General features: G+C 67.8%; 49 protein-coding genes (1 of these 49 running past the window's edge). 13 read left to right on the top strand and 36 right to left on the bottom strand.

Annotated elements, in window-relative coordinates:
* On the top strand, window positions 1–1478 hold the 3' portion of the coding sequence (gene yicI / locus ACZ0AA_RS00245; RefSeq protein WP_463511814.1) for an alpha-xylosidase. Its footprint begins 757 nt before the window's first position; 1478 of the gene's 2235 nt are visible here — the last part of the coding sequence; the start codon falls outside the window, past its left edge; its stop codon occupies window positions 1476–1478.
* A complete protein-coding gene (locus tag ACZ0AA_RS00240) occupies window positions 1475–2908 on the top strand; it encodes a GH1 family beta-glucosidase (protein WP_463511813.1) in 1434 nt (477 codons plus the stop codon). Before yicI ends, ACZ0AA_RS00240 begins: the two co-directional genes overlap by 4 nt.
* A 13-nt stretch (window positions 2909–2921) precedes the next feature.
* Here ACZ0AA_RS00240 and ACZ0AA_RS00235 read toward each other — a convergent pair whose 3' ends face one another.
* The 9 genes from ACZ0AA_RS00235 to ACZ0AA_RS00195 all read right to left on the bottom strand — a co-directional run bounded on the left by ACZ0AA_RS00235 (window position 2922) and on the right by ACZ0AA_RS00195 (window position 15165).
* Window positions 2922–4031: a LacI family DNA-binding transcriptional regulator gene (locus ACZ0AA_RS00235; RefSeq protein ID WP_463511812.1), complete on the bottom strand. Its 1110-nt coding sequence runs from the start codon at window positions 4029–4031 to the stop codon at window positions 2922–2924.
* 346 nt (window positions 4032–4377) lie between these two features.
* Window positions 4378–5193: a hypothetical protein gene (locus tag ACZ0AA_RS00230; RefSeq protein ID WP_463511811.1), complete on the bottom strand. Its 816-nt coding sequence runs from the start codon at window positions 5191–5193 to the stop codon at window positions 4378–4380.
* 111 nt (window positions 5194–5304) lie between these two features.
* Window positions 5305–7119, bottom strand: a complete 1815-nt coding sequence (locus ACZ0AA_RS00225; protein ID WP_400861739.1) for an ABC transporter ATP-binding protein — start codon at window positions 7117–7119, stop codon at window positions 5305–5307.
* Window positions 7116–9047, bottom strand: coding sequence for an ABC transporter ATP-binding protein (locus tag ACZ0AA_RS00220; protein WP_463511810.1), 1932 nt, complete (start codon window positions 9045–9047; stop codon window positions 7116–7118). The genes ACZ0AA_RS00225 and ACZ0AA_RS00220 overlap by 4 nt, the downstream gene beginning before the upstream one ends.
* A 314-nt stretch (window positions 9048–9361) precedes the next feature.
* Complete coding sequence (locus ACZ0AA_RS00215; protein ID WP_400861743.1) at window positions 9362–9859, bottom strand: methylated-DNA--[protein]-cysteine S-methyltransferase; 498 nt, start codon at window positions 9857–9859, stop codon at window positions 9362–9364.
* Complete coding sequence (locus ACZ0AA_RS00210; protein WP_463511809.1) at window positions 9856–11355, bottom strand: DNA-3-methyladenine glycosylase 2 family protein; 1500 nt, start codon at window positions 11353–11355, stop codon at window positions 9856–9858. The genes ACZ0AA_RS00215 and ACZ0AA_RS00210 overlap by 4 nt, the downstream gene beginning before the upstream one ends.
* 138 nt (window positions 11356–11493) lie before the next feature.
* Window positions 11494–13101, bottom strand: coding sequence for a bifunctional phosphoribosylaminoimidazolecarboxamide formyltransferase/IMP cyclohydrolase (gene purH / locus ACZ0AA_RS00205; protein ID WP_463511808.1), 1608 nt, complete (start codon window positions 13099–13101; stop codon window positions 11494–11496).
* Between the two features lie 41 nt (window positions 13102–13142).
* Window positions 13143–13730, bottom strand: coding sequence for a phosphoribosylglycinamide formyltransferase (gene purN / locus ACZ0AA_RS00200; protein ID WP_400861779.1), 588 nt, complete (start codon window positions 13728–13730; stop codon window positions 13143–13145).
* A 43-nt stretch (window positions 13731–13773) separates the two neighbouring features.
* A complete protein-coding gene (locus ACZ0AA_RS00195; protein ID WP_463511807.1) occupies window positions 13774–15165 on the bottom strand; it encodes a cell division protein PerM in 1392 nt (463 codons plus the stop codon).
* A gap of 91 nt (window positions 15166–15256) precedes the next feature.
* Here ACZ0AA_RS00195 and ACZ0AA_RS00190 point away from each other — a divergent pair, with 91 nt between their 5' ends.
* Window positions 15257–16714 (top strand): NCS2 family permease, encoded by a 1458-nt coding sequence (locus ACZ0AA_RS00190; RefSeq protein WP_463511806.1) that lies wholly within the window; start codon window positions 15257–15259, stop codon window positions 16712–16714.
* A 143-nt stretch (window positions 16715–16857) separates the two neighbouring features.
* On the opposite strand, the gene sucD is transcribed toward ACZ0AA_RS00190, so the two are convergent.
* Together sucD and sucC are read right to left on the bottom strand one after the other, a co-directional pair.
* Entirely contained in the window at window positions 16858–17760 is a 903-nt protein-coding gene (gene sucD / locus ACZ0AA_RS00185; protein WP_042539277.1) for a succinate--CoA ligase subunit alpha, read from the bottom strand.
* Window positions 17761–17787: 27 nt separating this feature from the next.
* Entirely contained in the window at window positions 17788–18954 is a 1167-nt protein-coding gene (sucC, locus tag ACZ0AA_RS00180) for an ADP-forming succinate--CoA ligase subunit beta (RefSeq protein WP_042539275.1), read from the bottom strand.
* Between the two features lie 415 nt (window positions 18955–19369).
* Here sucC and ACZ0AA_RS00175 point away from each other — a divergent pair, with 415 nt between their 5' ends.
* The 3 genes from ACZ0AA_RS00175 (at window position 19370) to ACZ0AA_RS00165 (ending at window position 21912) form a co-directional block, all read left to right on the top strand.
* The gene (locus ACZ0AA_RS00175) at window positions 19370–19654 is read left to right on the top strand and encodes a hypothetical protein (RefSeq protein ID WP_400861789.1); all 285 of its coding nucleotides are present in this window, start codon (window positions 19370–19372) and stop codon (window positions 19652–19654) included.
* 281 nt (window positions 19655–19935) lie between these two features.
* The gene (locus tag ACZ0AA_RS00170; protein WP_463511805.1) at window positions 19936–20598 is read left to right on the top strand and encodes a TetR/AcrR family transcriptional regulator; all 663 of its coding nucleotides are present in this window, start codon (window positions 19936–19938) and stop codon (window positions 20596–20598) included.
* A gap of 78 nt (window positions 20599–20676) precedes the next feature.
* On the top strand, window positions 20677–21912 hold the full coding sequence (locus ACZ0AA_RS00165) for an acyl-CoA dehydrogenase family protein (protein ID WP_463511804.1): 1236 nt from the start codon (window positions 20677–20679) through the stop codon (window positions 21910–21912).
* A 52-nt stretch (window positions 21913–21964) separates the two neighbouring features.
* On the opposite strand, the gene ACZ0AA_RS00160 is transcribed toward ACZ0AA_RS00165, so the two are convergent.
* The gene (locus ACZ0AA_RS00160; protein WP_400861798.1) at window positions 21965–22450 is read right to left on the bottom strand and encodes a hypothetical protein; all 486 of its coding nucleotides are present in this window, start codon (window positions 22448–22450) and stop codon (window positions 21965–21967) included.
* Between the two features lie 41 nt (window positions 22451–22491).
* Between ACZ0AA_RS00160 and ACZ0AA_RS00155 the strand changes: the two genes are divergently transcribed.
* Both ACZ0AA_RS00155 and ACZ0AA_RS00150 read left to right on the top strand, forming a co-directional pair.
* Window positions 22492–23943 (top strand): phytoene desaturase family protein, encoded by a 1452-nt coding sequence (locus tag ACZ0AA_RS00155; protein ID WP_463511803.1) that lies wholly within the window; start codon window positions 22492–22494, stop codon window positions 23941–23943.
* Window positions 23944–23995: 52 nt separating this feature from the next.
* A complete protein-coding gene (locus tag ACZ0AA_RS00150; RefSeq protein ID WP_400861801.1) occupies window positions 23996–25039 on the top strand; it encodes an ATP-dependent DNA ligase in 1044 nt (347 codons plus the stop codon).
* A gap of 3 nt (window positions 25040–25042) precedes the next feature.
* Here the strand turns inward: ACZ0AA_RS00150 and ligD are convergent, their stop codons facing one another.
* The 4 genes from ligD to ACZ0AA_RS00130 form a co-directional block, all read right to left on the bottom strand.
* A complete protein-coding gene (gene ligD / locus ACZ0AA_RS00145) occupies window positions 25043–26095 on the bottom strand; it encodes a non-homologous end-joining DNA ligase (RefSeq protein ID WP_400861802.1) in 1053 nt (350 codons plus the stop codon).
* 40 nt (window positions 26096–26135) lie between these two features.
* Window positions 26136–27257, bottom strand: coding sequence for an SseB family protein (locus ACZ0AA_RS00140; protein WP_463511802.1), 1122 nt, complete (start codon window positions 27255–27257; stop codon window positions 26136–26138).
* A 26-nt stretch (window positions 27258–27283) separates the two neighbouring features.
* A complete protein-coding gene (locus ACZ0AA_RS00135) occupies window positions 27284–29737 on the bottom strand; it encodes an ATP-dependent helicase (RefSeq protein WP_400861805.1) in 2454 nt (817 codons plus the stop codon).
* An 86-nt stretch (window positions 29738–29823) separates the two neighbouring features.
* The gene (locus tag ACZ0AA_RS00130) at window positions 29824–32670 is read right to left on the bottom strand and encodes a lamin tail domain-containing protein (RefSeq protein ID WP_463511801.1); all 2847 of its coding nucleotides are present in this window, start codon (window positions 32668–32670) and stop codon (window positions 29824–29826) included.
* Between the two features lie 198 nt (window positions 32671–32868).
* On the opposite strand from ACZ0AA_RS00130, the gene ACZ0AA_RS00125 reads away from it, so the two are divergent.
* The gene (locus tag ACZ0AA_RS00125; protein WP_056311882.1) at window positions 32869–33264 is read left to right on the top strand and encodes a YccF domain-containing protein; all 396 of its coding nucleotides are present in this window, start codon (window positions 32869–32871) and stop codon (window positions 33262–33264) included.
* Window positions 33265–33292: 28 nt separating this feature from the next.
* Entirely contained in the window at window positions 33293–33754 is a 462-nt protein-coding gene (locus ACZ0AA_RS00120; RefSeq protein ID WP_463511800.1) for a hemerythrin domain-containing protein, read from the top strand.
* 33 nt (window positions 33755–33787) lie between these two features.
* Here ACZ0AA_RS00120 and ACZ0AA_RS00115 read toward each other — a convergent pair whose 3' ends face one another.
* The gene (locus tag ACZ0AA_RS00115) at window positions 33788–34774 is read right to left on the bottom strand and encodes a glycerophosphodiester phosphodiesterase family protein (RefSeq protein ID WP_400861813.1); all 987 of its coding nucleotides are present in this window, start codon (window positions 34772–34774) and stop codon (window positions 33788–33790) included.
* Between the two features lie 87 nt (window positions 34775–34861).
* Here ACZ0AA_RS00115 and ACZ0AA_RS00110 point away from each other — a divergent pair, with 87 nt between their 5' ends.
* Window positions 34862–35788 (top strand): Bax inhibitor-1/YccA family protein, encoded by a 927-nt coding sequence (locus ACZ0AA_RS00110; protein ID WP_463511799.1) that lies wholly within the window; start codon window positions 34862–34864, stop codon window positions 35786–35788.
* 160 nt (window positions 35789–35948) lie between these two features.
* Window positions 35949–36221, top strand: a complete 273-nt coding sequence (locus ACZ0AA_RS00105) for a GlsB/YeaQ/YmgE family stress response membrane protein (protein WP_042539239.1) — start codon at window positions 35949–35951, stop codon at window positions 36219–36221.
* Window positions 36222–36299: 78 nt separating this feature from the next.
* Here the strand turns inward: ACZ0AA_RS00105 and ACZ0AA_RS00100 are convergent, their stop codons facing one another.
* The 11 genes from ACZ0AA_RS00100 to ACZ0AA_RS00050 all read right to left on the bottom strand — a co-directional run bounded on the left by ACZ0AA_RS00100 (window position 36300) and on the right by ACZ0AA_RS00050 (window position 47575).
* Window positions 36300–37589, bottom strand: a complete 1290-nt coding sequence (locus ACZ0AA_RS00100; protein WP_463511798.1) for an RNA polymerase sigma factor — start codon at window positions 37587–37589, stop codon at window positions 36300–36302.
* A gap of 1 nt (window position 37590) precedes the next feature.
* The gene (locus tag ACZ0AA_RS00095) at window positions 37591–38019 is read right to left on the bottom strand and encodes a YciI family protein (RefSeq protein ID WP_400861818.1); all 429 of its coding nucleotides are present in this window, start codon (window positions 38017–38019) and stop codon (window positions 37591–37593) included.
* A 114-nt stretch (window positions 38020–38133) separates the two neighbouring features.
* Window positions 38134–39072: an L-lactate dehydrogenase gene (locus ACZ0AA_RS00090; RefSeq protein ID WP_463511797.1), complete on the bottom strand. Its 939-nt coding sequence runs from the start codon at window positions 39070–39072 to the stop codon at window positions 38134–38136.
* 147 nt (window positions 39073–39219) lie between these two features.
* Window positions 39220–40806 carry a glutamine-hydrolyzing GMP synthase gene (gene guaA / locus ACZ0AA_RS00085; protein WP_400861821.1) on the bottom strand — a complete coding sequence of 529 codons (1587 nt, stop codon included), beginning with the start codon at window positions 40804–40806 and terminating at the stop codon, window positions 39220–39222.
* Entirely contained in the window at window positions 40803–41273 is a 471-nt protein-coding gene (locus tag ACZ0AA_RS00080) for a DUF3817 domain-containing protein (protein WP_311260306.1), read from the bottom strand. Before ACZ0AA_RS00080 ends, guaA begins: the two co-directional genes overlap by 4 nt.
* A gap of 41 nt (window positions 41274–41314) precedes the next feature.
* Window positions 41315–42292 (bottom strand): class I mannose-6-phosphate isomerase, encoded by a 978-nt coding sequence (locus ACZ0AA_RS00075; protein WP_463511796.1) that lies wholly within the window; start codon window positions 42290–42292, stop codon window positions 41315–41317.
* Complete coding sequence (locus ACZ0AA_RS00070; RefSeq protein WP_463511795.1) at window positions 42289–43485, bottom strand: ADP-dependent glucokinase/phosphofructokinase; 1197 nt, start codon at window positions 43483–43485, stop codon at window positions 42289–42291. Before ACZ0AA_RS00070 ends, ACZ0AA_RS00075 begins: the two co-directional genes overlap by 4 nt.
* A gap of 30 nt (window positions 43486–43515) precedes the next feature.
* Window positions 43516–44379 carry a ketose-bisphosphate aldolase gene (locus ACZ0AA_RS00065; protein WP_400861827.1) on the bottom strand — a complete coding sequence of 288 codons (864 nt, stop codon included), beginning with the start codon at window positions 44377–44379 and terminating at the stop codon, window positions 43516–43518.
* A 46-nt stretch (window positions 44380–44425) separates the two neighbouring features.
* Window positions 44426–45271, bottom strand: a complete 846-nt coding sequence (locus ACZ0AA_RS00060; RefSeq protein ID WP_400861829.1) for a carbohydrate ABC transporter permease — start codon at window positions 45269–45271, stop codon at window positions 44426–44428.
* A 2-nt stretch (window positions 45272–45273) separates the two neighbouring features.
* Window positions 45274–46197: a carbohydrate ABC transporter permease gene (locus tag ACZ0AA_RS00055; RefSeq protein WP_400861830.1), complete on the bottom strand. Its 924-nt coding sequence runs from the start codon at window positions 46195–46197 to the stop codon at window positions 45274–45276.
* Between the two features lie 82 nt (window positions 46198–46279).
* Window positions 46280–47575, bottom strand: coding sequence for an ABC transporter substrate-binding protein (locus ACZ0AA_RS00050; RefSeq protein ID WP_400861832.1), 1296 nt, complete (start codon window positions 47573–47575; stop codon window positions 46280–46282).
* Window positions 47576–47824: 249 nt separating this feature from the next.
* Here ACZ0AA_RS00050 and ACZ0AA_RS00045 point away from each other — a divergent pair, with 249 nt between their 5' ends.
* Window positions 47825–48634, top strand: coding sequence for a DeoR/GlpR family DNA-binding transcription regulator (locus ACZ0AA_RS00045; RefSeq protein ID WP_463511794.1), 810 nt, complete (start codon window positions 47825–47827; stop codon window positions 48632–48634).
* Window positions 48635–48643: 9 nt separating this feature from the next.
* Here ACZ0AA_RS00045 and ACZ0AA_RS00040 read toward each other — a convergent pair whose 3' ends face one another.
* From ACZ0AA_RS00040 to ACZ0AA_RS00005, 8 genes are all read right to left on the bottom strand, one after another.
* Window positions 48644–48994 carry a DUF2510 domain-containing protein gene (locus tag ACZ0AA_RS00040; RefSeq protein WP_400861835.1) on the bottom strand — a complete coding sequence of 117 codons (351 nt, stop codon included), beginning with the start codon at window positions 48992–48994 and terminating at the stop codon, window positions 48644–48646.
* Window positions 48991–49704 (bottom strand): hypothetical protein, encoded by a 714-nt coding sequence (locus ACZ0AA_RS00035; protein ID WP_463511793.1) that lies wholly within the window; start codon window positions 49702–49704, stop codon window positions 48991–48993. Before ACZ0AA_RS00035 ends, ACZ0AA_RS00040 begins: the two co-directional genes overlap by 4 nt.
* 39 nt (window positions 49705–49743) lie before the next feature.
* Window positions 49744–50049 carry a hypothetical protein gene (locus tag ACZ0AA_RS00030; RefSeq protein WP_400861838.1) on the bottom strand — a complete coding sequence of 102 codons (306 nt, stop codon included), beginning with the start codon at window positions 50047–50049 and terminating at the stop codon, window positions 49744–49746.
* Window positions 50042–50590, bottom strand: a complete 549-nt coding sequence (locus tag ACZ0AA_RS00025) for a hypothetical protein (protein ID WP_463511792.1) — start codon at window positions 50588–50590, stop codon at window positions 50042–50044. The genes ACZ0AA_RS00030 and ACZ0AA_RS00025 overlap by 8 nt, the downstream gene beginning before the upstream one ends.
* A gap of 24 nt (window positions 50591–50614) precedes the next feature.
* Complete coding sequence (locus ACZ0AA_RS00020) at window positions 50615–50905, bottom strand: WXG100 family type VII secretion target (RefSeq protein ID WP_463511791.1); 291 nt, start codon at window positions 50903–50905, stop codon at window positions 50615–50617.
* 129 nt (window positions 50906–51034) lie between these two features.
* The gene (locus tag ACZ0AA_RS00015; protein ID WP_463511790.1) at window positions 51035–55669 is read right to left on the bottom strand and encodes an ExeM/NucH family extracellular endonuclease; all 4635 of its coding nucleotides are present in this window, start codon (window positions 55667–55669) and stop codon (window positions 51035–51037) included.
* Window positions 55670–55911: 242 nt separating this feature from the next.
* On the bottom strand, window positions 55912–56673 hold the full coding sequence (locus ACZ0AA_RS00010; RefSeq protein WP_400864658.1) for an SURF1 family protein: 762 nt from the start codon (window positions 56671–56673) through the stop codon (window positions 55912–55914).
* Window positions 56674–56731: 58 nt separating this feature from the next.
* Window positions 56732–57428, bottom strand: a 697-nt coding sequence (locus ACZ0AA_RS00005) for a GuaB3 family IMP dehydrogenase-related protein (protein WP_463511789.1), incomplete at its 5' end; no start/stop codon positions are given.

Raw genomic sequence — 57428 nt, 5'->3', positions numbered from 1 at the left:
TCTCGGTATCGGGCGAGGTGCTCGAGTACTTCGTGTTCGCGGGTCCCACACCCAAGGACGTCCTGGGGCGGTACACCGCTCTCACCGGTCGCCCGCCGGTCGTGCCCGCCTGGTCGTACGGACTCTGGCTGTCGACGAGCTTCACGACCGACTACGACGAGCAGACGGTCAACTCGTTCATCGACGAGATGGCAGCGCGTGAGCTGCCCGTGTCGGTGTTCCACTTCGACTGCTTCTGGATGCGCGAGTTCAACTGGACCGACTTCGTCTGGGATTCCCGCGTGTTCCCCGACCCCGAGGGCATGCTGTCGAGACTGCACGACAAGGACCTGCGTGTCTGCGTATGGATCAACCCGTACATCGCACAGCGCTCGCCGTTGTTCCGTGAGGCCTCGGATCAGGGCTTCCTCGTGCGGCGGGCCGACGGATCGGTCTGGCAGTGGGATCTCTGGCAGGCGGGGATGGGACTCGTCGACTTCACGAACCCCGATGCGACCGCCTGGTACCAGTCCAAGCTCCGCGACCTCATCGCGCAGGGTGTGGACTGCTTCAAGACGGATTTCGGCGAACGCATCCCCACCGAGGTGGTCTGGGCCGACGGCTCCGACCCCGAGCGGATGCACAACCTGTACACCGATCTCTATAACCGCGCGGTCCACGATGTGCTCGTCGAGGCGCGCGGCGCCGACGACGCCGTGCTGTTCGCACGCTCGGCGACCGCAGGCGGACAGAGCATGCCGGTACATTGGGGCGGCGACTCCACCTCGACCTACGCATCGATGGCCGAGACCCTGCGTGGCGGGCTCTCGCTGGCACTCAGCGGCTTCGCCTTCTGGAGCCACGACATCGGCGGGTTCGAGGGCACACCGGATGCCGGCGTGTTCAAGCGCTGGACGGCCTTCGGTCTGCTCGGCTCGCACTCGCGCTTCCACGGTTCCAGTTCGTATCGGGTGCCGTGGGCGTTCGACGAGGAGGCCGTCGATGTGACGAGGCGATTCACGCACCTCAAGATGCAGCTCATGCCGTATCTGTATCAGCAGGGCATCATCGCCTCGAGAACCGGTCTGCCCGTGATGCGTCCGATGCAGCTGGAATTCCCCGACGATCCGGCCGTCGGGTACCTCGACCGGCAGTACATGCTCGGCACGGACCTGCTCATCGCGCCCGTCTTCTCGGAGGACGGAGCCGTGGAGTTCTATCTGCCGGAGGGCGAGTGGACGTCGCTGCTCAGCGGCGAGACGGTCACGGGGGGCGGCTGGCGCCGCGAGACGCACTCCTTCGACTCGCTTCCGCTGTATGTGCGACCCGGCACAGCGCTCCCCTGGGGAGCCCGCACCGACCGACCGGACTACGACTATCACGTCGGCCTTCAGTTGCGGGTGTTCCCCGGTGGATCGGGATCGACGTCGGTGACCGTCACGGCCCCGGACGGCCGTGAGAAGATCTACGAAACCGACCTGTCCGAGGTGACCCTGTGACTCTCTCCCCCGCCGATGACTACCGCGGATCCGGACTCGTGCTGCCCGAGGGCTTCACGTTCGGATCGGCGACCGCGTCGTACCAGATCGAGGGCGCAGCCGACGAGGACGGCAGGACGCCGTCGATCTGGGACACGTTCAGTCGGACGCCGGGCAAGGTGTGGAACGGCGACACCGGCGACGTGGCGTGCGATCACTACCACCGCGTCGATGAAGACCTCGATCTCATGTCGGAACTCGGACTGCAGGCGTACCGCTTCTCGATCGCCTGGCCGCGGATCGTGCCGACGGCAGACGGTTCGGTGAACCAGGCGGGCATCGATTTCTACTCTCGTCTCGTCGACGGGCTGCTCGATCGCGGCATCCGACCAGTGGCCACCCTCTACCACTGGGATCTTCCCCAGTACCTCGAGGATGCCGGCGGGTGGACCTCACGATCGACGACAGACGCGTTCGAGCGATACGCGTCGATCATGGGCGCGGCGCTCGGCGACCGTGTGCACACCTGGACCACGCTCAACGAGCCCTGGTGCTCGGCGTATCTGGGATACGGGCAGGGAGGTCACGCGCCGGGCCGCCATGAGCCGGCCTCTGCCCTGGCTGCCGTGCACCATCTGAACCTCGCGCACGGGCGCGCGATCCAGGCGCTCCGCTCCACGTCGACCGGCGACCCCGACTACTCGGTGACGCTGAACTTCCACGTGCTGCGTGGTGTCGGCGACGGCGCGGACGAGGCCATGCGCCGGATCGACGCTCTGGCGAACCGTGCCTTCACGCACCCGATGCTGCGCGGGGAGTACCCCGCGGACCTCCTCGACGACACGGCCTCGGTCACGGACTGGTCGTTCGTGCACGACGGCGATCTCGCGACCATCAATCAGCCGATCGATGTGCTCGGAGTGAACTACTACTCCACGGCGACAGTGAGGCTGTGGGACGGGGTGTCGGAGAAGCAGCAGAACGACGGGCACAAGGGCACGGCCGGAGGCACGGCGTGGCCAGGCAGCGATCAGCTGGTCGAGTTCGTCGAGCAGCCGGCGCCCTACACTGCGATGGGGTGGAACATCGCACCCGAAGGGCTCGAAGAGCTGCTCGTCTCACTGTCGGAGCAGTTCCCCGCGCAACCGCTGATGGTCACCGAGAACGGCGCCGCGTTCGATGACGAGGTCGCAGCGGATGGCTCGGTGCCGGATCCTCAGCGCACCGACTACCTGCGACGGCACTTCACCGCCGCTCATCGTGCGATCCAGCGGGGTGTCGACCTGCGGGGCTACTTCGTGTGGTCGCTGCTCGACAACTTCGAGTGGGGCTACGGCTACGCCAAGAGGTTCGGCATCGTGCGCGTGGACTTCGACTCGCTCGAACGCACCGTCAAGGACTCGGGGCACTGGTACAGGCGGCTGATCGCGTCACGGACCGTGCGGGCCTGACCGCACTGAGCGATCAGGCGGGGCGGCTGCGCGGATGCGTGGTGGATGCCCTGACCACGAGTTCCGTGGGGAGCCGCGGCGGAGATTCCACGGCGTCCTCCCGCATCAAGCGGAGCAGAGCCTGTACTGCCGCCTCCCCCTTGGCATCGATGTCCTGGCGAACGGTCGTCAGCGCCGGAGAAACACGTGCGGCCAGCGGATTGTCATCGAAACCGACGACCGACAGCTGCTCGGGGACGGCGATGCCCCGATCCCTCGCTCGCTCCATGACCTCGAGCGCCGCCAGGTCGGAGAATGCCAGGACAGCGGTCGGGGGATCATCGAGCATCCGGTCGATGCGGTCACGCAGCGTGTCATCGATCGCGAGGCCGGAAGTCCCGACGACCGTCGGATCCACTCCAGCCTGGTCGAGCGCTCGCATCCATCCGTCCAGTCTTCCGGCGATGGTGGACGACGCGGTGTCGAGCGTGAGGGCGGACGACGGAACGTTGTCTGCGTCGAGCGCATCGACGACGATCGCGATGCGGGTGTGGCCCAGGTCTACCAGATGCTGCGCCGCCTGGTAGGCGCCTGCGGAGTTGTCGATGCCGATATCCGGCACCCCGGGGAGAGGCGAGCCCTCGACGTTCACGATCGGCAGTCGCCGCTCTCGCAGAGCGGCGAACGCCGACATCGCCGGAGCGCAGGAGTAGACGATGGCGCCGTCCATGGCGATGTCCCGCGCCGGCACCACCCCGTTGTCCCCGGAGGAGTGCAGCAGCACGAGCGAGTACCCGGCATCGGCGAGCGAACCGGCGACCGCCCGGACGAAGCCGACGGCGACATCGTCCGTGAAGGCGTCTCGTGGTGAGCTCGTCAGCACCATGCCGATCACCCCGGTGCGTCCACGGGCGAGCGCGCGTGCCGCCGGATCCGGACCCGCATAGCCCAGGTCGTCCGCAGCGCTCAGGATCCGTGCGCGAAGCTCTTCGGAGAGCTGGTCGGGCCGGGAGAAGGCGTTCGAGACAGTCATGCGGCTCACGCCCACGTGCTCCGCGATCGTCTTGAGCGTCACTCGCGCCACCTCGACCACCTCCTCCCCCATTCTGCCCGACGGGAGGATCGGTGCGGTCGGGATCAGCACGGATCGTGCACGCTCGAGACGCACGCCGGACGCGGCGGCTCGACTGCCTCCGCCACGCGCCGGATTCCGCGAGCCAGAGCCGCTCGCAGGCGCCTGCGCCGATCCGCTCTCGCTTGTGCTGCGAACGCTCGATCCCTCCTGCGGAGCGCATCGATCCGTTGCTGATCGTGAGGGTGACGGGCGGCGGCCCGGTCTTCGGCCGATCGATCCGCAAGGACGAGTGCCGCGATCATCTGGTGTTCCATCGTCGACTCCTTCTGTATCGGTACAGACCGAGGCTACTGTACCGGTACAGAAAGCGCCAGCGAATCAACGCAGAGGCGTCGAACTCAGCCGACCCGGGCGTTCAGTCGCGGTTGTTCGGCTTGTCAGGCCGCTTGCGCTCGTTCCACGCGGCGATGGCCGACGCGGCGGCGCCTGCGGCACGATCGATGGCCTCTGCCGATCGGCTGAAGACGTCCTGCGCGGCGTTCTGCCAGTTCGATGACGCCGACGGGGTCTCGCCCGCCTGCAGCCTCGCGGCGTGCTCGGCCGCTTCGAAGGCCCTCTCGAGGTCGGCGACCGCATCGCGGTATGCGGCGAAGTCCGCAGCGCTGACCCGCCCGGTGGCGGCGCGACGCATCTCGACCGCGTGGGCTGCCGCCCGGAGATACGCCGCTGTGGCTGGCTGTCTGACGTCGGTCATGGCCGGATACGCGATCTGCAGGCCTGCATCGGTCTCGTAGCTCATCCAGCGCACCACGATCGCCTCGTGCTGGGCCTGGAGGCGCTCCAAGGGACGCGGTGCGGAGGCTGCGGGAATCGCCGCACGCGCGGCACTGAGGCGCACCTGCTTCGCGCGGACGTCTGCGGACGCGGCTTTGGCGTCGTTCTCCTTGGCGCGCAGCATCCGCTTGGCGCCGGCGACCTGCTCGGGTGTGGCCCGACGCGCGCTGCGTTCCGCCGAGATGCGGGCGACGTCGGCCCGGGCGAGCTTGACGGCCATCCGTCGTTCGACCGCTGTCTGCTGGGCGGACTTGAGGTCGTGTCGAGCCGCGTCGTACTCGAGGCGTCGGCCGCTCTTCGTGCTTCGACGACGGAACCCGACCGCGCCGGCGGCGACCCCTCCGGCCGCGATGGGCGCGACCCACCACAACTCGACGGCGAGCAGCAACGGATCCATACTTCGATGCTACCCAGGCCTGCGGCTCCCCGCTCCGCCGTCTCGACAGTGAACGACCGAGGCCACGCCCGGCGAACGGTCGTGGCCTCGGTGTTCAGGAGTCCCGCTGGTTCACACCAGGGTCTGCTGCCAGGCGGCATGCAGCTGCGCGAACTTCCCCGTTCCGCTGATGAGCGTCTCGGGGGTGTCGTCCTCGATGATCTGTCCGTGCTCCATCACCAGCACCCGGTCCGCGATCGCGACCGTCGAGAGACGGTGCGCGATGATGATCGCCGTGCGGTCCTTGAGCAGCGTCTGCAGCGCATCCTGAATCAGACGCTCCGAAGGGATGTCGAGCGATGCGGTGGCCTCGTCGAGGATCAGCACTGCCGGGTCGGCGAGGAACGCGCGGGCGAACGAGATCAGCTGGCGCTGACCTGCCGACACGCGACCTCCGCGCTTGTTGACGTCGGTGCGGTACCCGTCGGGCAGCGACGAGATGAACTCGTCCGCCCCGACCGCGCGCGCAGCCGCACGGATCTCGTCGAGCGAGGCATCCGGCTTCCCGAGGGCGATGTTGTCGGCGACCGTGCCGCTGAACAGGTAGGCCTCCTGAGTCACCATGACGATGGCTCGACGGAGATCCTTCGGATGCAGATTGCGCAGGTCGACCCCGTCGAGAGTGACCTTTCCGATCGACGGGTCGTAGAACCGGGAGATCAGCTTCGCGAGCGTGGACTTGCCCGCTCCGGTCGTGCCGACCAGAGCGATGGTCTGCCCCGCCGGGATGTCGAGCGAGAAGTTCGGCAGGATCGTCTTCTCACCGTTGTAGCCGAACGTCACCTCATCGAACTCGATGTGTCCACGGGACTCCCAGAGATCCACCGGCTTCTCGGGATCCGGAACCGTCGGCACCTCCTCGAGCACGCCGGACACCTTCTCCAGCGCCGCCGTGGCGGACTGGTAGGAGTTCAGGAACATCGCGATCTCCTGCATCGGAGCGAAGAAGTTGCGCACGTACAGCACAGCCGACAGCAGGACGCCCACGGTGAGCGCGCCCTCCGACACTCGGATGCCGCCCCAGAGCACGACGATGCCGAGCACCAGAGCCGCGACGCCCATCAGACCGGGTTCGAACGTGCCGAACAGCAGCATCGAACGGCGGTTGACGTCTCGATACTCACCGGCGATCTTCTGGAAGGTCACGTCGTTGCGAGGCTCCTTGCGGAACGCCTTCACCGCACGGATGCCCGTCATCGTCTCGACGAACTGCACGATCACCTTCGCGCTGATCACGCGCGACTCGCGGTAGACGAGCTGCGAGCGCGAGTAGAACCAGCGCATCAGGAAGAACAGCGGCACACCGCCGATCGCGAGGATGAGGCCGGACTGCCAGTCCCACACGCACAGGGCGATGAAGGTGAACAGACCGAACAGCACACCCGAGACGAGCTCGTTGAGGCCGCCGTCGAGAAGCTCCTTGATGGAATCGAGGTCGCTCGTCTGGCGCGAGATGATGCGACCGGACGTGTACGACTCGTGGAACTCCAGGCTCAGGCGTTGCGTGTGCAGGAAGATGCGCTTGCGGAGATCGAGCAGCACCGCCTGGGTGAGCTTGGCCGCGATGATGACGTACCAGGCGATCATCGCCGCCGCGACAGCACCGGCAAGGAGGTAGACCCCGCCGATCATGAAGGTCGGCATCCAGTCCGCGCGCTCGAGCACTGCGGGGAGCGCCCGGTCGAGCCCGATGCTGATGAGGATCGGGCCGGCGACCTGGAGCGCCGTCGAGATCACGAGCACGATCGCCGCGAGCGCGATCTGCGCCTTGAGGGGACGCACGAGGGAGCCCAGCAGTCGGAGCGACCGACGGCGGATGGCCCGGCTCTCCTCCTTGGTGTAGCTGGAGCGGTCTTCGTCTTGCGTTCCGGTGATCGCGGAGCTCATCGCTGCACCTCCTTCTCGGTGATGATGTCTTGGTCGGCGGCATCCTCGCGGATCCCGGCCTGAACTGCGGCGTCGATCTCGTCCTGCTCATCCCGGATGATCGGGATCGCGCCCGTGCGCGCAGCCTCCTCGGCCTCGAGGCTCGAGATGACATGCCGGTAGTGACGACTCGTCTTCAGCAGTTCACTGTGCGTTCCGACTGCGGTGACCCGGCCGGCTTCGAGTAGGGCCACGCGGTCTGCGAGTGCCACGGTCGACGGCCGGTGCGCCACGATCAGGGCCGTGGTGTCGGCCAGCACGTGCCGCAGCGCCTCTTCGACGAGAGCCTCGGTGTCGACGTCGAGCGCAGACAGCGGGTCGTCGAGCACGAGCACCTTCGGGTTGGCTGCGACTGCCCTGGCGAGCGCCAGACGCTGACGCTGCCCGCCGGAGAGGCTCAGCCCCTCCTCGCCGATGACGGTCTCGACGCCCTCGGGCAGCGAGTCCACGAAGGCCGCCTGCGCGACGTCGAGCGCCTCGCGCAGCACACGCTCGGCCTCCTCGCTGTGCACGTCGAGGTCGGCACGGCCCAGCAGCACGTTCTCACGAACCGTCGCCGAGAACAGCGTGGCGTCTTCGAAGGCCATCGCGATGTGCTGGCGCAGCTCGGCGAGCGGGAGCTCCCGCACGTCGACGCCGTCGAGCGTGACCCGCCCGCCGGTGACGTCGTAGAGACGCGTCGGCAGCGTGGTCAGCGTGGTCTTGCCGCTGCCGGTCAGTCCGACGAGCGCCATGGTCTCGCCCGGTCGCAGCACGAGGTCGATCCCGTCGAGCAGGTCGCGCTCGTGCGCTCCCGCATCCTGGTACCGGAAGTGCGCCGCCTCGAAGGCCAGCTCGCCGCGGGGTTCCGCGATGTGAACCGGATTCTCGGGGTCGGTGATGGAGTTCGTCTCAGAGTAGATGTCGAACACGCGATCGGTCGCGGTGCGCGCGTCGAGCATGAACGAGAACAGGAAGCCGATCGACTCGATAGGCCAGCGGAGCACCACGGCCATGGCGAAGAACGCGAACAGCTGCGCCTGGTCGATCTCGCCCTGCGAGATCAGCCAGATGCCCGACATCAGGCTGAGACCGAAGGCGATCTGGGGCATGAGGTCGAGCCAGAACCAGATCGACGCGATCGCGCCCGCCTTGCTCATCTCGGTCTCGCGCAGCGTCTCGGCCTGACGGCTGAAGCGCCCCAGGGCGTGCTTGCCCCGACCGAAGGCCTTGAGCACGCGGATGCCGTGCACGCTCTCCTCGACGCTCGTCGCGAGATCGCCGGCCTGGTCCTGGCTGCGGCGGGTGAGCGCGCCATAGCGCTTCTCGAAGAGGTAGCCGCGGATCCACAGCGGGATGGCGGTGACGATGAAGATGACGCCGAGCAGCCAGTGCCAGCGGAACAGCAGGACCGAGCCGATGATGATCGTCAGCACGTTCACCACGAGCAGCACGAGGCCGAATGCCAGCCATCGGCGGATCAGGCCGATGTCCTGCATCATCCGGCTCAGCAGCTGCCCCGACTGCCAGCGGTCGTGGAACGAGACCGGCAGCGTCTGGAGCCGAGAGTAGAGCTCGGTGCGCATCTTGTATTCGACCTGCGTCGCGGGATTGAGCACGAACTGGCGACGCAGCCAGACCATCAGCGCCTCACCCAGGGCGAGGCCGAAGACTGCGAGCGCGCCCCAGGCGATGGCATCGATCGCGCCGGTCTGCACCGGTCCGCGCATGATCTGCTCGAGCACGATCGGAATCATCAGGGCGATGATCGCGGCCACGAGCGCGCTGGCCGCACCACCCGCGAGCCGCCAGATGACGGGCTTCACGAAGGGCTTCAGACGCCACAGCGCGGCCGGCGTGGAGAGAGAGGAAGAGGAGGAGGCGTTCTGCGATGAAGGCGAGGAAGACATGTCTCTCAGACGAGTTTCGTATGGGGAAGCGGTTGCTGAAGGGGGCGGACGCAGCAGCGGACTCTCGGAGTCCGGCATCCGGTGAGGTCGTGCGTGTCGGAAAGGGGCTCTAGCGGAGCGGGCGCACCGGGGTCGAGCCGAGAGCGGCGATCTGCACGATGGCGATCGATGTCATGATGTCCTCCTCAGGCTCGGCGATGTCGTCCGGTCGGTGCGACAGCCCACCAGCCTATTCCTGTGAACAAGCTGAGCGCAAGAGAGATTCCCGATTGCTCGACGCCGTCTTCCTCGGGCGGCGTCGCGTCAGTTCCCCCTCAGCCTCGTGCGGCCTCGCGTTCCAACAGGTTCGCCTTGACGTCGAGGCCCCAGGCGAACCCGCCGAGCGTGCCGTCGGATCGCAGCACACGGTGGCATGGCACGAACAGCGCCGGAGCGTTGCGGGCGCAGATCGAGGCCGCTGCCCGCACCGCACGCGGGTTGCCGAGGCGCGCTGCGAACGAGGTGTAGGTCAACGGCTCCCCCGGCTCGATCTCACGCAGCGCCGACCATCCGGCGAGCTGCAGCATCGTGCCCGTCTGCTTGACCGCGACCGCATCGATCGCAGAGAGGTCTCCTGCATAGAACGAAAGGGCCGCGGCCGCCGCATCTGTGTCGCGTTCGCGCACCTCCGTCGGTCGGTCGCGGGGCGAGAGGCGGGCGACGATCGTCGCCTGATCGGCCGTCCACCCCGAAGAGAGCACTCGCTGATGCTCGTCGGCGAGGATGGTGAACGGCCCGTCCGGGGTCTCGATGGTCTGGATGATGGCGTTCATGAGGTCTCCTTCACAAGAGTGGTGGTCTGGGACGCACGCGTGCGTCGAACGGGCCGCGCCGGTGCTGCTCGCCAGAGATGTGCGCTGAGATAGCTGCGCCACGGAGCAGCCCGCTCCGCCCATGCGACGAGAGGCAGCGGATCGCCCGGGAGTCCGGCAGCGGCAGCTCCTGCACGCAGTGCGACGTCGCCCGGCAGAATCACATCGGGGTCGCCCAGCACGCGCATCCGCACGTAGTCGGCCGTCCAGGGCCCGATGCCCGGCATCGCGAGCAGCGCCGCGCGCTGCTCGACCCCGTCATCTCCCACCGTGAGCCTCAGGGTTCCGTCGGCGAGCGCCGTGGCAGCACCGACGATCGCCCTGATGCGAGCCCCCGGCCCCCGGAGCACCTCGGCTCCTCGCTCGGCGATCGCCGACATCGTGGGGAACAGAAGCCCTTGCTCTGTGCGCTCTCCCAGCGCCTCGGTCAGGGCGGTGAGCGCGGTGCGAGCGGCGACGACCGTGATCTGCTGGCCGATCATCGCGCGGATCAGCATCTCGTGCGGATCCGCCGAGCCGGGCACGCGGATGCCGGGGGTGCGTGCGACGAGCGGAGCGAGCTCCGGGTGCGCGCTCAGCGCCTGATCGATGGCGAGCGGGTCGGCGTCGAGATCGAAGATCCGTCGCACGGTGGACACCAGCGGAGCGAGGTCGCCCAGCTGGGCGACGCGCGCGCGCAGGTGCAGCCGCTCCGCCGCGTCCTGACTCACCTCGAACCACGCCGCCCCTCCCGCCATACGCAGATGGCGGGAGAACGACGTCGCGGTGGCCTCCTCGACTCCCGACACCGCACGGGCCGCCATCCAATGGAATATGCCGGACGCATCGAGGGGTCCGCGATACGGAAGGACGAGGTCGATCGCTCCAGGCGCCGTCGACGCAGGCGTCTTCCGTCGAGCCCTGAGCTCACCCGGCGTCAGGCCGAATACCTCGCGGATCGTGTCGTTGCACTGCCGGATGCTCGCGAAGCCCGCGGAGAACGCGACATCGGAGATCTGCATATCCGTGCCGACGAGCAGCATCCGCGCCGTGTGAGCCCGGTGTGCGCGGGCGAGGGCGAGCGGACCGGCTCCGAGTTCGGTCGAGAGCAGTCGAGTGAGGTGCCGTGTCGAGTATCCGAGGCGCACGGCGAGGCCGGACACTCCCTCGCGCTCGACCACGCCCGAAGAGATCAGGCGCATCGCGCGGGCGGCGACGTCGCTGCGCAGATCCCACGCGGGCGAGCCGGGGGCCGCCTCGGGGAGGCAGCGCTTGCAGGCGCGGAAGCCCGCTTCGTGGGCCGCAGCGCTGGTCGGATAGAAGGTGACGTTCTGCGGCTTGGGTGTGCGGGCGGGGCAGCTCGGCCGGCAGTAGATGCCGGTGGAGCGCACAGCGGTCACGAACTGACCGTCGAAACGCGTGTCACGTGCGCTGATCGCACGATATCGCTCGTCGAAGTCGGTCACGGGGAAGCTCATGGCTCTACTCTGCCACTGGCACCCGACACCGGCTGGCGGAAATCGGACATCGCGGTGGCCCCCGCTCCCGTCCCCAAATAGCGCAAAACCCCTCGCGCCGACGACGGCTCGAGGGTGCTGCGGCCCGGGCCGCCATACTCAGTGGAAGAAGTGACGCTCTCTGGTGAAGAACATCGTGACGCCGGCCTTGCGAGCGGCATCCACGACTTCTTCGTCGCGCACTGATCCGCCGGGCTGCACGATCGCCGTGACCCCCGCGTCGATGAGCACCTGCGCGCCGTCTGCGAAGGGGAAGAACGCATCCGAAGCCGCGACGGAGCCGGCGGCGCGGTCACCGGCGCGCTCGACGGCGAGCCGGCACGAGTCGACGCGGTTGACCTGACCCATGCCGACGCCGACCGTGGCGTTGTCCTTCGCGAGCACGATCGCGTTCGACTTCACAGCGCGGCAGGCCTTCCACGCGAAGATGAGGTTCTCCATCTCCTCGTCGCTCGGACGCTCGCCCGAGACGAGCTCCCAGTTCTTGGCGACCGACACGATGTCATCGGGGAACCGGTCTGCGTCCTGCAGCAGCAGGCCGCCGGAGACGAGGCGCACGTCCATGCGCTCCTGCTGCCAGTCCTCCGGCAGCTGCAGCAGACGCAGGTTCTTCTTGGCCTTGAAGACCTCGAGCGCGGCGGGTTCGAACGACGGAGCGACGATGACCTCGGTGAAGATGTCCTTGAGGTTCTCCGCCATCTTGAGCGTCACCGTGCCGTTCGCGGCGATCACGCCGCCGTACGCCGACACGGGGTCGCACTCATGCGCACGGATGTGGGCGCTCGCGATGGGGTCGAGGGCATTGGGAGCCGTGGTCGCGATGCCGCACGGATTCGCGTGCTTGATGATCGCGACGGCGGGCTTCACCATGTCGTACGCGGCGCGCAGTGCGGCATCCGCATCGACGTAGTTGTTGTACGACATCTCCTTGCCCTGCAGCTGCGTCGCCTGAGCGATGCCATGGCCGCCGACACGGGTGTAGATCGCGCCGCGCTGGTGCGAGTTCTCGCCATAGCGCAGCGTGTTGAGAAGCTCGGCCTGGATCGTCAGGTGGGTCGGCAGGTCCTCCCCCTCACCGAGCGTGCCCTCCGCGAACCACGAGGCCACGGCGGTGTCATAGGCGGCCGTGTGGGCGAAGGCGCGAGCCGCGAGCTCGCGGCGCTGCGTCAGCGTGGTGCCGCCGTTCTCGATGGCGCTGATGATGCCGCCGTACGACTGCGGCGACACGACGATCGCGACGTTCGCGTGGTTCTTGGCCGCAGCGCGCACCATGGCGGGCCCGCCGATGTCGATCTGCTCGACGACATCATCGCCCTCGGCACCGGAGGCGACCGTCTCGACGAAGGGGTAGAGGTTCACGACGACGAGCTCGAACGGCGCGATGTCGAGGTCGGCGAGCTGGCGCTCGTGGTCCTCGAGCCGGAGGTCGGCGAGCAGACCGCCGTGGATCTTCGGGTGCAGCGTCTTCACGCGGCCGTCGAGCATCTCGGCGACGCCCGTGACTGCGGCGACGTCGGTCACCTCGAACCCGGCCTCGCGGATGGTGGAGGCTGTCGAGCCCGTCGACACGATCTGCACGCCCGCCTCCGACAGGGACTTGGCGAGCACGAGCAGATCGGTCTTGTCGCTGACCGAGACGAGTGCGCGGCGCACCGGGACGGTGTCGCGATCGCGGTACAGCGAGTGGTCGTGGCGGGGTCCGGCCATGATGGGCTCCTTCGTGCGAGGGGTGCGTGCGTGGGATCGGTTCAGGATGCGGAGGTCAGCGAGAGCTCGCCGGTCGCGATGCGGCGCACCACGTCGATGAGAAGTCGTCGTTCGACGGGCTTGATGCGCTCGTGCAGAGTGTGCTCGGTGTCGCCGCCGAGGACCGGAACCCGCTCCTGCGCGAGGATCGGGCCGGTGTCGACGCCGTCGTCGACGACGATCACGCTGGCGCCCGTCTCGGAGACGCCTGCGGCGAGCGCATCGCGCACGCCGTGCGCGCCGGGGAACTCCGGCAGGTAGGCGGGATGCGTGTTGATCAGGCGCGGTGCGAGGCTCGCGACCAGTGATGCGGGCAGCAGTCGCATGAGGCCGCTGAGCACGACGAGGTCGGCGTTCCAGACGGCGAGCTGCCGTCCGAGCTCCTCGCCCCACGCGTCGCGGGACTCGTGCTCATGCCACGGAACCGTGAAGCTCGGGATGCCGAACTCCTCGGCATGGGCGAGTCCGTCGGCTTCGCGATCGGCACCGACGACCACCACCCGCGCAGGAAAATCGGGGTGACGAGCGGCCTCGAGGAGGGCGCGAAGGTTCGAGCCGGTGCCCGAGATGAGAACGGCGACCGTGAGCACGCGCCCAGTCTACCGGGGCCGGCGTCAGGGCCCGACCCGCATGTCAGCCGACGGGATCCCCCGGGTCGCGCTTCGGCAGCCGGAAGCCCCCCGCTCCATCGAGCGGCGCAGTGTCGTAGTCGTGGGCTGGGGATGCTCCCGGCCAGCCGACCGTCGCATCGCCGGACTCGCTCGCAATCGCGTCGGATGCCGTCATCTCGGCGACCCACCGGTCGGTGCGCTCTTCTGCGAGCTCATCCCGGTTCCGCGGCGACAGGAGCAGGATCGCCGCGCCGAGCAGGACCTCGCCACCCAGAGCGAGGGCGAAGGGCAGTGCGGCCGGTCCTGCTTCAGCGAGCCGGCCCGGACCCATCGATCCTCCCGCGAGCAGGGCCGCGATCGCGGCGATCGCGGCGGTCAGGGCGCCGATCCCCACCGCGATCGCCGCACGAGGAGCCATGGCGAGAGGAGTGCCCTCCCAGACGAGACGTGAGCGGACAGCCCATCCGGCAAAGGCCCCGGCGCCGATCGGAAGGATGATGACGATGAGCATCCAGATCGAGGTGCTCTCGGGAAGCAGACCGAGCACGGGGATGCCGGGAACGACTCCGAGCTGGGTGCCTGCGGGAGACACCGCAGTGCCGACTCCCACCGCGAACCCCGGGCCGGCGAGCCAGGAGGCCGCCCAGACGATGATCGTGGGGAGATACGCGAGATGCCCGAGTGTGATGACGCCGGCGCCGAGCGCATCGACCCGAGCAGCCTGGAACAGCGCCACCATCTCGCCGCCTCGTGCCGCGACGAGAACAGCGACCGCCACCGCCGAGACCGCGATGACCCCCACCACAGCGAACGCGGCTCCGCGGACCGCTGCGCTCGGCACCGGCCCCCAGTCGCCCCACGAGTCGACGACGTCGTGCACGCGGTCGAGGATGCCGCTGTCCCCGTCTTCCCAGGCGACGCGCACCGCCCCGCACACCGCGCCGACGAGGTAGACGGCTGCAGGCAGCAGGATGCCCTCGGCGACGGACGTCTCGACCGCCGCGAGATGCGAGGTCAGAGCGACTCCGGTCGCGATCGCCGCGAAGGCGAGGGAACCCGACAGCGTGCCGAGCAGCCAGGCACCTGCACGGGCGGCTCGGGCGCCGGAGCGAGCCGCGAACAGCAGCGTGAAGATCAGGAAAGCGAGCGGGGTCACCGAGAGCGTGAAGGCGGCGGCGTCGGGCGCGATGCCCGTCGTGCGCAGCACCTCGGTCGACACTTCGATGCTCAGCGGCACGCCGTGGCCGAACTGCCACAGCGAGCCGGTGAGAGGCCAGAGGGCTCCCCAGTCGGCTGTGACGCCGAACGAGAGCGTCCAGAGCAGCGTGAGCGGCGCCAGCAGGACCACGAGACCGACCGCCGCGGCGATTGCGGCATCGAAGGCGGCGAGGAGCGCGACGAGGAGGCGTTGCATATCGAATCGAGACTACGACGAGAACCCTGTCGTCGCCTGGGGGCGCGCGCGACTCGCGCGACACGATATCGTCTCCTGCGGAGGTTTCCCGATGACAACTGCCCCGTCCCCCACCCGCTCAGAGGCCGAACCCAAGAACGCCCTCGACCGCTTCTTCGAGATCAGCAGACGCGGATCCACGATCGGCACCGAGATCCGAGGGGGTCTGGTGACCTTCGTCACGATGGCCTACATCGTGATCCTCAACCCGATCATCCTGTCCGGCTCCGCCGATGTCGCAGGCAACACCCTCGACTTCAGCGCCGTCGGCGCCGCGACCGCGCTGACCGCCGGCGTGATGACGATCCTGTTCGGTCTGATCACCCGACTGCCCTTCGGCTTCGCAGCCGGCCTCGGCATCAACGCCTTCGTCGCGTTCTCGGTCGTCGGCCAGGTCACCTGGCCCGAGGCCATGGCGCTCGTGATGATCAACGGTCTCGTGATCGTGCTCCTCGCGGCCACGGGCCTTCGGAAGATGATCTTCGACGCCGTCCCGTTCCAGCTCAAGATCGCGATCACGGTCGGCATCGGCCTGTTCATCGCCTTCATCGGGTTCGTCAACTCGGGCTTCGTGACAGCCACCGGCAGCGCATCCCCGCCGGTCGGTCTGGGAATCGGCGGCTCAGTGGCGACAGTCCCGACCGTCCTGTTCATCGCGACGCTGATCATCACCGGCATCCTGGTCGCCCGCAAGGTCAAGGGCGGCCTGCTCATCGGCCTCGTCTCGGGCACCGTGCTCGCGGTGATCGTCGAGGCGATCTGGCACCTCGGTGCCGCCGCTGACGGCAACGCAGGCGGCTGGGGCCTCACCGTCCCCGCGCTCACCGGATCGCCCTTCGGTCTGCCCGACCTGAGTCTGATCGGCGCCGTCGACTTCGGCTTCGACTTGAGCAAGGTCAGCCTCGTCGCGATCGTGATGATCGTCTTCACCCTGGTGTTCTCGAACTTCTTCGACGCCATGGGCACCATGACCGGGCTCGCGAAGGAAGCCGACCTCGCGAACGAGAACGGCGACTTCCCCCGCATCAAGTCCGCGCTGATCGTCGAAGGTGTCGGAGCGATCGTCGGTGGTGGCACCTCGTCGTCGTCGAGCACCGTGTTCATCGAGTCGGGTGCCGGCATCGGCGAGGGTGCGCGCACCGGTTTCGCGAACCTGATCACCGGTGGGATGTTCCTGCTGGCGATGTTCCTCACCCCGCTCACGTCGATCGTCCCGACCGAGATCGCCGCCGCGGCGCTCGTGATCGTCGGAGCGATGATGATGGCTCAGATCAAGTACATCGATCTGACCGAGTTCAGCGTGCTGCTGCCGGTGTTCCTGACGGTCACGGTGATGCCGCTGACCTACTCGATCGCCAACGGCATCGGCGCCGGCTTCGTCAGCTGGGTGCTCGTGCAGGCGTTCTCCGGCAAGGCCAGGAAGATCAGCCCGCTGCTGTGGATCGTCGCGATCGGCTTCGTGGTGTTCTTCGCCCGCGGTCCCATCGAGGCGCTGTTCGGCGTCGCCTGAGCGACGAAGGAACGACGAAGGGGCGGATGCTGAGGCATCCGCCCCTTTTCGCTGCACCGGCCGCGACCCCGGGTGCCAGAAGTGTCCGGGCATGAAAGAAGGCCCCGGAGTGGAGTCCAGGGCCTTCTCTTCGATTATAGCGCTTAGAGCGACTCGACGATCTCACGCATCAGAGCGGCGGTCTCGGACGGCGTCTTGCCGACCTTGACACCGGCGGCCTCGAGGGCCTCCTTCTTCGCCTGAGCGGTGCCCGCCGACCCCGAGACGATGGCACCTGCATGGCCCATGGTCTTGCCCTCGGGAGCCGTGAAGCCCGCGACATAGCCGACGACCGGCTTGGTGACGTGCGCCTTGATGTACTCGGCCGCACGCTCTTCGGCGTCGCCGCCGATCTCGCCGATCATCACGATCGCCTTGGTCTCGGGGTCGGCCTCGAACGCGGCGAGCGCGTCGATGTGCGTCGTGCCGATGACGGGGTCGCCGCCGATGCCGATGGCGGTCGAGAAGCCCAGGTCGCGCAGCTCGAACATCATCTGGTAGGTCAGGGTGCCCGACTTCGACACGAGGCCGATGGGACCCTTGCCGGTGATGTTGGCGGGCGTGATACCGACGAGCGCCTCACCAGGGGTGATGATGCCGGGGCAGTTCGGTCCGATGATGCGGGTCGTGTTGCCCTTGCTCTGCGCGTAGGCCCAGGCCTCGGCCGAGTCGCCCACGGGGACGCCCTCGGTGATCACGACGAGCAGCGGGATCTCGGCGTCGATGGCCTCGATCATCGCGTCCTTGGTGAAGGCGCCGGGAACGAAGGCGATCGACACGTCGGCGCCGGTCTCCTTCATGGCCTCGGCCACGGAGGCGAAGACGGGGAGCTCGACGGCGTTGCCGTCTTTGTCGGTGTGCGAGACCGTGGTGCCGGCCTTGCGGGCGTTCACGCCACCGACGACCTGGGTGCCGGCCTTCAGCATGAGCGCCGTGTGCTTGGTGCCCTCGCCGCCGGTGATGCCCTGGACGATGACCTTGGAATCCTTGTTGAGGTAGATCGACATTTCTCTAGTCCTTGTGTCTCTCTGCGATCAGGCGTTGGCGAGTTCGGCGGCCTTGTCGGCGCCTTCGTCCATGGTGCTGGCGAGCGTGACGAGCGGGTGCGCGTACTCGGCGAGGATCGCGCGACCCTCGTCGACGCGGTTGCCGTCAAGGCGCACGACGAGCGGCTTGGAGGCCGCGCTGCCGAGAGTCTCGAGAGCGCCCTTGATGCCGTTGGCTACGGCGTCGCACGCCGTGATGCCGCCGAAGACGTTCACGAACACGCTCTTGACCTGCGGGTCGCCGAGGATGACGTCGAGGCCTGCTGCCATGACCTCAGCCGAGGCGCCACCGCCGATGTCGAGGAAGTTGGCGGGCTTGACGCCGTTGTGGTTCTCACCGGCGTAGGCGACGACGTCGAGCGTCGACATGACGAGTCCTGCACCGTTGCCGATGATTCCGACCTCGCCGTCGAGCTTCACGTAGTTCAGACCGCTCTTCTTGGCCTTGGCCTCGAGCGGGTCGGCTGCGTCCTTGTCTTCGAGCGCTTCGTGCTCGGGGTGACGGATCTCGGAGGCGTTGTCGTCGAGCGTGACCTTGCCGTCGAGGGCGATGATGTCGCCCTCTTCGGTGCGGACCAGCGGGTTGACCTCGACGAGAGTCGCGTCCTCGCCCTTGTAGACGTCGAAGAGCTTGACGAAGACGTCGGACACCTTCTCGATGAGGTCTTCGGGGAAGTTGGCGGCGCGGGCGATCTCGACGGCCTTCGCCTTGTCGATGCCCGTCAGCGGGTTGACCTCGACGCGAGCGAGCGCCTCGGGGCGCTCGACCGCGAGCTCCTCGATCTCCATGCCGCCCTCGACCGAGCAGAGGCTCAGGTAGGAGCGGTTGGCCCGGTCGAGCAGCACGGAGAAGTAGAACTCCTCGGCGATGCGCGCACCCTGTGCGACCATGACGCGCTTGACGACGTGGCCCTTGATGTCGAGTCCGAGGATGGCCTTGGCCGCCTCGTACGCCTCTTCGGGGGTCTTCGCGACCTTGACGCCGCCGGCCTTGCCGCGACCACCGGTCTTGACCTGGGCCTTGACGACGACGACGCCGCCGATCTTCTCAGCGGCTGCCTTCACCTCCTCAGGGGTGTCAGCGACGATGCCGGCGAGGACCGGCACTCCGTACTTCTCGAAAACGTCTCGTGCCTGGTACTCGTACAGATCCACTGTGCTTCCTTCACTGGGCTGCGGCCTGGAATTCTCTCGATGTCGAGACATCGATCAATCCCCCAGCCTACTACCGCCTCCTGAGCGCCCCTACGTCCGCAGAGCGCGGGCGACGACCAGAAGGCGTCCGGTAGCATTCTCGAGCGTCGGATCAGGGAGAGAGGCCGCATACTCCGCAGCCCGGAGATGTACTCGACCGCTACGGTCCTCACGAGGGCCGGTACACCTCCGCCAGTACCAGGAGACGGCCCAAGGACGAGCTCCTGACTGACGAGCTCACGCCCGAATGCCTCGGGTCGCAGGGGTATCGCGGAGACATCGCGACCGGACTCGGCTCGACCGGCGGGCGGCGTACAGGTGCAGCTGCCCTCACGGCGCAGCAGCTGATCACGCTGGGCCTGCTTAAGGAGATCACATGACCGAACTCACCCCCGACGAAGTGAAGCGCATCATCGCAGCCGAAACGCTCACCGCCACCGCGAACTGGTTCGGCCGCACAGGTCGACGCGAGTCCTCGGCATGGATCGACAGCGACGGCGACGGCTGGCTCGTGTGGGAGACCGACGAGCGCGGAGGTATATTCCATGACCCGCTTCGCTTCGCCTCGGAGGCCGAAGCGCTGGATCTCTTCCTGAAGATCGCGCGCCGGTACAGGGCGGGGGACTCCTCGGCGACTCGTCGGCTGGGAGGATCCTCGTGACCGAGCTCGCGCTGCTTCTCGTCGTCGCCCGCGGCTCCGCCCATCACGCCCGGTGCCATGGAACGCCCGCCCGCCCCGGTGGCCGATCCTCCGGTCGCGCCGGACGCCACGCCCGTCGCAGACCCGGCCGAGCCGAAACCACCAGGAGCCGTCGCACCGCATGATGGTCGAGGGCCCCGACGGCGAGGATGAGGCGTCGGGGCCCTCGGACGGTCGATGGGAAGGCAATCACCCATCCGGCGGCGTCTGCGCCGCCACGGGCCGAGGTCTAGGCTCATCCCATGCACGAATCCGCAGAACTGCGCACCGGCGTCGTGGCCGCTGCACTCGAGCTCTTCGCGTCACAGGGCTTCGACCAGACCTCCGTCGAGCAGATCGCGAAGGCCGCGGGGGTCTCTCGGTCGACGTTCTTCCGCCAGTTCGGCGGCAAGGAGGATGTCGTCTTCGCCGACCACGAGGTGCTGCTCGAGCAGCTGCGGACGTTCCTCGGCGAGGGACACGAAGACCCCTGGGGAGCTGTCTGCGCGGCATCCGAGTCGGTCTTCGCCCACTTCGCGCACGACCCCGAGCTCGCGCGTCGGCGCTATCAGATCGTCCGCCAGGTGCCGGTGCTCCGTGAACGCGAGATCATCACGGTGTTCCGCTACGAGCGGCTGTTCGACGACTACCTGCGCAGCTCGCTTCCCGGCATCGATCCTCTGGATGCCGTCGGATTCTCGGCCCTCGTCACCGCGGTGCACAACCATGTGCTGCGGCAGCTGCTGCGCAGCAAGAAGAAGGTGCCGCTGTCGACGCTGCAGACGGCTCTCGCCGATGTGCGTCGCCGCTACGGCGTGCCCTCCGACGCGGCCACCGAGGCGCCGGACGACGTCGTCGTCGCGGTGTTCCCCCGTTCGATGCCGATCGCCGAGGTCACCAGGCGCCTGCGCACGCAGCTCGACTGACCTGGCCGGACTCCCCCGAACGGAGTCGTGGAACCGAGTATCGAGGAGTACGATACTTGGTGTCACGAAGGAGTCATCATGAGCACCGCAGCCTCTCCCCTCCCCGGCGAGCGCGTCTCGTCGTACGACATCACCGGAAGACAGGACAGCGACTACTACGCCGTCTTCGCCGACATCCCCGAGGCCGATCGCTCGGCCTGGAATCGAGCCAAGGCCTACATCGACGAGGTCGGCCCGCAGATGGCGGATGCCTGGGACCGCGCGGAATACCCTCTCGACGCCGCCCGCCGCATGGGCGAGATGGACCTGGTGGTCGACGGCATCGAGCATCCTTCGCTCACGCGTCTCTCCCCTCTCGCGGCGGGTCTGGTCAACATGGAGATCTCCCGCGGCGACGGGTCGCTCGGCACGGTGCTGGCCGTGCAGGGCGGGCTCGCGCTGCGCACTCTCGCTCTCTTCGGCTCGCCCGAGCAGCAGGAGAGATGGCTGACGTCGCTCGCCGACAGCTCGGTCTTCGGCTCCTTCGCCCTCACCGAACCCGACCACGGATCGGACTCCGTCTCACTCGAGACCGTCGCACGCCGCGATGGCGACGAATGGGTCATCCGCGGGGCGAAGAAATGGATCGGCAACGGCGCCTCGGGCGGCATCACGTTCGTGTGGGCCCGCGTCGACGACGAGACGGCCGCCGAGCACGGCGCCGTGCGGTGCTTCCTCGTGGAGCAGGACACTCCGGGCTACACCGGGACGCCGATCCGCGGCAAGGCATCGCTGCGCGCGATCCACCAGGCGCACATCGTGCTCGACGACGTGCGGGTGCCGCTCGACTCCGTGCTGCCGGGGACGAAGAGCTTCAAGGACGCCTCGATCGTGCTCTACGCGACCCGCTCCGGCGTGGCCTGGTCGGCGCTGGGTCACGCGACGGCCTGCTACGAGGCCGCGCTCGCCTACTCGACGCAGCGCATCCAGTTCGGCAAGCCTCTGGCCAAGTTCCAGATGGTGCAGGAGCGACTCACTCACATGCTCGAGGACCTCACCGCGATGCAGCTCTACTGCCGCCGCCTCGCAGACCTCGAGACCGCCGGCGAACTGCGCCCCACCCAAGCGTCACTGGCGAAGTTCCACAACACGCGCGCAGCACGGCGCGTGGCGTCCATCGCACGCGATCTGCTCGGCGGCAACGGCATCCTGCTCGAGAACGGCGTGATGCAGCACATGGCCGACATCGAGGCGATCCACACCTACGAGGGCACCGAGAGCGTGCAGGCACTGCTGCTCGGACGCGACATCACCGGGATGAGCGCCTTCGCCTGAGCCGGTGGTCCGTCCTGCGGCGACACCGTGACGCCGCAGGAGAACGACGGCGTCAGTCGCAGCCGCACCCACCGGCCGGGGTCTTCACCATGAAGCAGACGTCGCACACGCCGTAGTCGCGCTCGCTCGTCTTCGTCGCGCGCTCGACCTTCGGCGCCGCCGCGACTCGAGGAGTCGTGGTGCGCTTCGCCTTGACCGGAGCGATGGGACGGAACTCGCTCGGGTGCGTCACGAAGAAGTACGGAGCACGGCCTTCGCTCGCCCGGAGACGGAGGGGCGTCGAGCCGACGACGACGACCTCGTCTTCGGTGAAGCCATTGGTGTAGGTCTTGCCGATGTGCAGCGAGGCGCCCTCGCCGCGGCGGATCGCCTCGATGTAGCGGCCTCGGTCGATGTAGGACGAGATGCCGACGGCATCCGTGATCGCCGCGATGAACTCGTGGTTCTCCTCGGCGATGCGGTGCGCACGGAGCGCCTCCGCGAGGGTTCGGTACGGACGGGAGTTGCCTGTGGGGGTCGGGCCCTGAACTTCATTCATTTCCTCAAGGATCTCACGCCCGGGCATGGAAGACTGGCCGAATGGCACGCGCGACGATCATCGGGTCCGGACCGAACGGCCTCGCGGCGGCCGTGACCCTCGCGCGAGCCGGGTACGAGGTGCGCGTCCTCGAAGCGGCGAGCACCATCGGCGGCGGCGTCCGCACCGCAGAATCGACCCTCTCCGGCTTCCGCCACGATGTCTGCGCCGCGGTGCATCCGGCTGCGCTCTCCTCGTCGTTCTTCCAGGCATTCGGCCTCGCCGAACGTGTCGACTGGATCCTGCCCGACATCTCCTACGCGCACCCGCTCGACGGCGGCAGAGCCGGCATCGCCTGGCGAGACATCGAGCGCACCGCGGCGGGACTCGGTGTCGATGAGCGCGCGTGGCTGTCGCTTCTGCGCCCGCTGAGCACACATGTCGAGGGTGTCGTCGACTTCACCGGCAATCAGATGCTCCGCATTCCCCGCGAGCCGATCACGGCTCTCCGATTCGCGCTGCGGATGCTCGACCAGGGCACCCCTCTCGCCCGCCGGTCCTTCCGCACCGAGGAGGCCGCCGGCCTGATGGCGGGCGTCCTGGCGCACGCGAACACTCCTCTCCCCTCCCTCGCCGGCGCCGCCGCCGGGCTGCTGCTGGCCGCGCAGGCGCACGCCGGAGGGTGGATGTACCCGCGAGGCGGGGCGCAGAGCATCGCCGACAGCATGGTCGCCGACCTCGAAGCCCATGGCGGATCCGTCGAATCGGGAACCCACGTCACCGACCTCGCGTCGCTCGACTGGGGCGACCCCGCTCGCGGCGACCTGCTGATGCTGAACACATCGCCCCGGCTGACGCTCACCCATCCCGATATCCCCACGGCGTATGCGCGGGCGATCCGCGGCTATCGCTACGGCCCGGCCGCCGCGAAGGTCGACTTCGCTCTCGACGGCCCGATCCCCTGGACGAATCCCGAGGTGGGGCAGTCACCCACCGTGCACATCGGCGGGTCGGCGGCGGAGATCTGGGACAGCGAGAACGCCGTCGCCCGCGGTCGGATCAGCGACAGACCGTACGTCCTGAGTGTGCAGCCATCGGTCTTCGACCCGAGTCGGGCACCCGAGGGCAAAGCGGTGCTGTGGGCCTACATCCACGTGCCTCAGGACTCCGACCTCGACGCCACCGAACTCATCACCCGTCAGGTCGAGCGGTTCGCACCCGGGTTCCGCGACCTCATCCTCGCCCACCACTCGGTGCCCGCATCGTCGCGCGAAGCGGTCAACCCGTCGGAGATCGGCGGCGACATCCTGGGGGGCGCCTTCACGATCCCGCAGGCGCTCCGCCGGCCTGTGCTCGGCACGGCACCGTGGCGCACCCCGATGCACGGCGTGTATCTCGCTTCGGCATCGACCCCGCCGGGGCCAGGCGTCAACGGCATGGCCGGGTGGCACGCCGCCCGGACGGCGCTGAAGGATGCGGGCGCCCGCGTCTCGCTCGGCGATCTGTTCGACTGACGGTCCCGAAGTCGCACTTCTGCCGGGGCGTCCCCGACGCCAGGATGGACCCATGCGCTACGAGATCCCCTCCCCGATGCTGGCGAAGGCGGCAGCATCCGTCCCCGATCCCGCGAAGACCGCCGGCGGGTTGCTGTTCGAGCCCAAGTGGGACGGATTCCGAGGGCTCATCGCCTGGGACGGCGAGACCGTCGAGATCGGCTCACGCGGAGCGAAGCCACTGACCAGGTACTTTCCCGAGCTCGTCGAGGCGATCCCCCGGTTGCTTCCGGCCCCCTGCCTGCTCGACGGCGAGATCGTCGTCGCCACCGGGCCGGCGGGCGCGCAGCGGCTCGACTGGGAAGCGCTGAGTCAGCGCATCCACCCCGCCGCGTCGAGGGTCGCCCGACTGGCCGCGGAGACTCCGGCGATGTTCATCGCCTTCGACCTGCTGGCGATCGGCGATGAAGACCTGCTGGCTGTCCCCTTCGCGGAGCGGCGCGAGCGCCTGGAGACGCTGATGGCCGAGGTCGGGCATCCGCTGCACATCACGCGCACGACCCGCGATCGCGAAGCGGCCGTGCGCTGGCTCGCCGAGTTCGAGGGCGCCGGCCTCGACGGAGTCGTCGCCAAGCCGCTCGATCAGCCGTACGCGCCGGGCAAGCGCACACTGGTCAAGATCAAGCACGCCCGCACAGCGGATGTGGTCGCGCTCGGATACCGCGTGCATAAATCCGGGTCCGGGGTCGGATCGCTTCTCGTCGGCCTCTACGACTCAGACGGCACGCTGCGGCAGGTCGGTGGCGTCGCCGCGTGGAGCGACGCTCGTCGCACAGCACTCGTCGACGAACTCGCCCCGCTGGTCGAGCGCGACGATGCAGGCGATGCCGTCACCGGAGAAGGCGAGCGCTCGCGCTTCAGCGGGTCCAAAGATGTGTCGTTCGTGCGGCTGCGGCCCGAGCTCGTGCTCGAGGTCCGCTACGACCAGCTCGAGGGGTCGCGGTTCCGGCACACCGTGCAGTTCGAACGCTGGCGACCCGACCGCGATGCCCGCTCGTGCACCTACGACCAGCTCGACACGGTTGCGGGATACGATCTGGCCGAGGTCATCGGCTGACCCTCACTCGTCGATCGGGTCGCCGTTCGCATCCCAGTTGGCCTCGACCTTCTTGCTGGGCTGCACGCGCGGCGGCTCCCCCGGCATCTTGGGGAACTCGGGCGGGAACGACAGCTCTCCCAGACCGGCTTCCTTGTCACGCTCCCACCACTCCAGCAGCGTGTCGATGCGCCCTGGGCTGTCTTGCTTGCCTGCCCACGGATCGCCGACCTCGTCGAGTCGTTTCGGGATGCTCCGCACAGTGAACACGGCGGGGTCGAGGCCGTCGAGCTCCTCCCAGTGCACCGGAGTCGAGACCGTGGCTCCCGGAAGCGCCCGAGGGCTGTATGCACCGGCCATCGTGCGGTCGCGGTTCGCCTGGTTGAAGTCGATGAAGATCCGCTCCCCGCGCTCCTCCTTCCACCAGCTCATCGTCACCTCGTCCGGCATCCGACGCTCCAGCTCTCGGCCTGCGGCGATCACGGCATGTCGCACGTCGAGGAACTCGTGCGTCGGTTCGATCGGAGCGAAGACGTGCAGCCCGCGGTTGCCGCTGGTCTTCACGAACGCGTCGAGACCGACCTCGCTGAGCACCTCGCGCAAAGCGTGTGCGGCGGGAATGGCATCGGCGAACCCCGTTCCCGGCTGCGGGTCGAGGTCGATCCGCAGCTCGACGGGGTTGTCAGGATCAGAGGCGAGCGACGCCCACGGGTGGAACACGATCGTGTTCATCTGGGCCGCCCAGACGATGGCGCTCGGTCGGTTGAGCACGATCTGCGGATGCCGTCGCCCGCTGTTGTAGGTCACCGTGACGGCGTCGACGTAGTCGGGCGTACCCTTGGGCGGATTCTTCGAGAAGAAGCCGTCGCTGCCCAGCCCGTCGCGGAAGCGTTCGAGCGAGACGGGACGATTGCCGTTCGCCTCGAGGAACGGAGTGCTGACGAGCTGGAAGTACTCCGCGAGCTCGGCCTTGGTGATGCCGTCCTTCGGCCACACGATCCGATTGGGGCTGGAGAGCACGACCTCGCGCTCTCCGTCAGGATCGGTGACGGTCAGGGGCACGCGTTCTGAGGCCATGCTCCGACCCTAGGGGGCCGGTGGGACGTGCGGAAGCCCGTCAGTCGTCGATGTCGATCGCCAGGATCAGCACGGAGGTCAGCGCATCGCGCTCGACGACGATGCTGGGCCCGGCCGGGTCGATGATGACGCCGGCCATGTCGATATGGCTGGACAGGATCTTCGCCAGCTGCAGCGGCTCGAACGGCAGCGGTCGATCACCGCGGCCGAGTGCGAGCACCTCGAGCGGGTGCGAGAACAGCTGGAGGAACCGCTTGCCGTCAGGCGTCTGCGCCTCGGCGATGCCGACCTGTCCGCCCGGGTTGCCCTCGTTGACGGCGACCCACATGCGCTTGGTCGCGAGCGCCTCACCGACCTTGGCTGCGGTGTCCTGCTCGCGCGGCGCGGCGATGAGCGACTTGACGGTCATGTCGACGTCTGCCTGCTCGAGGGCCTTCTGCAGCAGCTCGGTCGGGAACACCACGCGGTGCGGGGCGGAGGCGTTGTCGACGATGAGACCGGCGAAATCTCCGGAGACGACCTGCTGCAGAACGGAGGTGACGGGCTGGGCCACCGCCGATGTCGCCGTCGGGTCCTTCTCGAGCTGCACGGAGTCGCGCACTGCGGCTGCCGAGCTGAACGCCAGCATGAACTGACGATCGCCATCGCGCACCACCGCGACCGCGAGGGGCTTGCCCTCACTGATCTGCGCACGGGCATCGCCGTTCACCCGGATGTACATGTGGCCCTGCAGCGCCTGGCGGAGCACTCCGAGAAGCTGCTCGTTCGTGGCGCCCTGCTCGACCTCTGTGAGGGATTCACGCAGCAGGACGTTGTCCTTCATGCCCGCGACGGTCTCGGTCTGCTCGGGCGGCATCGCCGGTGCCAGTGGGAGCTTGCGCTCGGGCTCGGCCGCAGGTGCAGCGGGCGCTGCGGGCGCAGGTGCGGTGGTCGGCGCGGATGCCGCGGGAGCCGCGTCGGCATCGGGCAGCTCGACCTCGGGTCCGGCCTGCGCGCCGACACCGCGGAACGCCTGCACGGAGATCCCGATGGTGGGCGTGACCTCAGCGGGTTCGGAGGGTGCGTCCGCGACCTCCGGAGCGTCGACGGCAGAATCCTCGGTCTCGGTGTGGTCGGCGACGACGTCGTCAGCGGACTTCTTGCGGCGGGAGAACAGGGCCATATCTGCCAGCCTAACCCGCCACCGGGCTAGATCTTCTCGATCGGCGCGACCTTGATCAACAGCTTCTTCTGACCGGCAGAATCGAAACGCACGTGCGCGATGCGCTTCGCCCCTTCGCCCGTCACCGCGTCGACTCGTCCCTCGCCGAAATCCGAGTGGCGGATGCGGTCACCCGCAGCCAGCTCGAGGTCGCCGTTGTCACGCATCTTGGCCGTCACCCGGTTGGGGAACTTGTCCATCGCCGTCGACAGCGGCTTGAGCGAGTCGCGTCCTGGCAGCTGCTTCACGCCGAAGCGATCGCCCGAACCGGATCCGCCGAATCCTCCTCCGCGACGCGCATTGAGCGCGCGGGACTGCGTGCCACCGCGGGAGTTGACGTCGCCCGGCGACTGGCGCCAGTCGATGAGCCCTGCGGGGATCTCCTGGAGGAATCGGCTGGGCATCGCGACGGAGACTTCTCCGAACTGCGCCCTGGTCATCGCCAGCGACAGGTGCAGACGCTTGCGCGCGCGCGTGATGCCGACGTAGAAGAGGCGGCGTTCCTCCTGCGGGCCACCCGGCTCGCCTGCCGAGATGCGGTGCGGGATCAGATCCTCTTCGACTCCGGTCACGAACACCGCATCGTACTCGAGCCCCTTCGCGGTGTGCATCGTCATGAGAGACACCGAACCCGACTCGTCGTCGAGGTCGTCGGCATCGGAGACGAGAGCGACCTCCGTGAGGAAGTCGACGATCGTCCCGTCGGGATTGTTGCGGGCGAAGTCGCGTGCGACGGCGACGAACTCGTCGAGGTTCTCGACACGCGCCTCGTCTTGCGGGTCGCGGCTCGCACGCAGCGCATCGAGGTACCCGCTCTTCGACAGCAGCACGCTGAGCCCGTCGGCGACGGTGGTGGGAGCGGGGACCTCGCCGGAGGCGGGGAGCATGATCTCGGTCGCTTCGGCGAGCACCGCGTCGAGCTGGGCGATGCCCGCCTGGATCTTCGGACCGAAGCCCAGCTGCTCGGGCACGGACAGCGCCTGACGGAACGTGATGTCGTGGTCCTCGGCGAAGCGGGCGATCGCCGTCTCGCTGACATCGCCGATGCCGCGACGCGGCTTGTTGAGGATGCGCCGCACCGCCATCTCATCGGCGGGGTTCGCGACGGCCACGAGATATGCGAGGGCGTCCTTGATCTCGGCACGTTCGTAGAACTTCGTGCCACCCATGATCTTGTAGGGCACGGCCGAGCGGATGAAGATCTCTTCCAGTGCGCGCGACTGCGAGTTCGTGCGATAGAAGACCGCCATCTCGGAGTAGGGCATCCCGGCACGGTGCAGAGACTCGACCTCGTCGGCCACGAACTGCGCCTCGTCGTGCTGCGAGTAGCCGGTGAAGCCGACGATCATGTCGCCGTCGCCCTTGTCGCTCCAGAGCTTCTTGTCTTTTCGATCGAAGTTGTTGCCGATCACCGCGTTCGCCGCGGAGAGGATGTTCTGGGTCGACCGGTAGTTCTGCTCGAGCAGCACGACCCGCGCGCCGGGGAAGTCGCGCTCGAACTCGCTGATGTTGCGGATGTCCGCGCCGCGGAAGGCGTAGATCGACTGGTCGGAGTCACCCACGACGGTGAGCGAGGCGCCCTCGAGCTCTGGCGTGGTCTCGGGCTCGAAGATCATCATGCCGTTGGAGGCATACGGGTCGGGGCTCTCGCCGGTCACGGGCCTCGTCAGCTCGTGGATGAGTGCGTACTGGGCGTGGTTGGTGTCCTGATATTCATCGACGAGGACATGACGGAAACGACGGCGGTAGGTGTCGGCGACCTGCGGGAACGCGCGGAACAGATGGACGGTCTGCCCGATCAGATCGTCGAAGTCGAACGCGTTCGCCTTCTGCAGCTGACGCTGGTAGTCGGCGAACAGCTCGACGAAGATCCGCTCGGCCGGGTCGCTCATGTTCGCCTGGCGCGCGTAGGCGTCGGCGTCGGACAGCTCGTTCTTGAGTTTCGAGATGCGCGACTGCACGGCTCCGGGCGTGAGCCCGTATGCATCGGCCTCGTGCTGCTTGACCAGGCGTTTGATCAGCGCGCGCGAGTCGCCCGAGTCGTAGATGGTGAAGGACTTGGTGAACCCGAACTGCTGGGCCTCGCGGCGCAGAATGCGGACGCAGGCGGAGTGGAAGGTCGAGATCCACATGCCTCGAGCGGCGTCGCCGACGATCGCCTCGACGCGCTCGCGCATCTCACCGGCCGCCTTGTTGGTGAAGGTGATCGCGAGGATCTGGCTGGGCCACGCCTCTCGCGCCCTCAGCAGCGACGCGATGCGGCGGGTGAGCACGCTGGTCTTGCCGGAACCTGCGCCCGCGACGATCAGCAGCGCGGGCCCACGATAGGTCACCGCCTCGAGCTGCTGCGGGTTGAGGCCGGCGAGGAGGTCGTCCTGTCCCTGTGCTCCGGTGGAGCGGGGGCCGACGGATCCGGGGACGATGAGGGGGGCTTCGGTCATGGCTCTACGAGTCTAGGCCGCGCCACCGACACTGCCGGCGGATGGGGCGGATGCCGTGCACCCGCCCCATCCCGAAGACGCTCGCCTCAGGGGGTCAGGCGACGCCGACGGATGATCAGCGCACCGGCGAGGACGAGGAGCAGCGCGATCGCGGTCATCCCGACGGGAAGCTCGGCACCGGTGGCAGCCAGACCATTCCCATCGGAGACGCTGCCGGGCGCCGGCGGCGTCTGCCCGTCGGCGTTCCCGCCCGGGTTCTCCACCGGGTTCTCGCCCGGATTCTCGCCGGGGTTCTCTCCCGGATTCTCCGCGGTCGCGCCGGGGAGGGTGCCGACGCGCAGCGCCTCCGCCGCGAAGCCGTCGGCGAACCACCAGACCGGACGCTCGCCGTCGACCGACAGCGAGGCGGGAGCCGTCGCGAATCCCTCGTTGTTGATGTCCGGCATGCCGGCGGGGCGGGCGAAGTGCGCGAGTCCGGGCTGAGCCGTGCCGTTCAGGGTGATCTGCGCCGACTGGCCCTGGCAGCCGTCATCGCAGACCGCCCACAGCACGTCGAGCACGCTGTCGTAGTCGAGTGCCATGACGCCGGCGAGACCCGGTGCGATCTCCGAGACCAGAGTCGCCTGACCGTCGGCACTGAGCGCGAACGCGTACACATGACCGTTGTCCTCGACGGCCACGAAGAAGAGACCGTCACCGTGACCGGCATAGTCGGCCGAGTCGTAAGCCGCTCCGGTGTTGTCGTCGAAGAGCACACCGTCGAGCGCAGCATCAGGCACCCATTGCACCGCCTCCATGCCGAGGTTCGCTCCCACGGCCGGAAGCAGGGTGGTCAGATCCCACTCCTGCTCGGCGACGAGATCACCGGCGGACGACTCGGGGTCGACCTTCAGGACGGTGTTGCTGTTCACCCCCTTGGCGCTGTTGTCGCGCTCCGAGGCGACGTAGACCGCCCCGTCGCCGTCGACGGTGATGCCCTCGGTGTCGGGGCCTGCGGCGCCGGGGTCCGAGGCATCCTTCTGGAACCGCACGCGCTTGCCCGATTCCCAACCGGGGATCTGCGCGAAGGAGCCGTCGGCGTGGGCCTCGAGCTTCCAGATGCGTCCGTCACCGTTGTCGACTGCCCAGAGGAACGATCCGTCTGCGGTCTCCTGCACGTCGAGGCCGGAGCTGTCTTCGAGGAAGGTCGGCGCGGTGTCGAGCACCCTGACCTCGGCGGAGCCGGGCCACGGAGATACCTCGATCTCCCCTGCACAGGTGTTGGCCTCGCCCTTCGTGCTCTCCGCGGTGACGGCGAAGGCTCCGGTCACATCCGGGCAGCGACCCCACGTGACCGCTGCGTGCCCGGCAGCCCAGGTGGTGGAGTCGACGAGCAGGTCGCCGTCGAACAGGCGCACGGAGTCGCCGTCACCCAGACCGAAGCCGAGGTCGGCGCCCTCGATGACGAGATACCCGCCGGCAGTGATCGTCGTGCCTGCCGGGATCTCGTACGAGTGCGTGTCGTCATCGTCCTTCACGATGATGCCGGAGACGTCGAGGTCGGATGCCGTCGGGTTCACGAGCTCGACCCAGTCTCCCGGCGATCCGCCGTCGGACTCGACCTCGTTGATGCGCACCGCGTTGCCGCACGCGTTGGGCTGCCCCTTGGTCGAGACCGCGATGTCGATGAGGTCTCCGCTGCCGTCGGCGCAACGGGCGAGGACGCCCGCCGCGTGCGCGTCGTACACATGCTCGTCGACGACGTTGAGGTTCGCATCGCGCACCGTGACGGTGTCGCCGTTGCCGAGGCCGAAGACGAAGTTCGCCGGCTGGTCGAAGACGAAGTACGCACCCGGCTCGAGGACGGTACCCGCGGGCAGCGGCGTCGTCTCAGCCGCGTGGCCGATCGGATCGCCGTCCATGACCGTCCAGCCGGAGAGGTCGACCGCCGTGCTGCCGGAGTTCACGACCTCGACCCAGTCGGTCGCGTCACCGTCGGACTCGATCTCGTTGATGACCACATCGGGCATCACGCATGAGTTCGCGCCGCCCATGGTCGGGTGGGCGAGCACGAAGGCGCCCTCGCCGTCAGGGCAGCGTGCGAGCGTCGCCGCGGCGGAGTCGCCGTCGATCGCGGCGTGGCCTTCCCAGGGAAGGGTGTCGTCGATCAGCGCGCCACCGACGTCGAACAGCCGGATGCGGTCGGCACTGCCGATGCCGATCGGATCGCGGAACGCGGTCTCGACGCCGTCGACGAGGCCGATCGTGCCCTCCTCGACCACGAGGAATCCGCCTGCAGCGATCTGCGTCCCCGGCAGGAACTGCCAGCGGTGGTCGTCGGAGTTGTCGCGGATCTCGTAGCCGGAGACATCGAGTGCGGCGTCCCCGGAATTGTAGAACTCGACCGAGTCCGCGGGTTGCGAATCGACCTCGTTGATGACGATCGAACCGCCGAGAGGAGCGTCCGGGGCGAACACGTTGGCCGCGCCCTTCGTGGACTCGGTCGTCTCCGCCCACTCGACCGTGCCTGCGACCTCGCGGGCACCCCACGTGACAGCCGCGTGAGCCGTCCAGGAGGTCTGGTCGACGAGCGTCGCGCTCTGGTCGAGCAGACGGACCTGGTCGTCCTTTCCGAGACCGAAGGTGAAGCCGCTGACGCCATCGCCTGCCTCATCGAGCACGAGGTGGGCGCCGGGTTCGACGACAGATCCGTCGGGGAACACATACGACTCGTCGTCGCCGTCGTCCTTCACGACGAAGCCGCTCAGATCGACAGCGGCGTCTGAGACGTTGACGAACTCGATCCAGTCTCCGGGAACACCTCCGCTGGATTCGACTTCGTTGATCCGGATGCCGAGTTCGGCTCCGGTGGCGGCGAGGGGCACGGCGAGCAGAGCGGCTGCGCTGAGCGCGCAGACCGTCGTGACCGCAGCCGCGGATTGCAGGCGGGACATGGGGCTCCTGGGGGAATCAGACGGGTATGACTCCACATCAGCGATGCCCCATGGCCGCCCGACGACTCTCAGGTGCACGGATGGTGAACGACCGGTGGCGGTTCGCCATCGCCCGAGCCTGGCCGGTCGCCGCACCGTGGGCCTCGAGAGGCAGCAGCGAACCGGCAGACACCCAGCCGCCGATGCGAGAATCGACCCGTGCGCACGATCCTCAACATCATCTGGCTCATCTTCGCCGGACTCGCCCTGTTCCTCGGCTACATGCTGGCGGGCATCCTGCTGTGCATCCCGATCGTGACCATCCCCTGGGCCATCGCCTCGTTCCGCATCGCCCGCTACGCGATCTGGCCGTTCGGACGGGAGATCGTCAGCAAGCCGACCTCCGGCGTCGGATCTTTTCTCGGGAACGTGCTCTGGGTGATCCTCGCCGGCTGGTGGCTGGCGATCGGCCACATCGTCTCGGGCCTCGCCCTGTGCATCACGATCATCGGCATCCCGATGGGCATCGCCGACTTCAAGATGGTGCCCGTGTCGCTGATGCCGCTCGGCAAGGAGATCGTGTCGCGCAAGGGCGCGTTCGACCGCACGCTCTGACACCGACGCCGGTTCTAGACTGGCCGGGATGGATGCCGATCGCCTGATCGCCTGGGATGAAGAACTCCGCCGGGCCCACACCCGACTCCGCGCGGCTCTCGAGGCCACCCGGACAGCGCTGCAGAACGACACAGCTACGCCGGATGCCGCGCGCGAGCTCGCACTGTTCTGCATCGGCTTCTGCTCCGCTCTCGACGGACATCACCTGAGCGAGGACCGCGCGCTCTTCCCCGCGCTCCGTGAGGAGCACCCCGAACTGGGCGAGGTCATCGACAAGCTCATGCAGGACCACTCGATGCTGGCCCACCTGCTCGGCGGGCTGCGCACGGCCGTCGAGGGCGGCGAGAGCACCGACGCCATCGAGCGCCATCTCGACGGGATCGGAGCGATCATGGAGTCGCACTTCCGCTTCGAGGAGCGGGAGATCATCGCACCGCTGCGCGCCCTGCATCTCGATCGACGCGTGCCGGACGTGCTGGGCCCGCTCTGAGTCGACCACTTGCCGGCCGCCAGCCGCCGACCGTCAGCTGCGGAAGAAGCGGACGCCGAGATCGGGATGGTCGACGAAGACCCCATCGACGCCCGTCCGAGCGATCACGCCCCACTCCGCCTCGTAGTCGCCATACGCACTCTTGCCGCCCGCGCCGCGGAACTCCGCCGAAAGGAACGCGTTCTCGGGGCGGACGGTCCACGTGAAGACCTTGAGGCCTCGGGCATGCGCGTCGGCGACGATCGAGTTGCCGGCCGCGAGCAGCATCCGCTTGTTCACGCTGATGCCGTCGACCTGACCGACGAGCCCGTCGAGGCCCTGCGGGGTGACCGTGGCCTTGTAGGTCAGCGCATGCTTGCCCTGCGCGACCAGAAGGTCGTACGGGCGCCCAGACGCCTCGATCAGGTAGATGTACGAGGCGGAGATACCCCGCGCCCTGAGCTCGCCCAGAATCGTCGACTCGAAGCACTCGATGATCAGCGGCAGCTCGCCGTCCGCCCACCCGGCAGCACGCAGGTCGCGCTCGATCAGCGGCGCCAGATCGAGGCCGATGCTCGCGAAGTACGTGGCGTGCTTGACCTCGAGCACGACACCGATCTCGCGCCCGTGCTCGACCGAACCGGCACGCACGATGTCCAGCACGTCAGTGAGCCGCAGGATGGCCTGGGAGCCGTCGAAGGTCGCGCTCGACAGCCGCACCTCCGGCAGCCGTTCTCGACTGCGCAGCGTCGACAGCTCGTCCCACGTGAAGTCCTCGGTGAACCAGCCGGTCAGCGCCTGGCCGTCGACGCGCTTGGTCGTCTTGCGGTCCGCGAACTCCGAGTGCTCCGCCACATCCGTCGTGCCCGAGATCTCGTTCTCGTGCCGCACGATGAGCACGCCGTCCTTCGTCGCCACGACGTCGGGTTCGACCGCATCCACCCCCATCGCGAGAGCGAGCTCGTATGACGAGCGACTGTGTTCCGGACGGTAACCGGGCGCACCGCGGTGCCCGATCACGAGAGGCGATTTCCTGGGCACGCTCTCAGCGTAGGACACCCTGATGGCCCGGCATTCCGGGTATCGTGGAGGAAAGCGACCTACAACCCACTTTGGAGTGAGGCCCACATGAGCAACTTCGCCTTCAACAACCCGGCGTTCCAGCAGCAGGACCCGCGCAACGTCGCGACCTACCCGGGTGCGCCGCAGGGCGCTCAGGGTGCACAGGCCGCGTCGTTCCAGCACGGCACGATGGATGCCGCCGCGAACGCGCAGCTGGAGGGCATGTACGCCGCTCCCCCCGCCGGCGCGATCGAGACCGACCGCATGTCCGTCGAGGACACCGTCTGGAAGACCGCCGGACTCTTCGCCATCCTGCTCGTCACCGCAGCCGTCGGCTGGTTCGTGACTCTCGGCGGCGTCGCCGCTCCGGAACAGAACCCCTACAACCAGTTCCAGCCGAACATGCTGCCGTGGATCGTCGGCGCACTGGGTGGCTTCGTGCTCGCCATGGTGATCACCTTCACCTCTCGCAAGAAGGTGCGTCCCGCGCTGATCTTCGCCTACGCCGCATTCGAGGGTCTCTTCATCGGTGGCATCTCGGCGTTCTTCGAGGTCATCTGGCCCGGCATCGTCATGCAGGCCACCCTCGCCACCGTCGCGGTCGTCGGGGTCACCCTGGCTCTGTTCGCAAGCGGCAAGATCCGCGCCTCCAAGAAGGCCACCAAGGTCTTCATGATCGCCATGGCCGGCTACCTCGTCTTCTCGCTCCTCAACGTCGTCCTGATGTGGACCGGGGTCGTCACCGACCCGTTCGGCCTTCACGGTTCGCCGAGCCCGCTGTTCGGTCTTCCCTGGGGCCTCATCATCGGCGTCCTCGTGGTCATCATGGCCGCATACTCGCTGGTGCTCGACTTCGACCAGATCCAGCAGGGCGTGCGCAACGGCGCTCCCCGCAAGTACGGCTGGCTCGGCGCTTTCGGCATCATGGTCACGGTCGTCTGGCTCTACGTCGAGATCCTGCGCATCATCGCGATCGCTCGCGGCAACAACTGACGCGAACCGGTTCGTCAAGAGGCCCGTCTCCCCTGGGAGGCGGGCCTCTTTGCACATCTGGAGGCATCAGCGCAAGGGGTTGGCTGATAATCAGCTGAGAGGGCACGATGGATCCTACGAGCCCTGGCACCCCGGGGCTCACGAAACAAAGGAGCTGAACATGAGCTTTCTCGGATTCCTTCTTCTCGGCCTCATCGCCGGAGCAATCGCGAAGCTGATCCTGCCCGGAAAGCAGGGCGGCGGATGGCTGATCACGCTGCTGCTCGGTGTCGTCGGCGCCTTCCTCGGCGGATGGCTCGGAAGCCTGATCCTGAACCGTCCTCTGACCGAGTTCTGGGACCTCGGCACCTGGCTCCTCGCCATCGGCGGCTCGATCATCGTGCTGCTGATCTACGGCCTGGTCGTCAACCGCGGCAGCAAGGCCCGCAGCTGACATACCGCAGTACCTGAACCGCCCTCTCCCCCGGCATCGCTGGAGCAGAGGGCGGTTCTCTGCATGCGGGCGGCGCGCTCAGCGCTCGTCGGCCTTGGCCCGCAGCAGCGCACGTTCTCGATCGTTGCCCGCGAGCGACGCTGCCACGGCGAACTCGCTGCGCGCCTCCTCGTCACGTCCGAGCCGCAGCAGCAGCTCCGCCCGCGTGGCGGGGAGCAGGTGGTATCCGGCGAGGGCACCCGAGGAGGCGAGCCGGTCGATGATCTGCAGGGCCGATGCCGGCCCGGTCGCCATCGCGACAGCCGCCGCTCGATTGAGCTCGACCACCGGCGACGGCGCGATGCGGCCGAGCGCCTCGTACAGCACGACGATGCGGTCCCAGTCGGTGTCGTCTATCGATGGGGCGACCGCATGGCACTCGGCGATGGCGGCTTGCAGACCGTAGGGGCCACGACCTGTGCCGAGGGCATCTGCGGCACCCAGCGCCGCACGCCCGCGGGCGATGCGGCCGCGATCCCAGCGACGGCGGTCCTGATCGGCGAGCAGCACCGGGTCGCCGTGCACATCCACCCGGGCGGGGAATCGCGCGGCAGTCAGCTCCATGAGGGCGACGAGACTGTGCGCGTCGCGCTCGCGGGGCATGAGCGCCGCGAGCACGCGCGCGAGCCGGACAGCCTCGAGGCTCAGCTCTGGGCGCATCCAGTCGGGCCCGCTGCTGGCCGCGTGGCCTTCGTTGAAGATCAGATACAGCACGCCCAGGACCGCTCCCAGCCTTGCCGTGTGCTCTTCGCGCGGTGGCATCTCGAAGGGGACGTTCGCCGCGGCGAGGGTCTTCTTGGCCCGCACGATGCGCTGCTGCACGGTCGCCGTCGGCACGAGGAAGGCCCGGGCGATCTCCTCGCTCGACAGGCCGCCCACCACGCGGAGAGTCAGCGCGACCTGCGCCTCTCGTGACAGCACGGGGTGGCACGAGATGAAGATCAGTCGGAGCACGTCGTCGTCGACGGCATCGGGATCCCACGGGGGCGCGCCTTCCGCCTCGGCCTGCTCACGCTCCAGGTCGTGGGCGATCACAGCCATGCGGTCGTCCCATCGCTCACGACGGCGCCAGCCATCGATCGCCTTTCGCTTCGCGACTGCCGTGAGCCACGCGGCACCGTTGCGCGGCACGCCATCGACGGGCCACTGCTGCAGAGCATCCAACAGGGCCTCCTGCGCGAGGTCCTCTGCGAGTCCGAAGTCGCCGACCACGCGCGTGAGCGTCGCGACGATCTTCGCCGACTCGATGCGCCACACGGCGGCGACGGCTCGCCGCGCACCCTCGTCAGGTGCGGAGCGAGCCGCCTCGTTGTGGGGAGAGCCGGTCATCTCACTGCTGGGCGCGACGCGCCTCTTCCTCTTCGCGCCAGCCCTTCTCCTTCTCGATCCACTCGTTGTCGGCGGGGAAGTCGGACTCGTCGGTCACGCGCCGCACCTCGAGAAAGGAACCGCGCCCGAGCGGTGCACGGCTCGCCCACTCGGCCGCCTCTTCTCGACTGGACACCTCGAGGATCCAGAAGCCGTTGAACAGCTCCTTGGTCTCTCCGTAAGGGCCGTCGGTGATGAGCGGCGTCTCGGCGCTGAAATCGACCACGAAGCCCTCGGCGGCGTCGCTGAGGCCCTCACCGGCAGCCAGCACACCCGCCTTGATCATCGACTCGTTGTACTTGCCCATGGCCTCGATGACCTGCTCGAACGGCATCTCCTTGTACGCTTCGACCGCTTCGTCGTTCGAGCGCATGATCAGCATGTACTTCATGGTGTTCTCCTTGGTGGGTGGGGCCGCCTGTCGACCCTCTCATTGAAGACGTCGAACGAGGATGCCTCAGATCGACACGCTCGACGAATATTCGTGAAATTCTTTGCGGAAAGGTCAGCCGAGCTCGTCGATCGCTGCCCGGATGGCGTCGGCTGAGGCCCGCAGCAGGCTCAGCTCACGCTCGTCCATCGGCGTCTCGGCCAGTGGCACCGCACCCGCAGCCCCCACCACCGACGGCACCGACAGCGCGACGCCGTGCAGCCCGTACTCGCCGTCGAGCACCGTCGCGACCGGAAGCACCGCGCGCTCGTCGTGCAGCACCGCCTCGGCGATGCGCGCACAGCTGACGCCGATCGCGAGGTTGGTGGCTCCCTTGCCCCGGATGACGGCGTAGGCCGCGTCACGCACCTCGATCGCGATCCGGTCGAGCTCCTCGGCCGTGAACGGCTCATCGGCAGGCCAGTCGAGGATCGGCACGGATCCGATCGTCGCGTTCGACCAGAGCGGGAACTCCGTGTCGCCGTGCTCGCCCACGATGTCTGCGTGCACGCTCGCGGTGCTCACGTTCGCCCGGTGCGCGAGACGCCAACGCAGCCGCGAGGTGTCGAGCACTGTGCCGGATCCGAACACCCGATGCGGTGGAAGGTCCGAGACGCGCTGCGCGACGACGGTCATGACATCGGCAGGGTTGGTGACGATGATGAACACCGCATCCGGCGCGCGCTCGACGAGCTGCGGCATGAGCTTCTGAAGCAGCCGCGCGTTGATGCCCGAGAGCTCCATGCGGGTCTGCCCCGGCTGCTGCTTGGCGCCTGCGGTCACCACGATCACGTCGCTGCCTTCGACGACCGCGAGGTCGGAGCCTCCACTCACCGCCGCGGAGGTGAACTGGGTGCCGTGCGCGAGGTCGAGCACCTCGGCATCCACCTTGTCGGTGGCGATGTCGTAGAGCGCGACTTCCGCCGCACTCCCCCGGATCAGCGCCGCATACGCCACGCTCACCCCCACGCTGCCCGCACCGATAACCGTGATCTTCGTCCGCGCCTTGGTCATAGGCTCATCCTGCCCGAAATACCGCGAACGGGCACGGACCGCGATGGTCCGTGCCCGTTCACCTCATCTGCGCGGGAGCGCTTACTCCCACTCGCCCGCTGGCGCGGTCGAGTGCCACCGGTGCCTATGCGAGTGGGAGCTCCTGCGTCACTCCCACTCGATGGTTCCCGGCGGCTTCGACGTCACGTCGAGCACCACGCGGTTGACGTCGCGCACGCCGTTGGTGATGCGGTTGGAGATCTTCGAGAGCACGTCGTACGGCAGACGCGTCCAGTCGGCGGTCATGGCGTCCTCGCTCGACACGGGGCGCAGCACGATCGGGTGTCCGTAGGTGCGTCCGTCGCCCTGCACGCCCACCGAGCGCACATCGGCGAGGAGCACGACGGGGCACTGCCAGATGTCCTGGTCGAGCCCGGCCTTGGTGAGCTCCTCGCGAGCGATCGCATCGGCCTCGCGCAGGATCTCGAGGCGATCCTGGGTGACCTCGCCGATGATGCGGATGCCGAGGCCGGGTCCGGGGAACGGCTGGCGGCCGACGATCGCCTCGGGGATGCCGAGCTCCCGGCCGATCGCACGAACCTCGTCCTTGAACAGGGCGCGCAGCGGCTCGATGAGCTCGAAGTCGAGGTCGTCAGGCAACCCGCCGACGTTGTGGTGCGACTTGATGTTGGCGGTGCCGGCACCGCCACCGGACTCGACGACGTCGGGGTAGAGCGTTCCCTGCACGAGGAACTTGACCGGGGCGCCGCCCGAGGCCTTGGCCTCGGCGACGAGGTCGAGCTGCACCTTCTCGAAGGCGCGGATGAACTCGCGACCGATGATCTTGCGCTTCTCTTCGGGGTCGGTGACGCCCGCCAGGTGACCGAGGAAGACGTCTGCCGCGTCGACCGTGATCAGACGGACTCCGGTGGACTCGACGTAGTCCTTCTCGACCTGCTCTCGCTCGCCCTTGCGGAGGAGGCCGTGGTCGACGAAGACCGCCGTCAGCTGGTCGCCGATCGCCTTGTGCACCAGGGCGGTCGAGACCGCCGAATCGACGCCGCCGGAGAGCGCCGAGATGACGCGTGCGTCACCCACCTGCTCGCGGATGCGCTCGACCTGCTCGGCGATCACGTTGCCGCTGTTCCAGTCGGAGGCGAGCCCCGCGCCCTTGTGCAGGAAGTTCTCGATCACGCGCTGACCGTGGTCGGAGTGCTTGACCTCGGGGTGCCACTGCACGCCGTAGAAGCCGCGCTCCTCGTTCGCGAAAGCCGCGACCTTCGTGGCATCGGTCGTGGCGAGCACGTCGAAGCCCTCGGGAGCCTTGGCGACCTGGTCGCCGTGACTCATCCACACGTTCTGCTCGGCCGGCTGGCCGCCGAGCAGCATGCCGCCGTCACCCGAGATGACGGCATCCGTCGCGCCGTACTCGCGGAGGCCGGTGTTCGCGACCTCGCCGCCGAGGGTCTGCGCCATGTACTGGAAGCCGTAGCAGATGCCGAGCGTCGGCACGCCGAGGTCGAAGACAGCGGGGTCGAGGCGCGGAGCGCCCTCCTCGTACACCGACGACGGACCGCCCGAGAGGATGATCGCGACCGGGTTCTTCTCGGCGATCTCGGCGGCCGTGGCGGTGTGCGGCACGATCTCGCTGTAGACGCCGGCCTCACGAACCCGGCGGGCGATCAGCTGCGCGTACTGCGCGCCGAAATCGACGACGAGCGTGGGGCGCTGCTGGGTCTCGGACTGTTCGGTCACCGGACACCTTCCGTGGCAGGGGCGGGGGCCGAGGCGGCCTCCCTCGAAGCGAGGTAGGCCTTGACGTCGCGCGCGACGATGGCCTCCATGAAGAACGACAGCAGCGGGATCACGCCGCCGAGCGCGAGCAGGATGAAGCGCAGGAAAGGCCAGCGCATCAGGCTCCACATCCGGAAGCACGCGAAGAGGTAGACGACGTAGAACCAGCCGTGCGCGACGAGGATGAAGAGCGAGATGTTGAGTCCGTCGCCGGTCGATTCGAGGCCTTCGGGCCCCTCGACCACGGGTGCGAACCACAGCAGACCGCCGGATCCCCCTGCGAAGAGCTCGAGTCGGATCGGCGTGTACTTCAGCACCATCTCGGCGACCAGGAGGAGCAGCATGACTCCGGTGATGATCGACGCGATCTGGTAGAACTTCAGCGCACCACGGATCGCCGGAAAGCTGGCGACTTTCGGTTCGGGCATGACTTCAGTCTACCCGGGCAGAATCCGCGTCGATTCCGGCTTCAGGGCGCCGGCGGGCGCGCCACGAGCAGCTCGCCCGTGCCTGTCGCGTCGAGCGCTCCGGCCGCGTCGGGCACGAGCAGGGTCGAGCCGCTGCGAAGTCGCCGCGCGCCGATCTCGACGTCGCCTTCTTTCACGATCACGATCGAGAATCCCTGATCGACGGTCGCGGCTCCGCGCACGGGAACCCGTTCGATTCGGAAGTACTCGTCGGCAGCCTCGGGGAAGGCGGAGCCGGACTCGGGGGCGGCGGAGATCAGCGCGGCGAGGTCTGCGGCCGATCGCGCGGTCATGGTGACCGCGGCGAGCGCGAGATCGAAGCCGAGGCCGAGATGGCCGACCGCTGCGCCGTCGATCGCGAAGTCTCCCCACTCGAGAAGGATCGACAGGTCTTCCGGCTGCTGCAGCTCGAGCAGCAGTACGCCGGCGCCGATCGCGTGCAGCTCGCCCGGGGGCACCCACACCACATCTCCCGTGGCGACCTCGACCTCATGCAGCAGACCGAGCAGCGTCGTGGCGTCCTGCCGCTCGACGAGCGCGGCCAGATCGGCCGCCTCGACATCCTGTCGCAGGCCGATGTGCACCGTGCCGCCCTCGAGGATGTACCAGGCCTCGGCCTTGCCGTGCGCGCGACCGAGATGCGCCGCCGCGAAGTCGTCGTGCGGGTGCGCGTGCACGGGCAGCCGCTGCCCGGCATCCAGCAGCTTCACCAGCAGTCGCGTGTCCGCGCCCCACCGCGCGACATGCTCGTCGCCCAGCCAGGCGACCGGATCCCGCTCGATCGCGTCACGCAGCACCCGTCCGTCCGGGAGCATCGTGAGGCCCAGCGCTCGCTCGCCGTTGACGGTGGTCGTGGAGCCGATCCAGTCCTCGGGCTCCCGGGGCGCGGCGACGGCTTCGCCTCGGAACTCGCTGATGCGCGCTCCGCCGCGGTAGAAGCGCTCGGCGGGTCGATTGGACGGCAGCAGGATCGGATTCACTCTGTCTCCTTCGATCGCACGACTCCGGCGAGAAATCCCCCGACGAACGTGTCTCCGAGACCGACCGTCGTCGGCGAAGCGACATCGAGTGAGAACGCGGCGACGCCCACGGCGTCCGGCAGCGCGTCCTCGACGGCGGCGACGAGCGCCCGCCCTCCCCCGTGGCGGGCGAGGGCGGAGGTCTCCTCGACATCACTCGCGCGCAGCCCGTCACCCACGCGGTAGCGGGTGGCGGCGACGCGCACCGCACTGTCGAGCGCCGCACGGTGTCGAACGGCATCCGGTCCGGTGGCGATCGCCCAGTAGCGGGTGTGCACCACGAGCGCGCGAGCGGGGATGATCATCTGCACCTCGCGCAGGGCGCGGACGACGTCGGACTGGTCGAGCAGGTTCACGGACCGGCCGAGGTACTCCTGCAGCTCATCCTCGTTCATGCCGTAGACGTCGATCTGCGGCAGCAGTCGGTCTCGCACGGTCTCGGCGAAGCCCCTCGTGTAGAAGCCCGCGTCCTCGTAGTAGACGAGCGCATCATCCGGGAGGCTCTGCATCGCCCGCTGCACCTCGATGAGCCGCTGCTCGAGCAGGTCGTGGTCCTGCATCGTGTTGAAGCCCGAGACGAGGAACACCCCGGCGTCCGACAGCGATGCCGGCAGCTCGGCCGAGAGCAGCATCCGCCGGTTGGGCGGGTCGTTCGCGAAGATCAGCCGGTTGGGCGCGGGCGACAGCACGTCGCCGTCCGTGAGGCGCACGTGCGCGCCGACCGGGTACTGCACGATCAGGTGCGGGTCGAGGGTGTCCTCGGTCGCCGAGCAGATGTACGAGATCGTGTCGGGCAACAGCCGACGGACATTCTCGTCGATGCTCACCAGGTGCTGCACGCTCGGGATGCCGAGGGCGTCGAGCACGAGCCCCGCCCGCACCCCGGTGCCGCCGAGCGTGATCGCGTAGTCGAAGTGCGATACGAAGTCCTCGATCACCTCGGACGAGGCGACGAACCGCTCCGCCCCGGTGCCCGAGGCGACGAACGCGAGCACCGCCACCAGCAGCGAGCGTTCGTCGGTGATCGGCGCCGTGGTCGTCAGCTCGTGTCGTCGCACACCGTGCGCGTTCGCCAGCCTGTCGAACACCGACGAATCCCACGTGAGCTCGTAGTCGACGGTTCCGCCGAGTCCGAGCACGAGCTTTCTGTCCACGTCGCCGATCATCCTTCCGAGGTTCGAGGTTCAGTACAGCGAGGCCTTGCCGTCCGCGCCGAACAGGTCGATCTTCTCAGCAGCCGTGGCCTTCATGGCCTCGAGCGCCGCCGGCTGGATCGCATTCGGCTCGCGCAGACGCTGATCGGTGCCGAGGATCTCGCGCATGCGGTTGTGGTACGAGACCTTGATGTCGCTGGAGATGTTGATCTTGTTGACGCCCAGCTCCACAGCGCGGCGCAGCTCGGCATCCGGGTTCGAGGAGCCGCCGTGCAGCACGAGCGGGATCCCGACAGCGGCCTTGATCTGTTCGAGCAGGTCGTGGCGCAGCTCGGGGTTCTTGTCGCTCGGGTACAGGCCGTGCGAGGTGCCGATCGCGATCGCGAGGCTGTCGACGCCCGTCTCCTCGACGAAGCGCACCGCGTCTGCCGGGTTCGTGTAGATGATCTCGGCGGCGCCCGACTCTCCGTAGCTGTCGTTCGCGCCGATGGTGCCGAGCTCTCCCTCGACCTGGATGCCGACGGCGTGCGCCGCGTCGACGACTTTGCGGGTCAGCGCGACGTTCTCGTCGAACGGCAGCAGGGAGGCGTCGATCATGACCGAGGTGAAGCCGGCCTTGATGGCCGCGATGATCTGCTCGTAGCTTCCGCCGTGGTCCCAGTGGATGGCGACCGGCACGCTCGACCGGTGGGCTCGCGCGTGCATCGCCGGAATGAGGTCGGTGGTGATGTGCGAGACCTCGTCGGGGTGGATCGCGATGATGACCGGAGCGGCCTTCTGCTCGCTGATGTCCATGATTCCGTTGAACATCGCCCAGTCGCTGATGTTGAACGCCGGGATGGCGAAGTTGTTCTCGTTGGCGACATCGAGGATGGATTTGCCGGTGTAGAGCACGTGTTTTCTCCTGTTTCGTGGTGGTCGTTCGTCCGTCGGCGCGACGTCAGCTCTTCACGGACCCCGCCGTGAGACCGCTGATGAAGTACCGCTGGAAGATGAGGAAGAGGATGAGCACTGGGATGGATCCGAGCACGCTCATCGCCATGATCTGGTTCCACTCGTACGAGTGCTGCCCCATGAGGAGCTGGATCCCGATGGGCACCGTGCGCATGTCGATCGTGCGGGTGAGGGTGAGCGCGAACAGGTACTCGTTCCACGCGATCATGAAGGTGTAGATCCCGACCGACACGATGCCGGGGATCGAGATCGGCACCAGGATGCGCCACAGGGCGGTCATGGAACCGGCACCGTCGACACGGACGGCCTCGTCGAGCTCTTTCGGCAGAGTGTTGAAGTAGCCCGTCATCATGATGATCGCGTAGGGCAGCGTGAACACCATGTAGGTGAGGATCAGGCCGAGGTACGAGTTGTAGAGACCGAGCGCCACCATCAGACCGAAGTACGGGATCAGCAGAGTGATGGGCGGCACCGCCTGCACGCTCACGATCACGACGTTCAGGATGCGCTTGCCCCGGAAGTCGAAGCGGCTGAACGCGTACGCCGCCTGGATCGCGACGAGGAGGGTCAGGATCGTGACCGAGCCCGCGACGACGTAGCTGTTGAAGAAGAACCGCATCGTCTCGGGGTTCGTGAAGATGGCGATGTACGCGTCGAACGAGAACGTGTCGGTGATCAGTCTGGGCGGCAGCTCGAAGATCTGCGTGTTGGACTTGAACGAGCTCGACAGCATCCACAGCACGGGTCCCGCGGCGAAGACGGCTCCGAGGATCAGCCCGATCATGATGCCGGTCTTCGCGACGCGGCGCTGGTTCTGCACGGTGAGAGCCATGATCAGTCCCTCGCTTTCTGGTGACGGACGTAGAAGACGGCGAGCACCATCGACATGAGCAGGACCAGCACGGCGGAGGTCGCCGCGAGCGAGAAGTCGTACTTGGCGAAGGCGAGCTTGTAGGTGAACGTGCTCAGCACCTCGGTCACATCGATCGGTCCGCCGCCTGTGGTCATCCAGATGAGGGCGAACTGCTGCGAGGTCCAGATCAGGTCGAGCAGCACGAGGCTGACGATGATCGGCCGCAGCTGCGGGATCGTGACGTTCCAGAAGCGCTGGACGGCACCGGCGCCGTCGACAGTCGCCGCCTCGTTGAGCTCGTTGGGGATGCCCTGGAGTCCCGCGAGAAGACTCACCATGAAGAAGGGGTATCCGGCCCAGATGTTGATGAAGATGATGGTCCCGAGTGCGAGCTGCGGCGATGCCAGCCACTCGATGTCGGTGTTGAGCAGGAAGTTGACCACCCCGTTCGGGGCGAGCAGCATGCGCCACAGCACCGCGATCACCGCGACCGTGAACAGCCACGGCAGCACGTAGAGGGCCCGGAAGAACGACCGGGAGAACCGGCCGAGCAGCGGGCTGTTGAGCATCATCGCGAAGGCGAGGCCGAGCACCAGGTGCGCCGCCACGCTCGCCACCGTGAAGAGGATCGTGTTGCCGGTCGCCTTCCAGAAGCGGGGGTCCGACAGGATCTCGACATAGTTGCCGATGCCCACGAACTCGGGCGACTTGTTCAGGATCACGTTGTCCTGGAACGAGTAGCCGATCACCATGACGATCGGCACGATCATCAGCACGAACAGCAGGATGATCGTCGGCGAGAGGAAGGCGTACGACTCGGTCGTCTTGCGCAGCTGCCGCCGGCGACGCGACATCGAGACCCCGGTGACGATCACCTCGGTGTCGTCGGACGTTCTCAGACTCATGGGAAGCGTGGCTCCTTGGTTGGTCGGGTGCCGCATCGCATCGGGAGCGATGCGGCACCCCGTTCGTTCGGGAAGCAGGAGATCAGAACTCCGCTTTCCAGGCCTCCTGCGCCTTCTTGAGCGCATCGTCGACCGATTGCTGCCCGTCGAACGCGGATTGCAGCTGCTCGCCGAGCTGACGCATCAGCTCTTCGGCGACCGGGAGCCCGGTGAACTCGTTCGCGGGGTATCCGGCCTGGTAGATCTCGAACGCCTGCGCGAACAGCTCGTCGTCCTCCACGAATCCGGGAACCGACTTCGAGTTGCCGGGGAAGGCATTCGCCATCGTCGAGAGCTCGGAGTTCGTCTCCTCGCTCATCAGGAACGACACCAGTTTGAACGCGGCATCCTTGTGCTCCGAGTTCTCGGCCACGCCGATGCCCCAGGATGCGTAGGGGATGCCCCGCTCGCCGTCGTAGCCGTCCTCGGCCGGGAGCGCCGAGATCGAGAACTTCAGGTCGGGGTTCGTCTCACGGATCAGGTTGATGTGGGCCAGCGAGTCGATCATCATGCCGACCCGACCGTTGGTGAACTCCTCGACCTTGTCCTGCTCCTTCATCGTGAAGGAACCGGAGGCGATCGAGCCGTCGTCCCACATGCCGCCGATGAAGTCGACCGCCGATGTGACGTCGTCGTTGGTCAGGTCGGGCTGGCCGTCCTTCAGCATCGAGCCGCCCGAGGCCCAGACCCACGACATGACGTCGTTCTGCACGCCGTTCGGAGCCTCGAGCGAAAGCGGGAGCACCCAACCCGAGACGTCGCCGCCCAGGGCCGAGACCTTCGAGGCGGCATCCGCGAACTCCGTGCGGGTGGCGGGCGGGGCGGTGACGCCCGCGTCTGCCAGCAGGGTGTCGTTCGTGAACATCGGGTAGACGAAGTTCACGACGGGGATCATGTAGGTGCTGCCGTCGACCTGGATCTGACTCGCCAGCTCACTGTCGTCGTAGTCGTTCTCCTCCATGAGGGCGGTCAGGTCGGCGATGACGCCCTGAGAGGCGAAGTCGTTGACCCATGCTCCGTCGAGGCCGACGACGTCGGGCATGGTGCCCGACGCGGCTCCGGCGAAGAGCTGCTCCTTGGTCGATGCGTACGGTCCGCTCACCAGCTTGACCGTGATGCCGGGGTTCGCGTCTTCGAACTCGTCGATGAGCGCCCGGAACTCGCCGTCGGGGAGTTCGGGCTCCCACCACTGCGCGAATTCGATCGTGACGTCTCCGCCATCCCCGCCGTCGGTTCCGCTGTCGCCTGCCGCGCACCCAGCCACGGCCAGGACTGTCACGGCTGCTGTCGCGGCGCCGGCGAGCTTGAGAATGCGTCGCCCTCGTCCCACTGTGATCATCACTTCTCCTCTTCGAGATCGTGCCGCACACGCGCTTCGATGCTTGTTCATGCGGTTTTGAGCAATGTTATGCCGTCCTTTGCGGGAACGTCAAGCATTTCTTTGCACTATTCGATGGATGTACTCACAGCGTCTTCGGCGAATCGGCGCCACCGCACGAGCTGGAGGCGAGAGTGCCGCCGCATCCGATCTGCCGTTTTCTGCTGAACTCTGCCGCCTTTCTCGCTCCTCTGTGCTAGAGATGTGTGCATGGAAGCAACTGCACCGTCGCCCAAGCGCCGCCTCCCGGCGGGCCGGAAGGCGGATCTCGCCTCATATGTCGAGCAGGTGGGAGAAGTGACCGTCGGCGGCCTCGCCGAGCATTTCCACGTCTCCATCGACACGATCCGCCGCGATCTCGATCAGCTCGACCGTGAAGGCGTGGTCATCCGCACGCACGGTGGAGCCGTCAGCACCGAGGGGCAGCTCAAGGACCGGGCGCTGGACGTCCGTCTTCGGTTGCAGACCGAGGAGAAGGAGACGATCGCGCGCCTCGCCGCGGGGCTCATCGACGACGGAGCGGTCGTCATGCTCAACGCCGGAACGACCACCCTGGCCCTCGCGCGAGCGCTCCGCAATCATCGCGACCTGACGATCGCCACGAACAACCTGCGGATCCCGGCGGAGATATCGCCTTCCGCCTTCCGCGACCTCTACGTGTTCGGTGGCGCCGTGCGGGCGATCACCCAGGCCACCACCGGGCCCGTGACGTTCATGATGACGCCGGGAGGACCGGAGGTCGACATCCGCTGCGATCTGGCGATGATCGCCGTGGGCGCCATCGACGACGCCGGCTTCTCGACGTCGAACATGGGCGACGCGAACATGATGGCCGAGATGATCCAGCGGGCCGAGCGCACCGCGATCCTCGCCGACTCCTCGAAGTTCGGTCGCCGACTGTTCGCTCAGGTCACCACGCTCGACCGGGCAGACTACCTGGTGACCGATTCGGCACCGGAGCCGGCGTTCGCGGCCGCACTCGCGCAGGCCGAGGTCGAGATCGTCAGCCCCTCGGCATGACAGCGCCCGTCACCGGGCGTGGACCGGACCACCGGGGGTAGGGGGAACAGCCGCTATCAGGCGCGACCCGGTGATCGCAGAGGCGACGATCGCAGCAGTGCCGGCGACCGGCAGCAGGGCGAGTGCGAACGCCGCGCTCGGACCGAAGGCGAACGAGAAGACGAGGAACGCCACCCAGGCGACGACGCCGACTCCGACCCACATCCACTGCATCCTGGTCGTCGCCGCGCGGAGTGCTGTGGCTGTCGTGGGCCGCCCGTGGTGGATGACGTTCTCGGTCCACTGCCGCCCGTCCCACCACCTCTGGGTGCGTCGGTGCACGTCGTACCAACCCGGCGAGGCCGGCCCCCCACCGCTCATGAGGCGAACGACGGCTGGGGCCACGAAGGCAGAACCGTGGAAGAGAGGACGCCCGAGAGCACGGATGCGCGCGACTCCGAGTCGCCGCGCCCGATGAAGTACCCGATCACGTTCAGCAGCAGTCCGATGATGCCGATCGCCAGTCCCACCCACGCGACGGGCGTCGCGAAGCCGCCGATGATGGCGACGACGAGACCGGCGATGCCGACCACCCCGCCGATCGCGTTGAACAGATTCGAGGAGTACCACGCGTCCTGCGACGCTGCCGCATCCCGGAGCACACGCACCAGCCCGTCGATCGACTTCTCGAGTTCGTCGACCTGATCCTCGTGGTTGTCATACGCCGACAGGTAGTGCCGCGCCGCGTCGGAGTCCCACGCGTCGCTGCCGAGACCGCCCAGCCGCGCTGTCGTGCACTCCGCATCGACGCTGCTCTGCACACTGCCGATGCCCTCCACCAGTTTGTCCGCTTCGGCACGCAGCACCGTGGGAAGACCCATCCGAGCGACCGCGTCGCGCATCGCATTGAGAATCTCCCGCATGATCCCGATGTTGGCGAGGAGTGCTGCCATCGCCGCGTGGTATGCGGCATCCTTCGCCCAGTCGGGCCAGGGGACGCCGAACGTCGAAAGGCCGTCGGCCCACTCGCGCGCCATGGCCGGCGCGCCGCGCTCGGCCCTGTCGAGCTCTCTGAGACCATCATCGATCACGTCGATGATCCATTGCCCCATCGCCTCCGGATGCATACCTCAAGCCCCCCTGATGTCGCGGCTGACCTCGTCTTCGGTCTTCTCGTAGATCTCTGCCACCTGCTCGAGCCGCGACCCCATGGCGCGGAAGAGCGCGCCGCCGTCGCGAACCTTCTGCCGCAGGTCGGCCGCCGCCGCGAGATATTCGTCGCGAAGGGCTTCGAACCCCGGCTGGTCCGAGAACGCCCAGTACTCGAAGGTGTCCGAGATGCTGTCGGCTCCCGTCGCGAGAGTCTCGCCCCAACCTCGCCAGAGTTCGGCGTCAGCCCTCAGAACTCCCGTGTCGACTGTGTACCCGTCACTCATCGCTACCCCCGTCGTCATCGCCCGCGCGTCGTGCAATCACCGTGTTCGCGGTCGTCTTCACGACGTCTGCGAATTCGACCGCGGTGGCGGACGCCCTCCACTCCGCATCGATCGTGACCGAGAACTGACCCAGCGTGTTGATCTCGACCGTCAGCTCCGGGAAGACGTGCCGCTCGGATGCACCGTCGGGCTCGGCGACCACGGCGTCGATCGCATCCTCAGCCGGCAGTCCGTCGCGCAACAGCTGCATGGCCCGGTGCGCTTTCGTCGAGACATCCGGCATCGCTGAGACGCCCGCAAGCGCCAGCGCGGAATCCGTGGCGGAGGCGAGGGCGGTGGCGGCCGCGTTCATGTAGCCGCTCGGATCGACGGCGACCGAGGAGATGAGCCCGCGGGCGTCGGCCTCGATCTCGACGAGTGGGTCACGCTGAGCGACCTCGCGCGTCAATCGCGCCATCTCGGCTGAGAAGTCCGAGGCGATCTGACGGGATTGGATGCGGAGAGCGTCGATGCGCGCGGTCAGGTCATCTGAGGGAGTCATGTGCAAAGCTCCAGGCTCGGGCCGTCAGGCGACCAGTTCGATGATGGTCGCTTCGGCATGGCGGTAGCTCGCGAGCGCGCGCTGCAGGGCTCGTATCGCACCTGTCAGCTCGTCGAGAGTGTAGGTATGGTCCGCTTGCCACTGATCGTGCCGACTCTCATAGGCGTCTGCGGCTTCGCCGTCCCAGCCTGCGAGCATCAGCCGGGATGCGCTGTCGAGAGCGCCACCCTCGGCCTGCAGGTCGGAAAGCGCCCCGAGCAGGACATCGATCATGGTCTGGATCTGGTCGAAATCGACCTCGACTGCTACCCCCATGCCAGCACGATAACATCTTCCGCCCGCTGCACCCCAGCGCATCTTCTCCGGCCCCGCGAACGACGAAGGCCGCCGGGATCGCTCCCGACGGCCTTCGTGCGTGTCAGGCGGGTGCCCCGCCTGTCGAGGTCAGAACCAGCCGTTGATGAGATCCCACAGCCAGTCGATGATGCCGCCGATGATGCCGCCTGCGCGGTTGACGGTGACCGTAGCGGTCGCCTCGTCCCCGTCAGCCTGCGACACCGCGACCGTGTACTTGCCGGGCTGGGTGTTCTTCGGCACCGTCACGGAGGTGGAGAAGGTGCCGTCGGCCTTGACCTGGACGGTGCCGACCTCGACGGCCGATCCCTTCTTCGGTCGCAGCTCGACGGTCACGGTCTCGCCAGGCAGGTAGCCCTCACCTGTGACCACGAGCTTCTTGCCCGCGGCGACCTTCGACGAGCCGAGGTCGATCGAGCCTGCGAACTCCACCGGCTCCTCACCCGCGATCGTGAACGGCACCTGCACCGTGGTTCCCGTGCCGGCGACCGCCACGGCGAGCTGCTGCTCGCCGTAGATCCCTGAGGGCACCGTGAAGGTGAGTGTCGCACGCCCCGCCTCGTCGGTCGTGTCGACGATGGTCGGGTCGACCGAACCCGCTGTGAGCGGGGTGCCGCCGAGCGACAGCGTCACCTCACCCGGCGCCTGCTCCCCCGCGCTGAATGCCAGCGAAGAGAGAGCCACCGTCACCTGGTCACCGGCGCTGTAGCCATCGGCATCCGGCGCGCTTACCGAGACACCCACCGCGCGCTGTGCGAGGTCGGGGGTCGCGGTCTTGTTCGCGTCGAACCAGTCGACCATCGACTGCAGGTCGATCTTGCCGGTGTCGCGCTTGCCCGCGCCCTCGCGGAAGGTGAAGAAGTTGTCTCCACCCGCCGCCAGGAACGAGTTCGCCGCGACCGTGTAGTTCGCCGTCGGGTCGATCGGCGAGCCGTTCAGCGTGATCGACGTGATCCGCGAGCCCTGCGCCGCAGCGGGGTCGTACGTGTAGACCAGCCCCTCCGAGACGCCGAGCTTGAGGAACGGACGAGCCGAACCGGCCGGCTGCCACTGCTCCTCGAGCACACCCTTGAGCTGCACACCGGTGAGTGTCAGCGTGACCAGCGTGTTGGCGAACGGCTGCACCGTCGCCGCCTCGCGGTACGTGACGTTGCCGTTCGGGTCGCTGGCGTTCGCCGAGGCGTACGTCAGGTTCGCGCGGATGCCACCGGGATTCATCAGCGCGATGTCGGCGCCCGTGGACCACTTCTGCACGTCCGCGACGAAGTTGCCGATCGTGGACTCGCCACCGCGGTTCTCCGAGCCGTTGGTCTGACGAGCGCGGTTGAAGTCGGCGGTGATGTCTCCGACCTTGACCGCGCCGAGAACGTCAGCCTCCGCCTTCGCCTTCGCGACGATGTCGGCGACCTCCGGAACAGCCGGGTACAGCGCCTGTCCTCCGGAGGTCAGGGGCTTGATCTCGTTGGTGATCGAGATCAGGTCCTTCGTCTTCGGGTCGACCTGGATGTTCATCAGCCCGAGGTTCTCGCCGTACTGTCCAGCCGAGATGACCGGACGCCCGTCGATCACATGGTTGTACGCGAGGTGCGTGTGCGCAGACACGATGGCGTTCACGTCTTCGTCCACTCCGTAGACGATCTCGCCCAGGGGCGAGTCCGGCGTGATGCTCGACAGCTCGACGCTCGATGCGCCCTCGTGCACGAGCAGGATGACCACATCCGCCTCGCCGTTGGACGCGTCTCCGTCACGGAGGTCGTCTGCCACGGCGTTCACCGAGTCGACGATGCTGCGCACCTCGAGATCCGCGATGCCCTCCGGGGACACGAGCGAGTCGAGGTCTTCGGTGACTGCGCCGACGAAGCCGACGCGCACGCCGTCGAGCTCCTTCACCCAGGCCGGCGCGAGCGCGGGCTCGCCGGTCTCGGTGACGAAGACGTTCGACGAGATGTACTCCCAATCCGCGCGGTCCTGCACGCGGTCTCGCAGGTCTTCCCACCCCTGATCGAACTCGTGGTTGCCGGCAGCGCTGACATCGAGACCGGCCGCGTTGAGCGCGTCGATCGTCGGGTTGTCGTCGTTGATGAACGAGGTGAAGGTCGAGGCGCCGATCAGATCGCCGACACCGGCGAAGATCGTGTTCGGGTTCTCGGAACGGAACTGCTGCACTGCTCCTGCGACGACCGCCGCGCCTGCGGCAGCGCCGTCGGCCTCGATGCGTCCGTGGAAGTCGTTCATCGTGACGACGTCGATGCTCACCGGCGGGATCTCCGAGGAGACGCCGACGATGATCGGGTCGTGGTCGCTGGAGCGGAACGGCGTGCCCGCCTCAGTGGCGCCGAACGCGTAGCCGCGATCGCTCCACTCGGGAGAGTTGATGCTCCACACCCCCGCGCCCGTGATGGACTCGGCGAGAGACGGCGACGCGAGCACGTGGTCGAGCGAGCCGAGCTCGCCGTCGAACGAGTATGTGTGCTCGTCCGGTGCCTTCTCCCGTGCGACGTCGCTCCAGCCCTCGCTCGTGAAGACCTCGATGGGGTCTTCCTTCGCGTAGGCGTTGAAGTCGCCGATCAGCAGGATGTCGCTGCTTCCGGTGGTCTCCTCGATCTCCGTGGTGAAGCCCTTGAGCGAGTTCGCCTGCTTCACACGGTCGGCGTTGAAGAAGCCCTGGCCATCAGCCGGCTCGGCGCCACCGCCCTCCGGCGCCGACTTCGACTTGAAGTGGTTCGCCACCACCGTGACGACGCGGCCGTCGATGTCGAAGGCCTGCGCGATCGGCTCGCGGGCGTTGCCCCACACGGTCTCGTCCGTGACCGTGAGGCTCTCGCCGACGGTGCTGACCGCATCCTTCTTGTAGATGATCGCGCTGGTGATGAAGTCGGTCGTCGCCGAGTCGTTCAGCTCGTCGGGGGTGCGGACGTAGTCCCACTCCTCGCTGCCGAGCGCGTCGTTGAGTCCGTCGACCAGATCGGCGAGAGCCTCGTCGAGCGAGCCGCCGAGCTTGATCGAGTTCTCGATCTCCATCAGCGACACGATCTCGGCGTCGAGGCCGTTGATCGCCGCGACGATCTTCGACTTCTGGATCTCGAACTGGGCTGCGTTGGCCGCGCCCCTCGCGTTCGAGTTCTCGCTCTTGAGCGTCGTGAAGTAGTTGAAGACGTTGAACGATGCCACCTGAACGTCGCCGCCCACGGTCGGAGCCGAGTCGGTGCGAGGGTTCGTCGCCTCGAAACCGGCCTTCAGGTCGGCGGGAGACGTGCTGTCGATCGGCACGACCGGCTGCAGACGCCAGTCGTCGAAACCGTACTGGAGCACGTACCCGCTGTCGCTGAAGTCGACGGTGTCGCCGTTGCGGACGACGAGGTCCTCGGTGAAGTACGGCTGGTCGTTCGGGTGACCGTTGTTCGTCACCTGGATCGACCATCCGTCGTCGAGGAGGATGCGGTTCGCCCGGTTGGCTGCGGCGATAGCCGAGGCCTCGGAGCCGGGTCGCACGGTCTCGGTGCTCTTGACATTCAGGTCAGCGCCGGCGTTCAGCCAGAGCGTGCCGAAGTTGAAGAGCTGGTGGCTGGACGCGAGTCGGTAGGTGCCGGCCGGCGCCACATACATGTTCTCGTACTGCTCGCGGTCGGTGCCGACGGCGGAGTCGGGAAGAGGCGTGACCTCGGGCACCCCTGCTGCTGCCTGCACCACCGAGATGCCGGTCAGCGCCGCCGGGTTGAGCTGAGTCTGACCGAAGTACTCGCTGACGGTACCGGTGACCGAGACGAGGTCGCCGATCGCGAGCGTGGGAGCGAGGGCGTTCAGGAAGACGAAGACGCCGTCCGATGCCCCCGGTGTCGCGTCGTTCGCGCCGCCTGAGCCCTCGGTCTGGATGACGATGCCCTTGTAGCCACCGGTGCGGTAGTCGGCAGTGACGATGCCCTCGACCGTGACCGTCTGGCCGTTCAGCGGTGAGACATCGGCCGTGCCCTGCACGTCGGCGATGGACACCTCGGTCGGCTCGGGTTCGGGTTCAGGGTCGGGATCAGGATCGGGAACGGTGCCGGCGTTCTGCGGCGTGATGGTCGGCGACAGGCTGAAGTCGGCCTTGTTGTCGTCGGTGTCCTTGCCCCCGGTGCGGTTGAGCGATTTCACGTCGGTGTTGCCCGTGGGCGGCGTCGCCGCGGCGGTCTCGAACGTGTTCGACGTTCCGTAGCCGAGCACGTCGATGACACCGTCGACGCCGGTGACCGAGCCGGGGGTCAGTGTGATCGCCGCCGTGCCTTCGACGAGTGCGAGCGTGCCGTTCGTGCCGCTGGGGTTGAGGGTGCTCACGGCGTCGGCTGTGGGCAGCGCGGCGCCGTTGGCTCCGTTGCTGCCCGCCTGCACCAGATAGTGACCGCCCGCGGGGATGACACCGGTCAAGGGTGCGACACCGTTGGAGTTGCCTGTTCCCGTCGCGGACCGGTACTGCAGCGAGAGCCCGTCGAGGGTGACGGGCGCCGCCGTCGGGTTGTAGAGCTCGACGAACTTGTTCGTGAACGCGGCACCGGCGCTGCCTCCGGAGAGGTACGCCTCGTTGATCACGACCCCGGTTCCCGAGACGTCTGCGGCGGCTGGCGTGACGATCAGGGCGCTGGCGCCCAAAGCGGCGACGCAGGTGGCGGCGAGGACGCCGAGACGCCCCCGACTTCTGCGATCTGACCCGGGAACCTGGCGGTTCGCGGCGTCGGGAGCGGACATCATCTGTGTTGTCTCCTCGGGTGTGGTCTGGCGACGGCTCTCGTGAAACCGCGGCTGTGCGGCCTCTCAGCTCACGCACATGTGAGCGAGCATACGGAGGCCCTCCGACAACCTCAACGGAGTTTTCCGATTGGTAACCAAGCCCTCACCGAATGTCCGGAGGCGCCCCTGACGAAGGTGGAATATCGCGACGGAACGCGCTCAGATGCGCGCGCCGGGCCGCGCGCATGCGCGCGGTCATCCGCTCAGACGGCCCCGCCGGCCCCGCCGGCGGCAGCGTCTTCGAATTCCTCGACCTCGCGCTCCCACTGGTCCTTCGCGAGTCGATACCAGAGGTAGAACGCGAACCCGGCGAAGATCGCCCACTCCGCCGCATAGAAGATGTTGAGCCAGTTCACCGGCGACTGCTCGTCGGGCGCTGGAGAGGAGATGTCCGTGAGACCTGCGGTCGCCGTGATCGAGGCCAGGTACGGACGATAGACGTCGAGCTCGTCGATATCGTGCCAATGGCTGAGGAGCGCGGCGGTCGACATCCGGTCGATACGCTGCGGATCGTCCTTCGGCGGCACGGAGGGGCCCTCATCGGAGATGACACGTCCGACGATCGATGCGTCCGCGTCGCCCTCTTTCAGCTCCGCCACGGCCGCATCGGCGACTGCCCGGTCGGCGGTCCAGCCGATGGCCACCGCGATCGATGTGCGCTCGGCGACCCGCAGCTGACCGGTCACCCAGTAGCCTTCCGCGTCGTCGTTGAATCGGCTCGACACGATGAGGAAGTCGTCGGGGATCCAGGCCCCGGACGTCTCGACCTTCTGCCCGACCAGCGGCTCCGGCAGGTACTCTCCCGGCTCGACCACATCGGTCAACGGGCGCACCTGCTCGGTCGCGCCGGCAGGGGGCGGATCGGTCTCGATCGCCCGCTCGAGCTGCCATTGGCCGAGCCACGCGAAGACGCCGGCCACCACCAGGCACAGCACGAGCATCCCGATCCAGCGTCCCCGGAGCATGACCTCGCGGAGGGTCGGCGGGAACAGTGCGGGTGAAGTCACGGTGACGAGCGGTGCCTCAGGCCTCATACGGTGCGAGGACGACCTCGACCCGCTGGAACTCCTTGAGGTCGGAGTATCCGGTGGTGGCCATCGACTTGCGCAGCGCGCCGATCAGGTTCGCCGTGCCGTCGGCGACGGGTGCGGGGCCGTAGAGGATCTCCTCGAGGGTGCCGATGCCGCCGACCTCTACGCGGCGACCGCGCGGAAGCTTCGGGTGGTGCGCCTCGGGGCCCCAGTGGAAGCCGCGGCCAGGGGCGTCGGTGGCGCGAGCGAGCGCGACACCGAGCATGACGGCATCCGCTCCCATCGCGAGCGCCTTGACGATGTCGCCGGACGTGCCGACCCCGCCGTCGGCGATCACGTGCACGTAGCGTCCGCCCGACTCGTCGAGGTAGTCGCGACGAGCGGCCGCGACGTCGGAGACGGCCGTGGCCATCGGCGCGTGGATGCCGAGGGTGGCGCGGGTGGTCGATGCCGCTCCCCCGCCGAAGCCGACGAGCACGCCGGCAGCACCCGTGCGCATCAGGTGCAGCGCGGCCGTGTAGGTGGCTGCTCCGCCGACGATCACAGGCACGTCGAGGTCGTAGATGAACTTCTTGAGGTTCAGCGGCTCGTCGACGCTCGACACATGCTCGGCCGAGACCGTCGTGCCGCGGATGACGAACAGATCGACGCCGGCAGCGGCGACGGTGTCGTAGAACTCCTGCGTGCGC

The sequence above is a fragment of the Microbacterium sp. AC035 genome, assembly GCF_979258485.1.
Note: the sequence above shows the minus strand (reverse complement) of the source record. Positions and strands in the feature narration are given on the sequence as shown.

What these genes read in the sequence shown, in the direction of transcription:
- ACZ0AA_RS00025 (WP_463511792.1), bottom strand. Translation starts at nt 50,590, where the DNA reads ATGACTCCCTCAGATGACCTGACCGCGCGCATCGACGCTCTCCGCATC.
- purH (WP_463511808.1), bottom strand. Translation starts at nt 13,101, where the DNA reads ATGGCCGGACCCCGCCACGACCACTCGCTGTACCGCGATCGCGACACC.
- ACZ0AA_RS00010 (WP_400864658.1), bottom strand. Translation starts at nt 56,673, where the DNA reads ATGCTCCGGGGACGCTGGATCGGGATGCTCGTGCTGTGCCTGGTGGTG.
- ACZ0AA_RS00100 (WP_463511798.1), bottom strand. Translation starts at nt 37,589, where the DNA reads ATGACCGGCTCTCCCCACAACGAGGCGGCTCGCTCCGCACCTGACGAG.
- ACZ0AA_RS00160 (WP_400861798.1), bottom strand. Translation starts at nt 22,450, where the DNA reads ATGAATGAAGTTCAGGGCCCGACCCCCACAGGCAACTCCCGTCCGTAC.
- ligD (WP_400861802.1), bottom strand. Translation starts at nt 26,095, where the DNA reads ATGGCCTCAGAACGCGTGCCCCTGACCGTCACCGATCCTGACGGAGAG.
- ACZ0AA_RS00135 (WP_400861805.1), bottom strand. Translation starts at nt 29,737, where the DNA reads ATGACCGAAGCCCCCCTCATCGTCCCCGGATCCGTCGGCCCCCGCTCC.
- ACZ0AA_RS00190 (WP_463511806.1), top strand. Translation starts at nt 15,257, where the DNA reads ATGACAACTGCCCCGTCCCCCACCCGCTCAGAGGCCGAACCCAAGAAC.
- ACZ0AA_RS00015 (WP_463511790.1), bottom strand. Translation starts at nt 55,669, where the DNA reads ATGATGTCCGCTCCCGACGCCGCGAACCGCCAGGTTCCCGGGTCAGAT.
- ACZ0AA_RS00050 (WP_400861832.1), bottom strand. Translation starts at nt 47,575, where the DNA reads ATGATCACAGTGGGACGAGGGCGACGCATTCTCAAGCTCGCCGGCGCC.
- ACZ0AA_RS00155 (WP_463511803.1), top strand. Translation starts at nt 22,492, where the DNA reads ATGGCACGCGCGACGATCATCGGGTCCGGACCGAACGGCCTCGCGGCG.
- ACZ0AA_RS00090 (WP_463511797.1), bottom strand. Translation starts at nt 39,072, where the DNA reads ATGACCAAGGCGCGGACGAAGATCACGGTTATCGGTGCGGGCAGCGTG.
- ACZ0AA_RS00020 (WP_463511791.1), bottom strand. Translation starts at nt 50,905, where the DNA reads ATGGGGGTAGCAGTCGAGGTCGATTTCGACCAGATCCAGACCATGATC.
- ACZ0AA_RS00170 (WP_463511805.1), top strand. Translation starts at nt 19,936, where the DNA reads ATGCACGAATCCGCAGAACTGCGCACCGGCGTCGTGGCCGCTGCACTC.
- ACZ0AA_RS00175 (WP_400861789.1), top strand. Translation starts at nt 19,370, where the DNA reads ATGACCGAACTCACCCCCGACGAAGTGAAGCGCATCATCGCAGCCGAA.
- sucD (WP_042539277.1), bottom strand. Translation starts at nt 17,760, where the DNA reads ATGTCGATCTACCTCAACAAGGATTCCAAGGTCATCGTCCAGGGCATC.
- ACZ0AA_RS00210 (WP_463511809.1), bottom strand. Translation starts at nt 11,355, where the DNA reads ATGAGCTTCCCCGTGACCGACTTCGACGAGCGATATCGTGCGATCAGC.
- ACZ0AA_RS00220 (WP_463511810.1), bottom strand. Translation starts at nt 9,047, where the DNA reads ATGTCTTCCTCGCCTTCATCGCAGAACGCCTCCTCCTCTTCCTCTCTC.
- ACZ0AA_RS00045 (WP_463511794.1), top strand. Translation starts at nt 47,825, where the DNA reads ATGGAAGCAACTGCACCGTCGCCCAAGCGCCGCCTCCCGGCGGGCCGG.
- ACZ0AA_RS00120 (WP_463511800.1), top strand. Translation starts at nt 33,293, where the DNA reads ATGGATGCCGATCGCCTGATCGCCTGGGATGAAGAACTCCGCCGGGCC.
- ACZ0AA_RS00195 (WP_463511807.1), bottom strand. Translation starts at nt 15,165, where the DNA reads ATGCAACGCCTCCTCGTCGCGCTCCTCGCCGCCTTCGATGCCGCAATC.
- ACZ0AA_RS00095 (WP_400861818.1), bottom strand. Translation starts at nt 38,019, where the DNA reads ATGAAGTACATGCTGATCATGCGCTCGAACGACGAAGCGGTCGAAGCG.
- ACZ0AA_RS00230 (WP_463511811.1), bottom strand. Translation starts at nt 5,193, where the DNA reads ATGGATCCGTTGCTGCTCGCCGTCGAGTTGTGGTGGGTCGCGCCCATC.
- ACZ0AA_RS00110 (WP_463511799.1), top strand. Translation starts at nt 34,862, where the DNA reads ATGAGCAACTTCGCCTTCAACAACCCGGCGTTCCAGCAGCAGGACCCG.
- ACZ0AA_RS00130 (WP_463511801.1), bottom strand. Translation starts at nt 32,670, where the DNA reads ATGTCCCGCCTGCAATCCGCGGCTGCGGTCACGACGGTCTGCGCGCTC.
- ACZ0AA_RS00060 (WP_400861829.1), bottom strand. Translation starts at nt 45,271, where the DNA reads ATGGCTCTCACCGTGCAGAACCAGCGCCGCGTCGCGAAGACCGGCATC.
- ACZ0AA_RS00165 (WP_463511804.1), top strand. Translation starts at nt 20,677, where the DNA reads ATGAGCACCGCAGCCTCTCCCCTCCCCGGCGAGCGCGTCTCGTCGTAC.
- ACZ0AA_RS00030 (WP_400861838.1), bottom strand. Translation starts at nt 50,049, where the DNA reads ATGAGTGACGGGTACACAGTCGACACGGGAGTTCTGAGGGCTGACGCC.
- ACZ0AA_RS00055 (WP_400861830.1), bottom strand. Translation starts at nt 46,197, where the DNA reads ATGAGTCTGAGAACGTCCGACGACACCGAGGTGATCGTCACCGGGGTC.
- ACZ0AA_RS00150 (WP_400861801.1), top strand. Translation starts at nt 23,996, where the DNA reads ATGCGCTACGAGATCCCCTCCCCGATGCTGGCGAAGGCGGCAGCATCC.
- ACZ0AA_RS00040 (WP_400861835.1), bottom strand. Translation starts at nt 48,994, where the DNA reads ATGAGCGGTGGGGGGCCGGCCTCGCCGGGTTGGTACGACGTGCACCGA.
- ACZ0AA_RS00225 (WP_400861739.1), bottom strand. Translation starts at nt 7,119, where the DNA reads ATGAGCTCCGCGATCACCGGAACGCAAGACGAAGACCGCTCCAGCTAC.
- ACZ0AA_RS00215 (WP_400861743.1), bottom strand. Translation starts at nt 9,859, where the DNA reads ATGAACGCCATCATCCAGACCATCGAGACCCCGGACGGGCCGTTCACC.
- ACZ0AA_RS00105 (WP_042539239.1), top strand. Translation starts at nt 35,949, where the DNA reads ATGAGCTTTCTCGGATTCCTTCTTCTCGGCCTCATCGCCGGAGCAATC.
- ACZ0AA_RS00140 (WP_463511802.1), bottom strand. Translation starts at nt 27,257, where the DNA reads ATGGCCCTGTTCTCCCGCCGCAAGAAGTCCGCTGACGACGTCGTCGCC.
- ACZ0AA_RS00080 (WP_311260306.1), bottom strand. Translation starts at nt 41,273, where the DNA reads ATGCCCGAACCGAAAGTCGCCAGCTTTCCGGCGATCCGTGGTGCGCTG.